Raw genomic sequence first — 49,776 nt, forward strand, 5'->3', positions numbered from 1 at the left:
TGAACCCCTCGCCCCGATTCCCGAGGGGATTGTATGTTTGTCTCCCCATCCCTATCAGCAGGTGGGTGCCCCCTACGGTAATGCGTCCCCCTTCTGGCTGCGCGTGGGCGTCATTACTGCCCTAGAGGCAGCTCAAGCATCCCTCATGAGCTACGGTTGGCGATTAGCAATTTTTGATGCCTATCGACCGGTAGCCGTGCAGCAGTTCATGGTGGAGCACACCTTTCGGGAACTCTGCACCCAGCGCGATCTTAATCCCCAACAGATAGATGGGTCCCTTGCCACCACCCTATGGGAGCAAGTGTATTTGTTTTGGGCCATTCCCAGTCAAGACCCGCAACAGCCTCCTCCCCACAGTACCGGCGCAGCGGTGGATCTCACCCTCGTCGATGAGACAGGCACTCTCCTAGACATGGGCGGGGCAATTGATGAACTATCGGAACGCTCTTATCCTGACTTTTACGATCGCCACCCCCATTTAGCTCATGCCAAGAACATTGCCGAACGTCGTCAGCGACTCAACCAAGCGATGACCAACGCCGGGTTTCAACGCCATCCGAACGAGTGGTGGCATTTTTCCCTTGGCGATCAGCTATGGGCATGGCAAACACAGCAGCAAACCGGGCAATCGGATATCGTTGCCCGCTATGGCCGCATTGATTTTGCCTAGAGATAAAAAAACTGCCCCCCCCGAGGAGGGCAGTAAAAACCACCTAGGGCAATGGAGTCAACCACCAGAGTGGTTCAACTCCAAACTTGTATGGCCGGCTACTCCTTCAGGAAGCCACTGTAGGCTTCCATGCCATGCTCGCCAATGTCTAAACCTTTTAGCTCCTCTTCTTCCGACACGCGAATGCCAAGGGTTTGCTTCAGTGCCAGCCAGAAGATGCTCGTCATCAACACCGTGAAACCACCAACCGTTAAGATGCCAATGACTTGGGCAATGAGCTGGGTAACCCCATGACCCGTGAGCAATCCCAGTTCTTTATGGAATAAACCAACCGCTAGGGTTCCCCACGTCCCACAGACAAGGTGAACCGACGTGGCACCAACAGGATCATCAATTTTAATCCGATCAAAGAAGAGGACGGAGTAAACGACAATGACACCACCAATGGCACCGATGACCACGGCACTCCAGTAGGAAACGGTAGCACAGGGTGCCGTAATGGAGACCAAGCCAGCAAGAATGCCGTTAATAATCATGGATAAATCGGGCTTGCCAATGACCACCCACGCGGTAATCGTTGCCGCAACACCGCCCGCTGCCGCCGCAAGGTTGGTGGTTACAGCAATGTAGGGTACCGCCTCATTGGCAGCGAGTTCAGACCCTGGGTTAAAGCCAAACCAGCCAATCCACAGAATTAAACACCCCAGCATCGCAAAGCCCATGTTATGCCCTGGGAGTGCATTGGGGGTGCCATCGGCGGCGTACTTGCCAATGCGCGGTCCTAGGAACGCTGCCCCCATCAGAGCCGCCCAACCGCCTACGGCGTGAACCACCGTGGAGCCTGCAAAGTCAGAAAAGGCAACCTCTTCACCCAGGAAGGGCATATCAGATAGCAGGCCGCCACCCCAGACCCAGTGACCACTGATGGGATAGGAAATGCCTGTGAGCAGCAAGCTAAAGATTAAAAAGTCAATGAATTTGACGCGCTCGGCAACTGCCCCAGAAACAATGGTGGCAGCCGTACCGGCAAAGGCTGCTTGGAACAGAAACGCTACCGGGATCGCTAAGCCTTCTGGAAAGGGAGCGAGGCCGTAGGTTTCTGGATTTTCACTGCTAAGGAAAAAGCCCCCCAAGCCAATAAAGGCATTTCCTTCGGTGCCAAACATAAAGGAAAAGCCAATGGCCCAGTAGGCCAAGGTGGCCAAGGCAAAGACAATCAAGTTTTTCGAGAGGATGTTCACTGCGTTTTTCTGACGACAGAAGCCGGTTTCCAGCATCCCGAAGCCAGCATTCATGAAAATCACCAAGACGGCGGCAATAAACACCCAAATGGTATTGAGTACCCCTTGAACGTATTCAGGAGTAAGGGGTTGATCCTGTGCCTGTGCTGCGACACCCCAAACGGCAACAATAATGAGGGCAAGGGGGATGCAAGCGACAAGCGCTGGCGATCGCCAGCGGATGTTGGGTTGCCAATCTAGTAACGGTCGCTTTTGCCGTCTAGCACGTTTCAGTTTTAACTTGGACATCGCTTTCGTTCTCAACGGATGGACAAAAGACAAGGCTTGCAAACGATTTGAGCGGAGGAGACTTCGCAGCAGGCAACCACAGTTGTGGCGCAACAGCACGACAGAAAATCATGACTGTTGTGTGGCTTAAGTCAAATTAAGCGTTGACCCGCAGTTAACCTTTGATTGCACCAGTTCTGCCCGCTGAAAATCTGTATCGCGTTATACATTTACTTGGGCTGCMAAAACCGCCTATCCTAGGGAAGGCAACCTTGTCACTCGTTAAGGTGGCGTTTTCTCTTGTGGGAGTGGGGCAGTCGGCCAATGGATAGGATATGGGAGCTAGATTTTTATTCCCGACCTGTAGTGGATGAAAACAACAAAAAAATTTGGGAATTGCTCATTTGCGATCGCCAGTTACAGTTTCAGTTCAGCAAAACCTGTTCAGGAGCCGAAGCCAATGCCCGCTGGTTACAGGCTGCCCTTGGGGAAGCATTAGGGGAATGGCGGCAGCAGTTTGGCCTAGCCGCCGACACTCAGCCCGATCGCGTACGGTTTTTTCGCCGTGCCATGAGCGCTATCATTACGCGTGGGGGCACAGCTGCTGGGTTAGGGATGCTGGCCAGTCGGCGCACCTTTGCCCTCTACCACTGGTTGCGAGAGCGCCACGCCCACGTTTATCCCAGCTTAGCCAACTATCAGGCAGAGCTTGCCGAGGCTCTGCAATTGTTGCCCCCTGCCCCCGAACCGTTACCCCCCGCCCTCATGGGCGATCGCTGGCAGGTCACCGCCTTGCCTTGGCAGGAGCTAGCAACAGCCCATGAATGGCAACTGCCCTTTGGGGATATTCCGCCCTTACCCTTTTTACAGTTAGCGCCAGACACGATTATTCCGGGGGTCATCATTTACTCACAGCGCGCCCTACCTCTGGCGGGTTGGCTCTCAGGGCTAGAACCGGCCTACCTTTCCCTTGAATCTGAGCCACAACCGCTGCTGATTCTCGACAGTGGTGCCAGCGATCGCTGGGTGTTAGCTCGCTTGCGAACCGAGGCACTGCGAGGGGAAATCACAGCCTTTATGGAGGCATGCAAGGCCAGCAGGGGGCTACACTTCATTGCCGTGCAGGAGAGACCCCAGCAAGAGCAGTTACAAGGGTTTTGGTTACTTCAACAGTTGAGTGTGGTTTGAGGGGCAATTCCCTTAGTCCCTCAGCACAACCTTAGGTTGAAGGCGATCGCCGATGCTGATGCCAAGCCCCAAACAGGCTTGAGTAGCGGCACAGGTGACCCCCATCAGGGTATTCTCAGGTTGGTGCCAGTCCCCTAGTACCCCTCGCCCATGGTACCAATCTGTCACTTGCCCAGCCTCCAGCGCCACCCACGGCAAATGTGCTAAAACCCTTTGGGGCGACAGCAGCGGTAAATCGGTTACGGTGATCTGGTCTAAGGCTACGCTCTGCTCAATGGGCAAGCCGCCACTTTCAACCCGCCGCAAGGCGCAGAGGGTGCCCCCCACCCCCAGARCACCCCCCAGATCCCGGGCAAGGGCGCGAATATAGGTGCCACTGCCACAGGTAATGCGCAAGGTCACTTCTGGTTGATCCCCCGGCTGCCACATCAACAGATCAATGGCGTTAATCTCAACCGTTCGCAGGGGCGCATTGACCACCTCACCCGCGCGGGCACGGGCATAGAGCCGCTGTCCTGAAACTTGGATGGCGCTATAGGCGGGGGGGCGTTGCTCAATAGTGCCAATAAACTGAGGAAGGATGGCTTCAATGGCTGCCACGGTTAACTGCTGCGCCGTCGTAGAAGTCAGCACGGTGCCGGTAATGTCATCGGTGGTTGTGGTCAGGCCAAAGCGAATGGTGCCAACATAAACCTTTGTCTGTGGCAGATACGGCAGCAGCCGCGTAGCCGCTCCGATGGCGATCGGCAGCACCCCGGTTGCCATCGGATCTAAGGTACCCCCATGACCAATACGTTTGTAGTGCAGTTGCCGCCGCAGTTGGGCAATGCAGTCGTGGGAGGTGTAGTTTGCCGGTTTATCCAGATTCAAAAAGCCCAGCATTAGGGAGTAGAAGCTGTTTGCGGATTTAGGGGTAAGCCACTCACAAACCGCTGCAGTGCGGCAATAGCGCGGTTGTAGTCAATAGTTGAGCTAAGGAGGTTGCTTTGCGCCTGAATCAAGGACGTTTCGGCATTACTTACCTCCGCTTGGGTGCCAATCCCCGCCTGAAACCGCAGCCGCGCTAACCGTAAGCCTTCCGTTGCTTGGCGCACCGCCACTTCATTGGTGCGGATGTTCTCTTGGCTAGACTTCAAGGTGTAGTAGGCTTGCTCTACTTGAAAGCGAATCAGGTTCTTAAACGCTGCGTACTGGGCTTCAGCGATCGCCGCTGAACTTTCTTGCTGCGCCGCACTGGCACGGGAGACGCCGCCATCAAACAGCGTCCAATTCATTTGGCCACCGACGGTATAGCCCCAGCGGGGAGCAAGGGAATCACTCAGGTCATCGGTGGTATTAAAGCTGCCCCCGGCCACCAGTTGGGGGCCTAGGTTCCCCAAGGCCACGCGCCGCTGTTGCAAGGCAGTATTGCGCTGGGCAAGCTGTTGCTCCAGTTCAACCCGATTGCGGAAGGCAAGGGTAATACTCTCTTCGAGGGAAAGTTTCCATTCCCCCACCACTTGAATGGGGTCTGCGGCCTGCACAGTCACCTTATCATTCAGGCTCAGGGTTTGCGCCAGTTGCCGCTGTGCTGTTTGTAGCTGGCTTTGGGCTTGCACCAACTGCTGTTGGTTGTTGGCCAATTGCACTTCGGCAGTTAACACATCAAAGAGTGTACCTAGACCGGCTCGTTCGCGCGCCACCGCATCCCGCAAACTAATTTGCGAGTTTTGGACAGCGGCTTGGCCAATGCGCACCAGTGCTTCTGCCTGCTGAATATTGTAGTAGTCGTTGGCCACATCTTGGCGCAGTTGCTCAAATTGGCGTTGCAGATCCAGTTCGGCATTGCGCACCTGTTCCCGCGCTGCTTGAATGCTGCCGGAGCGCTGCCCCGCTGTAAAGATGTTGTAGCCTAACTGAACCGTATTGGTCCAGGTGTTACTGGTGGTGTTTAAGGGCACAGGTGGTATCCCCAGACCACCGCCCTTGATAAATGCCTGCTGTGCTTGGGCATTTTGCAGACGAATGGCCGCCGAATCGGTACGGCTAATATTTGTTTGGAACGACAGGGTAGGATACAAGGCTGATTCAGCTTGGCGCAATACTGCCCGGCTCTGTTGCAGTTGAGCCTCAATAATTTGTAACTGCCGATTATTGCGGCGTGCCAATTCAATCGCCTCGGTGAGGGTAATGGGGCGATCGACATCAATAGTGACCTGCTCAGGCCGGCTGGGTAAGTAGAGGGGATCAGGATTGGGATTGAGGGGGATGAGATCTGCAGCGGTTGTCCTTGGTTGGGCGATCGCCCCCGGAATGGCCATCAGTAACAGCCCGCTCAAGTGACCCAGAAGCCAAAGACTCTTTTGCCACATCACTTGGTTGTCCATACGCACTCCTCCCACCGATAACACTCCTGCTACGGCTTAGCTGCGCCTAATTTGACATCCTCCCTGTCCTCTAGAGGACGGGGATTCCCAAGTCTCACGACGTAGGTTCCTGCTTCATTGCAACTGCCGCCACCCTTATTACGTTAGCGCTCCGCGCCGCCAAGGCGAACCCTCCACAGGCGGATAGCGTGTGTCCCACGGCCAAACTGCCGCCGTTGCGCTTCTTGTTGAACTGTGGGTATCCCGCTCGTCCCGCAAAGCAGTTGGTGAAGGCGGTTTGCAGATGCCTGAATCTTTGTTGCAAGGGAGCGCTGCTAACTTCATTCAAAAACTGGAAGTCATCCTGTTTTTTCCACTCCGTCAGCATGGCAGAGGGTTGGACGTATTCAACTCGCTCTTGCGGTTCATCCCATGCGTCAGTTCGCGCTGTCACCGCTCGGTTGTACACCAGTCGGACACAGTCAAACATTTTCCTCAGCAAGCTTTCTTGCTCAGGGGTTGGATAGAAACGATAGCTGTAAGCCTTTTCCATGCGTTAAATTATAACTTGTAAGTTTGCATTTGGCAGTCTGGGACTGCTGCTCCTATCCCTCCCCGCCCTACAGACAAACCGGGGTATCTCGGAGGTTTAAGATAAAAGGCTGGGGCAAGTGATGGGGCAATTTAGAATAGGGGCAGATTAAACGCGCTCACCCTAGAAATGCTCCTGCCGCTGCGTTAACGCCATGACCCAGACCCATAACCGCCAAAGCGCCACCATTTTGCTGGTAGATGATGACCCCAACTTAGTCTTGCTAGTGAAAGACTACTTGGAAATGCAGGGCTACGCAGTACTCACCGCCGCCCACGGTCGTGAAGCCCTAGACCAATTGCAACAGCATACGCCTGATCTGATTATTTGTGATGTGATGATGCCGCAGATGGATGGTTATAGCTTTGTCAGTACAATGCGACAGCATCAGCATTTACACTGGTTACCGGTATTGTTTCTTTCCGCTAAGGGGCAAACCCACGATCGCATCAAGGGGCTACAAACAGGAGGCGATGTGTATCTTGTCAAACCCTTTGAACCCGATGAACTGCTCGCCCAAGTGCAAGCCTTACTGAAGCAAACCGCACGGTTGCGAGAGCAGCAGCGCACCTCCCCCACAGCGCCGACACCGCCCCCGGGGGTTGAGCTAACCCCCACGGAAACCCGCATCTTGCAGTACGTGGCGCGGGGGTTGGCTAACCGCGAAATTGCCGCGGAACTGCATGTCAGTCAGCGCACCGTAGAAAGCCACGTGAGTAATATGCTAGGGAAAACAGGACTTCACAACCGTACAGAGCTGGCTCGCTGGGCCATGGATCATCACTATGCCTAGTTTGACACTCCCTTCGCGTTCAGCAGGAGAGCTACCCATGACTCTGCTACCATCCATGCGTCCTAGCTTGCTACCCATGGGGGAGAAAGCGATCTCCCCTCCTTTCAACGGTAAAATGACGGGACACTGCAACTTTGGAGGCTGTTAGCCATTGATTATTGTGATCGACAACTATGATAGCTTCACCTACAACTTGGTTCAATACTTGGGGGAGCTAGCTACGGAGTTTGCCGTTGCTGCTGATCTCCGTGTTTTTCGCAATGACAAGATCACCCTTGCCGATATTGAGACCCTAGCCCCAGACGGCATCGTCATTTCTCCGGGACCCGGGCGGCCAGCAGATGCTGGTATTTCCGAAGCAGTGATTCGCGCCTACGCGCCTAAGTGTCCTATTTTAGGGGTGTGCTTAGGGCATCAAGCGATTGGCGAGGTGTTTGGTGGCACTATTACATTGGCACCAACTCTGATGCACGGTAAAACTTCCGACATCTATCATGCTGGGGTAGGAGTCTTTGAAGGTTTGGCTCAACCATTTACTGCCACTCGTTACCACAGTTTGGTCATTGACCGGGAGACTTGTCCCGATGTCTTAGAAATTACGGCATGGACGGCAGATAACCTGATTATGGGGGTTCGCCATCGGCAGTATCCCACCCTTGAAGGGGTACAGTTCCATCCTGAAAGTATCTTGACCCGCTGCGGCAAAGACTTGCTTAGGAACTTTTTGGCAACAGTTGCCCGTCAGCGGCCTTAACTAGCCTCGCGGCATAAGCCAATTTTTCTCTATACTTAGCTGGGAATGCACTGTGGGGAGACCTATGGAACGGCGACAGTTTTTGCGTTGGGCGCAGGTAGGGGCGATCGCCAGTTTAGGAGGACATTGGGCGGCTCACGCGCAAGGAGCAGGACTGTCACTACAATGGCTGGGGCACACTTGCTTTCTGTTTAGCGGCAGTGGCCAGCGGATTCTTGTGAATCCCTTTCGTCCCATGGGATGTACCAAAGGGTTACGCCCCCCCCGCGTTGCCGCAGATATTGTTATGATTAGCAGCCGCCTACTGGATGAGGGGTACATTGAAGGGCTGCCGGGTCGCCCGAAGCTGCTGTTTCAACCGGGTAACTACAAAGTCAATGGCCTGACAATTCAGGGAATTCGGACAAATCACGATCGCGTGGGTGGCTTTCGCTTTGGGGTGAATGTTGTGTGGCGGTGGCAGCAGGGGGGGGTCAACATTCTCCACATGGGGGGRATTGCCATGCCCCTCAGCATTGAGCAAAAAATTCTCATGGGCCGACCCGATGTGATGATTGTGCCTGTGGGGGGCACTGACAAAGCCTATACTGCGGCAGAGGCCAAAGCTGCCATTGAGTTATTGCAACCCCGTTTAGTTATTCCGTCCCACTTTCGCACCGCCGCCTCTGATCCGAACAATTGCGATCTAACGGGCTTAGATGACTTTTTAGCGGTCATGGAAGGTACCCCTGTGCGGCGAAGTGGCAGTAGCTCACTTGTGGTCTCAGCGGCGAATTTACCACAAACAACAACGATTCAAATCCTCAGCTTGTAATACGTGTAGTAAGACCGTTGGAATCTCGGTGACGTTAGGCTAGGGAGTATGTCAAACTATAGGAATGTCCTCCGTCGCAAATTGTGCCATGAGTAATGCCTACAAGCCACAGCAAGCCTCTGACAAAAATTTAGAAGCCGTGCGCAAATTTGCGGAAACCTATGCCCAACGAACAGGAACCTACTTTTGCGCTGATCTGGGAACCACTGCGGTTGTTTTAGAAGGTTTAGCCAAACACAAAGACGATTATGGCTCGCCTCTGTGCCCCTGCCGACACTACGAAGATAAGGAAGCGGAAGTGGCGGCAGCCTACTGGAACTGCCCCTGTGTACCCATGCGAGAACGGCGCGAATGCCACTGTTTACTGTTTTTGACACCAGATAATCCGTTTGTGGGCACCCAGCAAACAATTACCTTTGAACAAATTCGCGAGGAAACAAACCGTTTTACGGTGTCCTAGGGCTGAGGGGGCGGGTAAATGCGGGAGCGCACGTCGTGACAGTACTGCTGCAGCGCAGCGATCGCCTGCGTACCAAGGTCAGCGTACACCGGCGCAAAGGGCGGCGCTTGAGGGGTCAACCCCAGCACATCGGCAGTGACCAACACTTGCCCATCGCAGTGAGGCCCTGCACCAATGCCAATGGTGGGAATCTCTAGTTTGGCAGTAATGCGTTGGGCGAGCTCACTGGGAATATGCTCAAGAATTAAGGCAAAGGCACCCGCCTGAGCTAGGGCGATCGCGTCGGCAAGAATTGCCTCTGCTGCCTGCTCAGTTTTTCCCTGCTGCCGCAGCCCGCCCAACTGATGCACCCGCTGGGGCAGTAATCCAACATGACCCAAAACTGGAATCCCCGCTTCCACAAGCCGTTGAGTGGCTGCACAGACCACTGGTGAGGCACCCTCCATCTTCACCGCTTGCACCTCCGCTTCCTTTACCAGTTGTCCCGCCGATCGCAGCGCCTGTTCCGGGCTTTCGTGATAACTCAAAAAAGGCAGATCGCACACCACAAAGCTAGCAGTTMCCCCCCGCCGCACCGCCCGCGCATGGTGAATCATCTGCTCTAGGGTGACCGGTAACGTGGTGCTGTAACCCAAGGCCACCATCCCTAGGGAATCCCCTACCAAAATTACATCAACCCCTGCTGCATCGAGCAGCCGCGCCCAAAGATAATCCCATGCTGTCAGCATCGTAATGGGATCACCGTGCTGTTTTTTTTGCTGGAGTTGGGGTAGGGTAACGGGGCGACGCGCCATGGGCAAGGGAAATAAGACCGTACCCCCTATAGTGCAAGGGATTGGCAGCAGCGTCAATTAGGGGGCGCGCTTAGAGGCGATCGCGCAGTTGGTTAACCATGGCTTGCGCCGAAGCCTCATCCTCAAACATGCCTAACTGAATCTTCGTTTCAGCACCATCACCCACTAAGAACGCATCCGGCAAAATCTCCTGAACTTTGGCTAAGTCCGCCGGCTCGGTATAGGGGGCAAGCACATAGTAACGGCCATTACTCGCGTGCTCAATAAATACCTTGGAGGGGGTAGATTCCACCACTGGCGATGGGGACGATAGGGCTGGACTAGGTTCAGGGGAGGACGCTGGCTCCAGTTGCGCAAGGGTACTGCGGTTAACATCAGGAAACTCGCGGGCGGCCATGTTTGGGCCAGAGGGGGGAGCAGACGGGCTGGTGTCCGCTGGTACCTCGTTCACCACCACGGTAGGAGTCTCCTGCCGTGCCAACCACAAAAGGGTGCCGCCACCGAGTCCCGCAAGCACCCCAATAACGATCAGCCAACGTTGAAAATGGTGCGACCTGTTGCGATCCTGCTGCTGAAACCACGGACGGTTATTCTGACGAGCGTGCTTGAGGAGTTCGCGGGTAGAGGCAAAGGGGCGTTTGGTCTGCTGCTGCGGTGGGGGAGCAACGGCTTCAGGGGCACTGCTGGTGTAGGACTGGGGMAATAGTCCCGCCAGTTCTGCTGGGTCAAAGTCGATAAACTCGTCCGTATCGCTCTGGGCGGCCGTGGCGTCAGACTGCAGGCTCAGAGAAGATGGCAGCTCAACAGGGGCAGGGGCTGCTGCAGGAGCGATGGGGGTGGTGACGACAGGAGCAGGGGTGTCTAGAGGCTCAGACACGGTAAGCCCCGGACTGCTTGGCTGAGGAGTTTCGAGAGGACGGTGAGACTRAACAAGCCGATGGCAGCGAAATTGAGTGAGTTCTGCTTCTAAACTAAGATTTAGGGAGGCCAAGGCAGCTTGCAAACGGTTGCGATCAAGGGTCGGGGTAGTCATAGCGGTGGATCCTGCAAATTGGCTCTCGGGTGCTAGCAACATTCCCTTGCCTTAACGGCAAAGTACAGCAATTTATGCACCAAACTGTGCAGGTTGATAGGAGTGATCTCTCTGCCCCAACTCAGTATTTGCATTCCGGCCTATAACCGCCCCGATGGGCTGCGCACTGCTGTTACCTCCATCCTGAGTGCCCTGACTCCAGCTCAGACCGCGGCGATTGAACTCGTGATTACGGATGATTCAACCCTTGCCACGCCACAGGTCGAGTGTCTTCTCCATGGTTGGCAGGGGGCATGGCAATATCACAAAAATCCGCAACGTTTGGGGATGGTTGCCAATTGGAATCAGAGTTTGGCCTATGCGCGGGGCGAGTTTGTGCTGTTACTGCACGATGATGATTATCTGCTACCGCAGGGGATACCCCATCTTCTGCATACGCTGAACTGCTACGGTTCGCGGTATGATGTGTTCCTGTTTGGGGTGCATCTTGTGGATGGGCAGGGGCACTGTTTGCGCAAACAAATTCCGCCTCGGGCACGGTGGCTCCCACCCGCCACTGCGGTACGGCAACTTTTATCGCACTCCTCCTTTGTCCGCTTTCCTGCCTTGGTGTGGCGGCGATCGCTCCTAGCGCGGGTGGGGGAATTTAGCCACACCTACGGTGAAGCTACAGATATTTATCAATGGCTCCGCTTCTTTGCTACTGCGGGAGTCTATACGGTTCCTCTGGCCACTGCAGCCTATACAATTCACGATCAAGCCCTGAGCATGGGGATGTTTCAGCCCCAGACCCTCGGTCACCTCAGTGCTATCTTTCAGGAAGCCCGCCAGCTTAACCTTCTGCCCCCTAGGGTACTGCATCACGCCCAGCGGGATTTCCTACACCAGTTTATTTTGGCTGGCACATGGCGGTTTTTACGGCGACGACAGTGGCAGCAGGCCGCCGCTGTGTACCGCCTGTTGGAAGCACCCGAAGTTACTGGGCGATCGCCCCGCTGGGCCGTGACCCGCTTCCTGTTTGGGGTGGCATTGCGTCTGCTGCGGGTAGATCAGGCATAAGCTAGATAGGGCAATTGGGCTGCCACTTGGTGAATCTGGGTGAGGTTAGCAAGCAGTTGGCCGCAGGCATCCCATTGGCCAGAGAGCAGCATTTGGCGGGTACTGTCGGGCATACTCACCTCTAGGGTCAAGTCCGCACCACTGAGCGTCAGAGTCTCAAGGTTCAACACCAATTCTGTACTCGGTGCCGTCTCTAGCAGCGTTTGTAGCCGTTGAATTGCCTCGGGTGCGGCGGTGACGCAGGGCACTCCCATCGCTAAGCAGTTACCGGCAAAAATTTCGGCAAAGCTTTCGCCAATCAAGGCTTGAATTCCCCAGCGGGCGATCGCTTGGGGGGCGTGTTCGCGACTTGAGCCACAGCCAAAATTGGCATTCACCACCAGCAGACGTGCCCCTTGATACTGGGGGGCATCGAAGGGGTGCTGTCCATTGGCAGCGTGGCGATCGTCAGCAAAGACGTGGGCACCTAACCCATCAAAGGTGACACAGCGGAGAAAGCGTGCCGGAATGATGCGATCGGTATCAATGTCGTTGCCGCGCAGGGGCAAGCCACGGCCTGTAATACGCTGGATGTTACTCATAGGGGTTAGTTCACCAGTTGCAGGGCTACTAAAAGCCCCCAGCTTTAACTGGGGGTAGGTTACTAAATAGTAAACTAGCTAGCGCTGAGTTTTGGATGTCAATACACGCAGTTGCTAAGGGACGTTCAAGGTCAGGCATGAGTGAGGCATGGTTTGCAGGGGTCATTGGCCAGCCGACAGCCGTAGAGTTGCTGAGCTATGGGTTGCAGCGCCAGCGGTTGGCTCCGGCCTATCTATTCGTGGGGGCTGAAGGGGTGGGCCGCGCCCTCACAGCCCGCCACTTTCTACAGATCCTTTTGGGGCAGCAGCCGTCGGCGATCGCCTCCCTGACCAACCATCCTGATGTGCTCTGGGTTGAGCCCACCTACAGCCACCAAGGGACGCTTTACACCCGCGCCCAATTGATGGCGGCGGGTAAAGATATTCCCCGGGGCACCGCCCAGATTCGTCTTKAGCAAATACGTCATCTCAGTCGGGTGCTGAGTCAACCCCCCATGCAAGCCCCGCGATCGCTAGTGGTCATTGAACAGGCGCAAACCCTCAACGAAGCGGCTGCCAATGCCTTGCTGAAAACCCTCGAAGAGCCGGGTCGGGCAACCCTGATTCTGATTACCCCGAGTGAAGCCTCTGTGCTCAATACCATCGTCTCGCGCTGCCAAAAAATTCCCTTTMCCCCCTTGCGCCGCACTGACTTAGAAACCGTTCTGCAGCGGGTGGCTCCCGCCAGTTTTTGGCAAGAGGTGACCCCAGAACTATGGCACCTTGGCGCTGGTTCCCCGGGAGCCGTGCTACACGCATGGCAGACGTGGCAGCAGATCCCCGAAGCCTTCCGCACCCTAGGGCACCAACTGACCTGTCCCATGCCGCTGCGTCAATGTCTTGAGCTGGCTCGTGACCTGAGCCAAATGCTTGAGGTGGAACGCCAAGTGTGGCTGCTGAGTCTGATGCAGCAGCAGTGTTGGCGCGTTTACTCGCAACAGGGTAACTGGGCGGCGGCGATGAGCGCTCTGCGGCATCTCGAGCAGGCACAGCAGTATTTGCAGCAGTACGTCCAACCGCGCTTAGTGTGGGAAGTCCTGCTGATGCAGCTCAGGGCACTGTGATAGGCTGGGGTCAAAAATGTGCAGTGTCGGGGGGAATATTTTAATGATTGGGCAACGGCTGACGGGGGCGATCGCAGTGGGGGTTCTCCTTGGCGGGTGTCAGTCGGCAATGAACCGCTTAGATGCGCCTGCGGTGGCACGGCCAGAGAGGGAGGGGGTGGCGGTTGATGTGGCAGTTGCGCAGTTGGGGCAATTAGAGAGCGACACCACTCTAACTGGAACTACCCATCCCTACCGTGAGGTTATGGTGCGCTCCCAAGTTGAAGGCCAAGTGGTTCGCCTTGGCGTTGACGTGGGCGATCGCGTCAGGGCGGGGCAAGTGTTGGCAGAGGTGGATCCGATTGTCCTCAAAACCGCTGTTTTTGAAGCCGAAGCAGAGTTGGCTGCCCGTCGCAATGAGGTCATTCAAGCCCAAGCGGCTGTCAACAGTGCTCGCACGGCCGTCGAAGAAGCGCGACTCATCCTGCAACAGGCAGAAAGTGATGCCCAACGCCTTGAAACCCTCCGCCAAGATGGGGCGGTCTCTGCCCAAGCGGCAGAACAAGCACGCACAACCGCCCAAACCGCACGGCAGGTGTTGCGCTCTCGCCAAGCGGAAGTGGTCACCGCACAGCAAGGGGTAGCCGTCGCACAAGGGCGAGTCCAAGCTCAGGCGGCCTTTGTTCAACAAGCTCGGGCGCGCCTCAGCTATGCCCTGATGAAATCGCCCCTCAATGGCGTTGTCTTAGAACGGCTCACAGAAGTCGGTAACCTGCTGCAACCGGGGGGAGAGGTACTGCGTTTAGGGGATCTCAAGCAGTTGAAAGTGGTTGTCGAGGTTTCAGAGCAGGAACTGGGGCGGCTTGCCCTAGGCCAAAAGGCTACCTTGACCTTTGATGCGGTTCCCAATCGCACCTACAACGGTCGTATTAGCCGTATTTCCCCAGCGGCTGATGCACGGCTGACCCCTGTGGAAATTCTGATCGATAATGGCGATGAACGCCTTGGCAGTGGCTTGTTGGCTCGGGTGACCCTTGGCTCGGTCAATCCCCCACGGCTATTGATTCCCCAGTCAGCCTTAGCAGGGGCAGAGGAGGGGCGACTGTCCGCACGACAAGGCACCGTTTTTGTGGTTATGGGCGATCGCGCCGTTGAGCGGGATGTCCGGCTGGGACAGCGGCGACAGGGAACCGTAGAAATTCTAGAGGGGCTAGAGGTTGGCGATCGCTACGTGGTGCGATCAAGTCGCCCGCTTCAAGACGGGGATAAAATTCGACCCAGTATTCTGTCCCAACGCTAGGAAAAGGACATCGCAGGATCGCTAAGGTGCGATGCCGATCCCAGCGGGGCATTAAGCCAACAGTGATGGCTCTTGTTCAGGCAGAATTGTGCAATTAGACTGGGCATAGCTCATGCACAGCAGAACATACCTTGCCTCTATCTGCTCATCGTCAAGGAACGATTGAGCAGTGCCCCAGTGACGCTGCCCAAACGGACATTGACCCCATCGCTAGACTAAGATAGCGAAAGCATTGTTTCAGCACAGGCATGGGACTCATTGTACAAAAGTACGGCGGCACCTCCGTCGGTAGTGTAGAGCGTATCCAAGCCGTAGCACAGCGGGTGCAGGCAACGGTGGCAGCGGGGCATCAGGTGGTGGTGGTGGTCTCCGCGATGGGCAAAACCACCGACAGTCTTGTGGAACTGGCGCGAGCTATTACCCCCCACCCCAGTCAGCGGGAAATGGATATGCTGCTGTCAACGGGCGAGCAGGTCTCGATTGCCCTATTGACCATGGCGCTCCATGCCCTTGGGGAAGCGGCGATTTCGTTGACGGGGGCACAGGTGGGGATTGTCACTGAACCCGCCCATACCCGTGCCCGCATTCTGCACATCGAAACCCAACGCCTTGAGCGGCACCTCAAGGATGGCCAAGTAGTTGTGGTGGCAGGTTTTCAGGGGATTACTGCCGATGCAGATTTTGAGGTCACGACCCTTGGTCGCGGTGGCTCTGACACGTCGGCTGTGGCCTTGGCGGCTGCCCTGCGGGCGGATTGTTGCGAGATTTATACCGATGTGCCGGGCATTTTAACCACCGATCCACGGCTGGTACCCACTGCCCAACTGATGGCCGAAATTACCTGCGATGAGATGCTGGAGTTGGCGAGCCTAGGGGCAAAGGTGTTGCATCCACGGGCGGTGGAAATTGCCCGCAATTACGGCGTTGATCTGGTTGTGCGCTCCAGTTGGAGTGACGATCCGGGAACACGGGTCGTTGCACCCCGGCGATCGCCCCGTCCAGTTGAAAACCTAGAACTAGGCAAGCCGGTGGATGGGGTGGCCTTGGATACGGATCAAGCCAAAGTGGCGCTGCTACGGGTGGCGGATCGCCCCGGGGTGGCCGCCCAGCTCTTTGGTGAGTTGGCCCGCCAAAACCTTGATGTGGACTTGATTATTCAATCGATCCACGAAGGGCAAACCAACGATATTGCCTTTACCGTACAAAAGGCAGCACTCAACCAAGCAGAGGCCGTGGCCACGGCCTTTTATCCACGGTTGAACCCCCACCAAGTGGTGCAGGAAACGGATGTCCTTGTGGATCGCGATATTGCCAAAGTCAGTATTACCGGCGCAGGGATGATTGGTCGCCCTGGGGTGGCCGCGCAAATGTTTTCGGCTTTAGCCGCTGCTGGCATTAACCTCCAGATGATTTCCACATCGGAAGTGAATGTGAGTTGCACGGTGGCAGCAGCAGATGCGGGGCGTGCCATTGCGGTGCTGACTCAAACCTTTGGCGTGGAGGCTGACTCTGCCTGCCCCCAACAGACGACGGCAGCACCGCCGGTACGGGGGGTTGCCCTTGACGCAAAGCAGGCGCGGCTGGCGATTCGCGATGTGCCCGATCGCCCTGGGATGGCAGCAGCTATCTTTCAGAGCCTTGCGGATGCGGGGATTAGTGTGGACATGATCATTCAATCCCAGCGATCGCGATCCCTCGCAGGGGTGATGAGTCGGGATATTGCCTTTACGGTGGCAGCAGCAGATGCCGATCGCGCCGAAGCCTTACTCCAAGACCTGCAACCCAAGCTAGGCTACACCGAGGTGTTAGTGGATCGGGCGATCGCCAAGGTCAGCATTGTCGGCGTGGGGATGATTCACCGTCCGGGCATTGCCGCCCAAATGTTTGCGGCGCTTGCCCAAGAAAACATCAACATTCAGATGATTGCCACCTCAGAAATTCGAGTCAGTTGTGTCGTGGCGGCCACCGATGGCGTTCGCGCCCTGCAAGCGGTTCACAGTGCCTTTGGCCTCGATGGCGACACACCGATCCCCATTCCCAATGTCGGCAAGTAGTCCACCCCGCTGGTGCATTGCCCTCATCCTAGCCTTGGGGGTGCTGGCGGTTTCTACGGCAGCGGTGCTAGTGCGCTGGGGCACCCAAGGGCTGAGCACTGACTCCTTTGGCACCACCGTGGGCTTTAGTATGTTGCTGGCGGCGGGACGGCTGTCCTTGGCCGCTATTTTTCTGTCCCCACAACTGTTTTACTGGCCGTGGCCCGACCTGAGCGATCGCAACCTGCGCTACGCATTGCTGGCGGGGGGTGCGTTGGCGGCTCATTTTAGCCTTTGGTTTACCTCCCTCAGTTACACGTCAGTGGCGGCCTCCACTACCCTAGTCACCACAACCCCCATCTGGTCAGCACTCATCAGTTACGTTTGGTTGCAGCAAACCCTAAAACCCCGGACGATGCTAGGCATGGGGATAGCCTTGATGGGCAGTGCCCTGATTGGCTGGGGCGAACCCACCAGTGCTGCCGCAAGCCACCCCCTGCTGGGGAATGCGTTAGCATTAGCGGCAGCTTGGGCGGTCAGCCTATACTTCCTGTGGAGCCAGCGTGCCCAAGCGACTGGGCTGCACATCCACCGTTACGCATTGATTGCCTATTCCACTGCGGCGATTCTCTTACTGCCCATGCCACTGCTGCTAGGGGTCCCCTACACGGGTTGGCCCGGCACACTGTATCTGGCTATCGTCCTGCTGGCACTCATTCCGCAGCTAGTTGGCCACACCAGCTTGAATTGGGGGGTGCGGTGGCTGTCTCCCACGTGGGTTACGCTTCTTGTGCTGGCAGAACCCGTCGCCGCCAGCTTATTTGCGTTGCTCTTATTTGGGGAGGTACCGGCGCTATCGGTGGTTGTCGGTGGCGCAATTGTCCTGATGGGGCTAACCATCTCCCTATGGCCTTATCAGAGGATAGGGTCTGGGAGCAATTCCTAGGGGGGCTTGGGCGATCGCCGCCGTTGCTTGAGGGTATCGAGGGCATCGCCCAAGGCAGTAATCAGACTTTGGCGGGTGCGGGCATGATGTTGACGCTCCTGCTCCAGCGCCAAATGTAACCGCTGATTTTCTAGCAAGGCCTCAATTAATTGCTGCTGTAGATCCGTGATCGAGGTTTGCGCCCGTACCCTAGCCTCAATGCGAGCCACCTCATCCGCCCAATCAGACGATTCTGGCAGATCAACCGCTGGTGATGGCTCTGGCGCTGCCGCAGTTGGCATAGCGTTTTGCAGCTCATTGGCTCGCGCCTGCGCCTTTTGCAGTTGCTCTTGGAGGCGTTGAAGCTGATCCTGAAAATCTGCCACAGTGAATATAAGGCACAGCATGATCTAGGGCTATTGTGATACGAGTATCCTCAGAAAACAAGTCTCAATCATGTTCCATTAGTGGTGAGCACCTATGGGAGTGGTGGCAGTGGGCCTGCCAGTGCATTCCTGAGACTGAAAAAGCCGCTGGTCGAGCTGAATTGAAAACCTTTTTGCTTGCGTTCAGTGAGTTAACCCCCCTCGACCTGACCCTGCACAGTTACCGCAGCCAGCCTTCTCTACCCTTAAGACTGCCCCTTGCCGAACTCAGTTATCGCTGGCAACAACGCTGGCAACAACGGGTGCCGCTGCAGTACCTTCTGGGATGTGCCTACTGGCGAGATCTGGAATTGACAGTGACCCCTAGTGTCTTGATTCCGCGACCAGAAACCGAGGAACTGCTGGAGTGGGTTGACCGCTGGGTTCCTGTTCATCAACAGCAGGGGCACTGGCTGGATTTAGGTACCGGTAGCGGGGCGATCGCCTTGGGACTGGCGCGCCTATGGCCACAAGTCCAGCTTCATGCAGTTGATCGCAGTGCTGCTGCCCTAGCCGTAGCAAAAATTAATATTCAGCGCTACCGGTTGGGCGATCGCATTCACTGCCACCAAGGGAGTTGGTTTGAGCCAATCGCTCCTCTCAAAGGTCAGGTACAGGGTATCATCAGTAACCCCCCCTATATTCCCACGGCCATGATTGCCCGCCTGCAACCGGAAGTGCAGTACCACGAGCCCCACCTTGCCCTTGATGGCGGCAGTGACGGGCTGGCAGCGGTGCGCCTCCTTGTGCAAGCTGCCCCCGCGTATTTGCTGCCCCAGGGGTGGCTCTTTATAGAACTCATGGCGGGGCAGGGGAAGTCGGCACGGGCGATCGCCACGGCCACCGGTGCCTATCAACAGGTGCACATCTGCCCTGATATCAATCGGGTGGATCGATTTTTGGTGGCACAGTGCCACTAGAGCGTTGGGGCGATCGCGGCTGATCCCATCGCCATAGGGCAATCATCACGGCAACAACCCCTAGCTGCAAAGCCAAACTCCAGCCCACATCTGCCGGAGCAGTCCCTGCCAGCCACTTCAAGCTAAGGATGAAGCCGCCCATTAGCCCTGAAGCTGCAAAAACGCCATAAAAAACGCGCCGTAGCCCGCGATAGGGTGCCTGAGCTTCTGAGCGCAGCCGCTGCCGAAAATCAGCCTGTTGAGGGTCTTTGGAATGAGTCATAATCACAAATTTGATCGAGAACAGGCTCTAAAGAGCACAACCGTCGCAAGTGTGTCACCTCTTGGGGGGTCAAATGCCGCCAGCAGCCGGGTGCAAGATCGTTCAGTTCAAGGCAACCAAGAGCAACCCGCACCAAACGCAGCGTCGGGAAGCCAACAGCAGCAGTCATGCGCCGCACCTGTCGATTACGCCCTTCCCGTAAGGTGATGCTGAGCCACGCCGTAGGAATATAGCGGCGAAACCGAATCGGTGGCGTCCGTGGCGGTAAAGCGGGAGCCTCAGGTAGAACCGTAACAGTGGCCGGCAGGGTGCGATCGCCCCGAATCAGCACCCCTTGGCGAAGGTGTTCCAGAGCCTCAGGCGTAGGGTGCCCTTCCACCTGTACCCAGTAAGTCCGGGGATGGCGGTAGCGGGGGTCAGTCAGGCGGTGTTGTAAGCGCCCATCGTTCGTGAGCAACACCAAGCCTTCGCTATCATAGTCGAGGCGACCCACCGCATAAATATCGGGAATGGGGACGTAGTCCTTGAGGGTTTGCCGACCCCGTTCATCCTGAAATTGGCACAAGACCCGATAGGGCTTATTCAAGATGACGTAGCGATAGACCAAGGGACCCTCCAGTGGCAACCCTAGCATACCATGGGCTTGCCAAGTGATTCTAGCTAGGCTATAGTAAGAAATCGTCGATATTCCTCAGTAGCTCAGTGGTAGAGCGGTCGGCTGTTAACCGATTGGTCGCTGGTTCGAATCCGGCCTGAGGAGTTTCCTAATAGCTTGAGCCGCGATAACGGCGGCGACGCTGACCATCTTCATCCCCTTTGGGTAAGGTGCTGGTGTCTGCAACAGTACCAGTTCCGCGGTACTGCTGCATACTTTGGGACGGTTCAGGTGCAGCGGGTTCGACCGTGGGTGACGGCGCTGGCGGGGGGGGRGATTGCAGGGGGGCTGAGAGGCGACTCAAACTCTCCATCAAGGCATCCTGCTGAATGGGCAGCGCATCCAGCAACTCTAGAATACGGGTGAGGTGGGACACCGCCGTAGCAATCAGGGTGGACTCTTGAATACCTGGGAGTAGATCGGTCGCGCCGAGGCGTAATGCCCAACGGCGTTCGGCACTGCTAATTTGGCGTTCTTGACCCACGGTAATCACAATCGGCAGCGATGGAAAGCGAGACTGGGCAACCTGACAAAACCGGTAGGGATTGGTTACGGTCATCCCTAGATCCAACAAGAGCAAGTTGGGCAGGGTCAAACCAGCGGTTTCCATTTGCTCTAATACGCCCAGAATGTCACCATCGAGGCTTTCCCAGATGACCGTGATGTTTTGACTACTGAGAATACTATGCCAAATTTCCCCCTGACGTTGAACCGCTTGCGTCATTAGTACGGTGGGTTTCATGATCTCAAAATCCTTCAAAATTTTGCCGCCAAGGATGCAGAAACCAACTGCAACATTCGTCGTTTATTTAACTCTACTTAACAACGATGACAGTTTTAGAGACTGCGAGATGTTCACCGAGAACACTCTTGTCACTTCTCCTAGGGCACAGGCACAGCGTCCAGTAACTCGGCAACAACTCCTAAATTGGAGCGACCAGCAGTGGTAATTAGACGATGTCCCAGAACGTGAGGGGCGAGGCGTTTCACATCATCAGGAACAACATAATCCCGATCACAGAGAAAGGCCAAGGCTTGAGCCGTGCGCTGGAGCATAACGGTGCCGCGGGGGCTAACACCTAGGGTAATGCGATCGCTGTGGCGAGTGCTGCGGACAAGGCTAAGAATGTACTTTTGCACAACCGGCTCAACCCGTACCTGCAGAACCTGCTGGCGCAACTGTTCAATCTCACTGAGACTTAAGCAGGGACTCAGCTGGTTTATATCTAAGCCTCCCCGCAGGCGCTGGAGCATTTGTAGCTCTTCCTCTTCAGTGGGGTACCCCAAGCTCAGACAGAGGGCAAAGCGATCGAGCTGTGCCTCAGGCAGCGGAAACGTACCTTGGTACTCCACCGGGTTTTGGGTGGCAATCACAAAAAAGGGCTGGGGCAACGGGTAGGTGACCCCGTCAATGGTGACTTGGTACTCTTCCATCACCTCGAGTAAGGCCGACTGCGTGCGCGGTGTAGCCCGGTTGATTTCGTCCGCCAGCAGAATGTTGCAAAAGACTGGCCCCGGACGGAATTCAAATTCAGCGGTTTTCGGGTTCCAGATATTTGTGCCCGATAAATCCGTTGGCAGGAGATCAGGGGTGGCTTGAATGCGCTGAAAGGAACCGCCAAGGGAGCGTGCCAAGGCTTTAGCCAAGAGCGTTTTACCGACACCGGGCACATCTTCGAGCAGCACGTGCCCCGCCGCCAGTAAGCCCACCAGTACTAATTCAAGAGCAGTTTCCTTGCCCACTATCACTTGACCCAGATTGGTCACCAATTGCTGTAGGGGATCACGCATAGGATTTAACTCGCCGTAGATGGGTGGCGGCCTCGCAGCAGTCCCGCACAATTTGGGATTGCAGATCCGCTAAGGCTGAAAACTGCATTTCGGGGCGAATAAAGGCTTCAAGGTGTAGGGTTAGCTCGTGGCCGTAGAGGTTACCGCACCAATCCAAGAGATGAACTTCTGTGGTCACGGCTCGGCCATCTACGGTAGGACGCACACCGATATTCACCACCCCTAACTGGGGGCTAGGGAAGATGGCTGCTGTGACCCAGCAGGCATAAACACCATGGCGGGGCAAGAGTTTATCGGTCGGCACGGCTAAATTAGCGGTCGGAAACCCCAGTTGACGACCCAGTTGGTGGCCGTAGATCACAGTTCCCGTCAGTGCATAGGGTCGCCCCAATAGCTCGCGGGCAAGATCAACATCCCCGGTGGCTAGGGCGGCACGGATGGCAGAACTACTGACGCGATCGCCACCATGACAGTAAGGGGGCACAATATGGACAGGAATGCCAAAGGCGGCACAGAGGGTTCGCAAATCCTCAGCAGTACCAGAGCGCCCACGCCCAAACCCAAAATTAAAGCCAACACTGAGCACCTTGGCCTGGAGTTGCTGCACCAAAATCTGCTCAATAAATTCTAAGGGCGAAAGCTGCGCCAACTGCTGCGTAAAGGGTAAAACAATCACCTGTTCAATGCCATACTGGCTGAGCAGGGTGCGTTTCTCAGCGGCGGGGGTCAACAGTAGCCGCTCCTCCCCTGTAAAAAACGCTTGAGGATGGGGGGAAAAAGTAATGATCGAGCGGTAACACTCTGGGGGTGCCGCCTCGATAAGGGTATGGATGACGTGCTGATGCCCCCGATGGACACCATCAAAATTGCCGAGGGCGATCGCGGTAGGGGTTTGCAAGGGTAAGCAGCACACTAGTTGACACAGGAAACATTTTGACACATTTGCCAAAATTGTGGCAGTCTTAACAGACTAGCTATGTTTTCCTTAATTTTGACCATAGAAAATCCTCTCTTGAATCCTCGGAAATGGCTGTGCTAAACTCAGCAGCAATTTATCTAAAGCTTGCCTAATCTGAAACCTCAAGATTCAGAACGGAGAACCCAGTGAAAAGGGGCGCATTCTCGCCAGAGATAGGATGCCACTGAATCCTAGCCCGTCAGCTAACTTCGTCGGCACTCAGTTGGAGACTGGCTGTTGTTTATCACTGCTCAGTGTTCCATGGTTCGGTTTCGCTGCGTTGACCGAAATCCTTAACCCTTGAATTCGCTAGGATTGAACATGTTTATCCAACACTGGCAGCCCCTTGTTGCAGGTTTCATTTTTTTGGGCGTGATCGCCCTGATCATGACCGAATTGATCAATATCACCATTGCGGCTTTTTTAGGGGCAATCCTGCTGGTTTTTCTGAATATTATGACCCTCTCAGAGGCCATTAGCTACATTGGCCGCAGCCATGGCACCCTTGCCCTTTTTTTTGGCGTGATGGTCTTGGTGCGAGCGTTTGAGCCTACCAAGATTTTTGATTATATTGCCACGCAAATGGTGATTTTAGCCCGAGGACAAGGTAAGCGATTACTCTTGGGCATTGTTGCCCTCACCACCCCCATCTGTGCGGTGCTGCCCAATGCCACCACCGTCATGCTGCTAGCGCCGCTGTTACCCCCAATGGCGGCGGAGGTTGGGGTGGATTTTGTGCCGCTAATTATTTTAATGGTTATTGTTTCCAACAGTGCTGGCTTGCTCACCTTAGTGGGGGATCCAGCGACCTACATTGTTGGGGATGCCATTAACCTTAGCTTTACGGATTATCTGCTGCGGATGAGCATGGCGGGGGTGTTGGCGATCGCTGTCATTGTTTTGTGCTTACCGGTATTGTTTCGGCGAATTTGGCGCAAGGAACTCAAGAGCCTTGATCAGTTGCCCCATCCCCAGATTAATCATCCCCGCACCTTGGCGGTTGGCTCAGTGATTATCCTCTTTGTCTTGGTGTTTTTTGTCATTGGCGATGGCACGTTGGTGAAGGTGTCACCGCCAGCCGTGGCCTTGATGGGGGCGGCACTTGCCCTGCTCCTTGCCCATCAAAGCAAAATTGATACGGTAACCCAAATTTTGCGCGATGTGGATTGGGGGACCCTCATCTTTTTCATGAGTGTATTTGTGTTGATTGGGGGGCTAGAGAAAACGGGGATCATTGACCAACTTTCGCAAGTCTTAGCGTTTGTGATTGGTAAAAATATTTTTTTAGGGTCACTGTTGCTGTTGTTTATGATGGGCATTGTGTCCAGTGTGATTCCTAATATTCCGTTAGTGGTGGCGATGGTACCCTTACTGAAAAAATACGTGGTTCAGGTTGGCCTCGCCGGTAGTGAAATTCTCCACCTTGGCTATGGTGGCAATATTCCCAGTACAGTTTTACCGCTGTTTTATGCCATGATGCTGGGCGCTACCCTAGGGGGAAATGCCACACTGGTAGGTGCCTCCGCCAATATTGTTGGGGCAGGTGTTGCCGAACTCCATGGACGACGCATTAGCTTTAAGACGTTTTTGCGCTATGGGGTTCCCATTACGGCGCTGCAACTGGGGGTCTCAGCCCTATTTCTCACGGTTCGATTTTTAATTTGGCCTCGCAGCTAGCGGCTCTATCGTCCGAGTTATGCTTAATCAATAGCTAAATGCCAGCAAATTAAGCAACGTAACTGAACATTATCAAAGTTCCTGAACCCATAACCTGACCGCTTGATCAGCTTCAATTTATTGTTAATACTTTCAACAACACCACTATTTGTGTGATTATCAAAATAGGCGGTGACTTCACCAAACCACCGACAAATTGTTCTTACGCTCTCTTGAAAAGAATCCTGAGCTTGAGCTAACCAATCGAGCAATTGAAAGGTTCCATCTTTCCAATCTTTTGCTTGCTCAAAGATGGCTCTAAACGATTCCTTCTCCTGATGCATTCGAGCCAGACTTGGCACTACTTTTCGAATTTCTTACAGTTTTGCTTTTTGCTTCTGAGTTAGATTTTCCTCCGGCTTCAGTAACGCATATTTACTTTGTTTGAGCGCGGCTGCAATCTGGGCTTTCTGGACTTCATTTACCGTCTGCTCATTCGCTTTACAAATACTTTGTCGAGCCTTATCCAATTCCTGATTCACAATTTTTATAACATGAAATCGGTCAGCAACCACTGTAGCATTAGGTAGGAGTTTATGAACCAAACTTTTATAGTTTCCAGACAGGTCAATGCTCACCTCAATAATTTGATTGAGTACTGCTGCTCCCCATGCCTCAAGCACTTGCCTCACATCTTCCTGCTTGCGAGAAGGGGCAAAGGCAAGGGGAATTCGCCGCTCTAAATCGACCAAAACAACTATGTAATCTCCTTGTCCTTTACCTAAGGAAATCTCATCTATACCTAATCGTTTTACTGAACTCACATCGACGTGGAGTTTTTTTTTACTGACATACTGTACCATTGACCATACTTCTTCATCAGTGAGACCATTTGAAATTGCAACATTATGAATGTCGCTATGCAAAACCTGTTACACGATTGACTGAGTAAATCGATCCGTTTGCTTGCGACGATTGCCGATGAAATCGAGCGTTTCACTGAATGGCTTACCACAAGTTCGACACTTAAACTGGCGACGATTGATCTTAAGAAATACGGTTCGTCCACTGATGCTTAAATCTCGCACTAGATACCAATGATTCTGGTGTAAATGACAACTTTTTTGTTGGCAACGTGGGCAAATCGCCTCGGTTGTCTTTGCTTCCACTATAAGAATCAATTCTCCCGCAACATCGGTATAATCTTCAACCTCAATTCCAGGTAGGTTGAGTAGATCAGTTAGAAGTAGCTGCATATCTTAGATTTCGTATAGCATGTTACATTAGCATACCAAGTCCGATAGACCCTGGCAGGTTTTGGTGTGGTCATTGAAACTTACCATGTCTCTTCCCTTCGCACCCCCTCTTCATGCAACAACCCCTTAAAAAGAAGATATTTTCTAATAATTTCTTAAGAAAGCGTTCTCTTCCCGATGTACTGAGTCATCCTAACCCTAGAGCGATCAATTTAACAGCCACCAACGCAGTACAAAGTTGTCTGCGCCTCCCTAGAGAAGCCTGCAGAGTTTACAATAGGGCTATAGGGCAATGGCGATCGCCCCAGTTAAAATTAGCCACCACCTAGTCACCACGTTACGTGTGCATCACGGATCAATTTTTCGCGACCATCGGCGCATTTGGGAGGTAGTGCTAGACCCTAGCTGCGAGGAAGCAATAAGCACTCAGAGCGGTAGGAGCGTTCTGCAAAGAACCGTCTAGTCACCTTCTTTGGCACGCTATAACTGCGGGCAGCGAGGCACGCAATAGGCAGCCAGAGAGAGTCAGTTGGTACTACGTTGTCAAGGAGAAAGTTGATTTGTCAAGACGAAAACTGACAGGAAACAATAACTCGATCGAGCATCGCAATCAAAGATTTCGAATTAATTGGAATCACTTTTTGGGAGAGTAAACAATGACTCAATCTATCTCCAGATCAACAACCACAGCAGCAGATCGCGAGACGGCGTTTGTTCTGGAACTCAACTCTCTGAGCTTAAAGGATCTGCCATTGGTGGGAGGTAAAAACTCCTCCCTAGGGGAAATGCTGCAACAGCTTAGCCCGAAGGGGATTAATGTTCCAGATGGCTTTGCGACCACTGCCTACGCTTACCGTTACTTTATCCAAGCCGGGGATCTCGATAAGCAACTCCGCCGCCTCTTGACTGGATTGGATGTTGAAGATGTCGGTGAGCTACATCGCGTTGGGCAAGCCATCCGTTCACTGATCCTCCACACCCCCTTCCCGCAAGCATTGACGGATGCGATTGCGGCTGCCTATCAAAATATGTGCGATCGCTATGGTGCGAATACCGATGTTGCGGTGCGCTCTAGTGCCACCGCCGAAGACCTTCCCGATGCGAGTTTTGCCGGTCAGCAGGAAACCTACCTCAACGTCCATGGCCTCAAAGGGGTCTTAGATGCCTGCCATCGCTGCTTTGCGTCCCTGTTTACCGACCGTGCCATCTCCTACCGTCAGATCAAAGGTTTTGATCACTTTAGTGTGGCGCTGTCGGTCGGCGTACAAAAAATGGTGCGCTCAGACTTAGCCTGTTCGGGGGTGATGTTCTCCATTGATACTGAAACGGGTTTTAAGGATGCTGCCTTGATTACGGCTGCCTATGGCCTAGGGGAAAACGTGGTTCAAGGGGCGGTGAATCCTGATGAATACCTTGTCTTTAAGCCAACTCTGAAAGCAGGGTACAAACCTATCCTCAAAAAAGCCCTCGGCACCAAAGAAATCCGCATGGTTTACGATCTCGGCGGTACCAAACTCACTCGTAATGAGCCAGTGCCAGAAACCTTGCGCAAGCAGTTTGCCCTTAACGATGAGGAAATTCTGACTCTGGGGAAATGGGCCTGTGCCATTGAAGACCATTATTCTGCACAGCGCGGCACCTATACCCCCATGGACATCGAGTGGGCCAAGGATGGTATCACGGGTGAACTATTTATTGTCCAAGCCCGCCCAGAAACCGTGCAGTCCCAAAAAGCAGGGAATGTTCTGCGCAGCTACCATCTGCAAGCGAAAGGAGCCGTGCTGGCCAAAGGTCGTGCTGTGGGTGAAATGATTGGCCAAGGCCGGGCGCGGGTGATCCGCAACGTGGCCAATATTGATCAGTTTCAAGCGGGTGAAGTGCTGGTGACCCACCGTACAGACCCCGACTGGGAACCGATCATGAAAAAAGCCAGCGCCATTGTCACCGATCAAGGCGGTCGTACCTGTCATGCAGCTATTATTGCTCGGGAAATGGGAATTCCAGCCATTGTGGGCTGCGGCAATGCCACCGATGCCATCCCCAATGGGGCAGAGGTCACGGTGTCCTGTGCCGAAGGGGAAGAAGGTCACATCTACAGTGGTTTATTACCCTTCCACGTAGAGGAAGTGGCACTGGAGAACCTGCCTCGCACCCGCACCCAAATCCTGATGAATGTGGGCAACCCCGAAGAAGCCTTTAGTTTGGCCGCCATCCCCAACGATGGCGTGGGCTTAGCACGGATGGAGTTTATTATTGCGAACCACATCCAAGCACACCCGTTGGCGCTGTTGCACTACGACGAGTTACAGGATGAGGTGGCAAAACTGAAAATTGCCGAACTGACCCAGCAATACAGCAATAAAGCTGAGTTCTTTGTTGATAAGCTGGCGCAAGGCATTGGGGCGATCGCCGCCGCCTTTTATCCCAAACCTGTAGTGGTGCGGATGTCGGACTTCAAGAGTAACGAGTATGCCAACCTCTTGGGCGGCCGCCAATTTGAACCCCACGAAGAAAACCCTATGATTGGCTGGCGGGGTGCCTCACGCTACTACGATCCCAAGTATGCCGAAGGGTTTGCCCTAGAGTGCCAAGCGATGAAGCGGGTACGGGATGAAATGGGGTTGACCAATGTGATCCTCATGATTCCCTTCTGCCGGACACCCGCGGAAGGACAGCGGGTCTTGGCGGAAATGGCAAAACATGGCCTCAAGCAAGGGGAAAATGGCTTGCAGGTCTATGTCATGTGTGAACTCCCCAGTAACGTTGTGCTGGCGGATGCCTTTGCGGAGGTGTTTGATGGCTTTTCCATTGGCTCCAATGACCTGACGCAGTTAACGCTGGGGTTAGACCGTGACTCTGCCTTGGTGGCGCACCTCTTTGATGAACGCAACGAAGCCGTGAAGCGGATGGTGGCACAAGCCATTCAAACCGCGAAGGCCAAGGGGCGCAAAATTGGCATCTGTGGCCAAGCCCCTAGCGATTATCCTGAGTTTGCCGAGTTCCTTGTCACCCAAGGGATTGACTCCATTAGCCTCAACCCCGACTCGGTGTTGAAAACGCTGTTGCAGATTGCTGAGGTGGAGGCTCGCGGGTAGCGTCTTAATTAACTCCTAAGTCAAGAGCAGGGAACCGATGCCGCGATCGCCCTGCTCTTTCATTTTAGTTAATTTGTTTCAATTAAACTTGTCCCAATGGTTCTACTGCCAAAGATCGCTGTTCCAATCCGTACCATCGTGGCTCCTGCCTGAAGCGCCAAGGGATAATCTTGGGTCATCCCCATGGAATACTCTTGCCATTGCAGTCGCTGCCACCCCTTGCGGCCGAGGGCTTCGCCCCATGCCCGCAGTTCCCTAAAAACCTGCAGTTGCTCTGTGGGGGGCAGTCCCAAGGGCAAAATTGTCATTAACCCATGGCAGTGTAAGTGGGGCAGGCGATCCAAGTGGGGCAGTGCGGCCTCTAGCTGCGATCGCTCCCAGCCATACTTGTGGGGATCGGGGCGCAGCTTGACTTGGAGCAAACAGCGGGGAGCAGTCTGCCCGGTTTCTGCAAGGATGGCATTGATCCGCTCTGCCAGTTTCAGGCGATCTACGGTGTGAATCCAGTCAAAGAGTGTTAGGGCTTGGCGGACTTTATTGGTTTGCAGGTGTCCAATCAGGTGCCAAGTGATGTCGGGCAGATCCGCCAGTTCTGAGCGTTTAGCCGCAGCGTCTTGGACGCGACTTTCGCCAAAATCCCGAATCCCAGCCCCATAGGCCGCCCGCATGGCAGCCACCGGCGCGTACTTACTGACAGCAATGAGGCGAGTCGTGGGGGGAAGGCTCGCTTTGAGGTGCTCGACGCGATCGCGAATGTCGAGAGGGGATAGCACAGTACTCTCTATCAGCGACTAAAAAAAGGTTTTTTCCGGCTCATTGGTAGCCCCTTGGCGCAGCCATTCTTGGCGATAGGTGAGTTCTAACTCATTGCCGGTGCGACGAAAGATTTGCGCTTGCTGTAACAAAAATGCCTGAAACAGCCGCTGAAAAGCAAGGGCAATAATGGCTACCACTAAGCCAGAGGCGGTACTAATGAGGGCTTCGCTAATGCCCAATCCGACCCCCATGGTGGCTGGGGTGCCAATATCCCCTAAGCGAATGGAACTCAGGGCGCTAATTAACCCCAAAACGGTTCCCAGCAGCCCCAACAGCGGTGCCATGGTGATGGTTGCCTCTAGCACTTTTTCGCCACGCCGCATGGCACTGAGTTCTTCATCCGCTGCTGCTTCGAGGGCAAGGCGAAAAATCTCGGGGTTCGTGTCGATAAGTTGCAAGGGGGTGTAAAGAAAGCGTCCAATCGGTTGATCGCAGGCATTCGCCGCCAGTTCCGTGGCCTCTTGCCAATCATGGCGGGCGGCATCGAGAATTTGCTCAGCTAGTTTTGTTTCCCCCCGCAGCACAATGCTCCAAAACCATAACCGCTCAAAAATAGTGCCCAAGGTCAAGATCGAGAGAATCAGCAGTGGCCACATGGCCAAGCCACCACGGTTAAAAATTTCGGCGATATTCACGATCAGTTTCCTGCGAAGTGCATCCGAGGTTTACATTAGCAAAATATCGTTTGTCTAGGGGAGTCATGGCGTTGGACTGTATCTGTTGAGCGACTGTTCCCGATGTCCGGCGTGCTCTAATAAAACATGGGCAAGTGGGGATAGATGGCCTCCCAAACGGGTCGTAGCGGACTCCACGGACCCGCCCCCATAATCATGCACGCAAGAGTCATGACCCCACTTATCCACGCCCAGAGCTGGGTGTAGATGCGGGACTGAGCGTGCTGCTGGTGCAGTGCCTCAAGGGCGTTTTCTAGGGTGGCAATCACTGTGTCGCGATGCTGCAGATGGGTATAGCAGGTCTGAAGTTGCGTTTCCTGTTCGGCATGGGCAATCTGTAGGGTGGCCAAGGTGGCAGACTGCTGTTGGTAGGATGCCTCTAGCTGGATATTGCGCTCGTAAGCTGCCTCCATCTCGGCACGATGGCGATCGCATCTGTCGCGGAGGGCTTCATTTTCTGCCTGAGCGTTTGCTAACTCTGCTTGCAGGTCTTGCACCTGTTGACGATAGCTGGCAAGCTCTGCCTCAAGGGCTTGCTGGTGGGTTTGCAAGTCAGTGTAGCCAGTGCTCAAGCGTTCAATTTCTGCCCGTAGTTGCTGGATTTCTACCGCTTGGCGATCGCGCTGGGCGGTGGTGCGGGCTACTAAGTCCTTTAGCCCTTCAATGCGTTGGTTTTGGCTATTGACCGTTTGGCGGAGGCGATCGCACTGCTCCTTGAGAATGTGCAATGACCCTTTATACTGCTGTTGTACCCAAGACCGTAAAAAGGATAGCCCTGTAATCGTAAAACCAATGAGAGCATAGGTGCCCAAAATCGTGTGACTGAATGCCGACATCTGTAGCATGATGATCCCCTAAATTCAACGAAAAACGCCGCACTCAAGCATATTAGCAGTGGTTCTGGCCTGTCTATGGCATCTCCATAGCGGTTTGTTGCCCTATGCACCGCCCACCAAGGACAAGGCTGATGATTCCAAACAATTACCAGTGTAACCAAGTCGCTCACTAGCGATCGGTGCTCCATGTGCACAGGGCAGGAAAGGATTGGCCATGAAGATGACTGGGGTAGTTCCCGGGTTCGATAAACTAAAATTCGTTGGTGTGCTCTGGGTACGTGATTGATATACCTCAGACATCTGGCGGAAAAGAGCACGTTGAGCAATTAGTTCTCAGCCAAAGTCTTGGCCACAAATGACTTCATTGAAGTCAGCAGCGTTCCCTTGCAACATCGACTGCTGGTTTCCCGGTTCTAAACGCTGTGGAAATTGTGGTCACATCGTTGAGCGGTTGCCGCTGGATATACGGGAGTGGGACTGTCCCACGTGTGCGGCGCACCATGACAGAGATATGAATGTATGAATGCAGCGATAAACAGTTTGGCCGTGGGACACACGGTGTCAACCTGTGGAGCGATCGCCTTAGCGGCGCGGAGCGCTAACGTAAGACCAAACCCCTTCAGGGTGGCAGCAGTGGCAATGACGCATGGGATGGGGCACACCTAGAACCGATAGGCAGGGAACCAAAGCGCAGTGAGACTCTACGTCTCGATCACTCCATTTTTTAGGACTACCGAAAAAATTACTCACTGAGGGTTACATATTTTGCTTAGATCTGCCAGTATTAGCCCATAGGCGCTGAGGAGCACCTGCTATGATGAGCCTGAGGGTTTATACCTATTGATAAGTATCTATAAGTTAATTGTGGTGGGAGTGAGGAGTTGTCTGTGGGTCAGCCAGTGATGGAGTTTAATCACCGTCCATTCCACTTCATTGGCATTGGTGGTATTGGGATGTCAGCTCTTGCTTACATTCTGGCGAAACAGGGGTTTACGGTCACTGGATCGGATCTGCGCAGTAATCGCCTCACTGAGCAGTTGTCTGAACTTGGGGTACAAGTGTTTATTGGCCAAGCAGCTAGTAATTTGGAGGCCTATCCCTATCCTGATCTACCACAAATTATTTGCTCCACTGCCATTCGCGACGACAATCCTGAGTATCAAGCGGCTCAGCGACTGAATTGCCCAATATTTCACCGCTCCGATGTTTTAGCGGCCTTAATGCACCGCTGTCACAGCATTGCCGTGGCGGGTACCCATGGTAAAACCACCACCAGCAGCATGATTGCTTATCTTCTGTTGCGGGCTGGGTTAGACCCGACAATCATTGTTGGCGGTGAAGTGGCGGCTTGGCAGGGCAATGCCCGCGTGGGTCAAGGCCGCTATTTGGTGGCAGAGGCTGATGAGTCCGACGGCTCCCTGCGGAAGTTTCATCCCCACATTGGCGTAATTACGAATATTGAGCTAGACCACCCCGATCATTACACTTCCCTTGAAGAGGTCTTGAATACCTTTCAACAGTTTGCTAACCAAGCGGATATTGTCATTGGCTGTGCTGATTGCCCCAATGTGCGCGATCGCCTGTGTCATCCGCGCCTGCTGACCTATAGCCTCCAGCGCCAAGAGGGTGTTGATTATTGTGTTGATCATGTTTATTACAGCTCCCATGGAACGACCGCCCGGGTGTGGGAGCGAGGAACCTCCCTTGGCATTTTGCAACTCAATGTTTTAGGGGCGCACAATCTCCAAAATGCTTTGGCAGTTATTGCGGTGGGTCGCTACCTTGGCATTGACTTTGCCACGATCGCCGCAGCACTGCTCGAGTTTATGGGGGCGCGGCGACGGTTTGAGGAACGGGGGCAAGTCAACGGCATTCGTTTTATTGATGACTATGCCCACCACCCCAGTGAGATTATGGCCACCCTAGCGGCAGCGCGACTACAGGTGGGCAGTCATTCGCCATGGCGGCGACTGGTGGCCGTGTTTCAGCCCCATCGCTACAGCCGTACCCAAGCCTTTCTCGATGCCTTTGGTCAAGCGTTTAGTGCTGCCGATCAGGTGATTCTCACTGATATTTATAGCGCGGGTGAGCCTGATCCCGGCACCATCAGCGGTATGGATGTGGCCGAGTGTACCCGCCAGTATCATGCAGCCGTTAGCTACTGCGCCACGATGGAAGCGGTGCAAGCCTATTTGGGCACGCTTCTGCAACCAGGGGATCTTGTGGTGTTTTTGGGGGCAGGTAACTTGAATCAACTGATTCCGGACATTATGGCTGATCAAGAACGTTTATCTCCCCTGCCTGAGGCGATCGCCCTATGACTGTTCAGTATCTTCCCGATACCGGCTGTCCATTGCAAGCCCATGTCCCCCTTGCCAATTTGACAACCCTCAACGTGGGGGGGTGCGCTCAGTGGTTTGTTGAGCCACGAACCGTGTCTGAGCTACAGATAGCCTACCAGTGGGCACAGCACAAAGACCTGCCGATTACGGTACTGGGGGCAGGCTCCAATTTGCTGATTAGTGATCAAGGGGTGGCGGGGCTGGTTATTTCGACCAAATATCTCCGCTATCTTAAAGCTGATCCTGAAAGTGGTCAAATTACGGTGGGGGCAGGCTACCCGCTGCCCAAAATGGCGCACTATGCTGCTAAGTTAGGCTGGCGCGGACTGGAGTGGATTGTGGGTATTCCGGGGAGTGTGGGCGGAGCTGTGGTCATGAATGCGGGTGCCCATGGCGGCTGCACTGCGGAGCGGTTAGTCTCTGCGTTAGTACTTGAAGCGGATGGTGGCCTTTCGGTTCTGTCGCCCCGTGAGCTGGAGTATCACTATCGCACCTCTGCGTTACAGGGCACTCAGCGGCTGGTGCTGCAGGCAACATGGCAACTGGAACCTGGCCATGATCCCAATCACGTGAAGGCGACGACGCAAAAATACCTGAACGATCGCCTGCGCACCCAACCCTATCACTTACCCAACTGTGGTAGTGTCTTTCGGAATCCGGGAGAACGAACCGCGGGTTGGCTGATTGAGCAAACGGGTCTGAAGGGGTATCAACTGGGTCGTGCCCAAGTGTCTGAGAAGCACGCCAACTTTATCCTTAACTGTGGTGGTGCAACGGCTCTAGAGGTCTATCAATTAATTCGCTATGTTCAAACTGCCGTGGCCGATCGCTGGGCGGTTTGGCTCAGCCCGGAAGTTCAGCTTGTTGGTGAATTTTCTTAATTAGTTCTAATTAGTTTATGTCGATTGCCCTTTGCATGATTGTGCGGGACGAGGCAGCACGGTTAGGGGGTTGCCTTGCCAGTGTTGCTGAGGCAGTGGATGAAATAGTAATTGTCGATACAGGCTCTCAAGATGAGACCGTGGCGATCGCCCAAGCATGGGGAGCGCAGGTCTATCATTATCCGTGGCAAGAGGACTTTGCCGCCGCTCGTAATGCTGCCCTCAAGTATGTCCACAGCGATTGGGTGCTGGTTCTAGATGCCGATGAAACCCTGACACCAGCGATGGTTCAGGCCTTGCCCACAATTTGCCAACAGCCCCAGTGGTTAGCTGTTACCCTGCTGCGGCAGGAATTGGGTGTGGTGCCTCCCTATTCCTACGTGTCAAGGCTGTTTCGTTGTCATCCTCAGATCTATTTTCAGCGACCTTACCACGAAACCATCGACGATAGCGTCTTGGCACTCCAGCAGCGAGAGCCTCACTGGCAGGTTGGCCAAGTGAACGCAGTGGCCATCGTTCATTCGGGCTACCTAGGGGCACAGCGGCAACAAAAGCACGAGCGTGCCAAGCGCATCATGGCCAACTATCTCCGCCAGCACCCTGAGGATACCTACCTCTGGAGTAAACTAGCAGGGGTGTATTTAGCCGAAGGCGATTTTGCTAGCGCCCAGACCTGTATTACCCAAGGCCTCAACGCTAGCGATCGCCCCGCCAGCGTCACCTACGAACTCTACTACCACCAGGGCAACCTCTATAGTGCCCAACAACAGTGGGCTGAGGCGATTGCAGCCTATGAGGCCGCCCTGAACACCCCAACCCCTCCCCTGAGCCACGTAGCCACCTACCTGCGGTTAGCTGATGCCCAAAAGCACTTGAAACGGTGGGGGGATGCCTTAACCACCTACGATCGCCTGCAAGCCCTTGATCCCACCCTTGCGTTGGCCTATCAAAACCAAGGTGCCTTACTCCTGCGTTTAGGGCACGTTCACGCCGCCCTCGAAAAACTACAAACGGCGATTGATCTTTGGCAGCAGCAACATCCCCCAGAAGCTGACCGCCTACGTCAAGAGCTACAGGCGATGGGACTCCTCAACGGTTGAGTCACGTGTTCTAATACAACGTGCCCAGTCAACGACCAGTTGGTTTGCTCTAGTGCAGTAATGCTCGTAGGCAAGGGTAAACAATCGCTGTAGGCTAGTAGCATATAAAGAATCAGACAGTGCCGATCAGATGCCCATCAGTCAAGGGGTTGCCATGACCAGTGGTTCAGCATTCTGCAAAATACGGTAATCTGTTGAGGCTTAAATCATGAAGTGACTATGTCCAACCAGCCGTTGAAACGTCGCACCAAAATTGTTGCCACCATTGGCCCCGCTGTGAGTCAGCCCGATAAGCTCCGTGCCCTCATCCAAGCGGGAGCCACTACGCTTCGCCTCAACTTTTCCCACGGCACCCACGATGATCATCAGCGCAGTATTCGCCTGATTCGACAAATTTCCTACGAACTAGGGCAACCCGTCGGTATCCTGCAAGACCTGCAAGGCCCCAAAATTCGCCTAGGCCGGTTTGAGAATGGTTCAATTTCCCTCAAGCGGGGCGATCGCTTCACCTTGACAAGTCGCATTCTCATGGGCAACCAGCAGATTAGCTCCATTACCTACCCTCCCCTTGCCCAAGAGGTTCCCGCCGGAGCAACCATTCTGCTGGATGATGGCCGAGTGGAAATGGTGGTGGAGGAAGTGGACAAAACCGCTGGGGAACTGCACTGCCGAGTGGTTGTGGGGGGGCCGCTGTCCAATTCTAAGGGAGTGAATTTTCCGGGGGTTTATCTCTCAATTAAGGCACTCACAGAAAAAGATCGCGATGACCTCATGTTTGGTCTGAATCAGGGGGTGGACTGGGTTGCCCTCAGTTTTGTCCGCAACCCCCAAGATGTGCTGGAAATTAAGGAGTTGATTGCTAATCAGGGTAAGCAGGTGCCCGTCATTGCCAAAATTGAAAAGCACGAAGCCATTGAGCAAATGGATGCCATTCTTTCGTTGTGCGATGGCGTGATGGTGGCGCGAGGCGATTTGGGGGTCGAACTGCCGGCGGAGGAGGTGCCCATCCTGCAAAAACGCCTGATTGCCGCTGCCAACCGCCTAGGAATTCCGGTGATTACGGCCACCCAAATGCTCGATAGCATGGTGAAAAGCCCCCGCCCTACCCGTGCTGAAATTTCTGATGTTGCCAATGCTATCCTTGACGGCACTGACGCGGTGATGCTCTCTAACGAAACCGCCATGGGGGAGTACCCTGTAGAAGCGGTGAAAATGATGGCCACTATTGCCGCCCGTATTGATAACCAGCCCCAACTGCGCCAACCCAGCACTGATCCGTTAGGGGGGCGATCGATTCCCAATGCCATTAGTCAAGCGGTGGGGCAGGTGGCCGCTCAACTCCACGCCAAGGCCATTATTACCCAAACCAAAAGTGGGGCAACGGCCCGCAATGTCTCGAAATTTCGACCCCAGATCCCCATTTTGGCCGCCACTCCCCATATTGAGGTGGCGCGACGACTACAGTTGGTATGGGGGGTAGAACCCCTGCTGACCTTGGATCATCCCTCGATGCGGCAGTCCTTTCAAGCCGCCATTAATGCCGCTCAAGAACGGGGATTACTGGCGGAAGGAGACTTAGTGGTGATGACCGCTGGCACGCTGCAAGGGGTCTCCGGTTCTACAGACATGATTAAGGTGGAATTGGTGACCTCAGTGATGGGCCGTGGCTGTGGCATTGGCCATGGGTCGGTGAGTGGGCCAGCGCGGGTGGTGCACGATGGTAGCCCTGTGCGTACCTTTAATAGTGGCGAAATTCTGGTGGCACCCCGCACGAGTGCCGATTTAGTGGAGGCCATCCGCAAGGCGGCGGGGATTATTACCGAGGACGACAGCCTCACCAGCCATGCCGCCGTCCTTGGGTTGCGCTTGGGCATTCCCGTGATTGTGGGGGTGAAAAATGCCACCCAGTTGATTCGCGAGGGCACAATTTTGACCATGGATGTCGAGCGCGGTCTCGTCTATTCAGGGGCAGTTGGCATAACCCAGCGATCGCCAGAGTAGGGGAAAGAAATGCTATTTTTTCAGGCGAATACCTACCTGACGGAGCTGGTAACCCGCACGCTGCAAGCCACATGGCAGCAGTTTCCATGGCTAGGGCAGCAAGACATTGCCCTCACCCTACTGGTGTATCCACCGCCCATTCCGGTAAATACAGGGGGGGCYTTAACCGCCGCAGAGTTTTGGCAATACACTGTCCCCGGCGCCAATTATCGCGGGGATGTGCCCTTTTACCCGGCCAGCATTGTCAAACTCTTTTACTTAGTGGCCTGCTATGAATGGCTACACAATGGAATGCTCAAGCCCGACCCAGAGCTAGAGCGAGCCATGCGAGATATGATTGTGGACTCTAGCAATGATGCAACGGGGCTGGTGGTGGATATGTTGAGCGGCACCACCAGTGGCCCGTGCTTGCCGCCAGAACCCTTTCGGACGTGGCAGTATCAGCGCAATATTGTCAATCGTTACTTTCAGTCCTTAGGGTGGCCAGAATTGGCGGCCATTAACGTCAATCAAAAAACCTGGTGTGATGGCCCCTATGGGCGCGAACAGGACTTTGTCGGCAGCGATCGCCAGAATCGGAATCGCCTCACCACCGATGCAACGGCGAAGCTACTCCACAGTATTGTTGGGGGGGTGGCAGTGTCTGGGGCAGCCAGCCAAGCCATGCTGGCATTGATGCAGCGCTCCTTAGACCCAGAGGCACTCGCTGCAGATCCTGAAAACCAAGTGCAGGGCTTTTTGGGAGAAGGGTTACCTCAGGGAGCCACGCTGTGGTCAAAGGCCGGGTTAACCAGTTGGGTGCGCCATGATGCTGCCTACATTGAACTGCCGGGGCAGTGCCCTTACACCTTAGTCGTGTTTATCGACCACCGGAGTGCCAGCACAAATACTGAGGTGTTACCCTTCATCTCCCGTCATATTGCTGCGGGTATTCCTTCCTTAGAGGGCACCGGAGTACTGTAGGCCACTGACCACACCGGCGGCCAACAGGTGACCAAAGCTAGTGGTGGCCAATAGTTCTGGCAGCCCAAAGCCTTCAAACAGTGCGGGCAACGACACAGGTAAGCCGGGGCCTTTCCCCCGTGATTGAATGGCATAGCGACCAATGGCGATCGCGAACAAGTTACACAGAATGACCACTAAGCCAACCGCAGGTGACCAAGTTGTATCGGGAAGAGTGGCTAACACCATTGGAACCGTTCCTCCTAAGATGAGTACAATTGCCCATGAATTATACGGAACCAGCGAACCCGCCTCGGTAATTGTTCACAAAACGGTGCATCCTGTTACAAATGTTCAATGATCTTGACGCTATCGCGGTCAAAATTTGCGGTCTCACCCGGGCAGAACAAGCGGTGGCGATCGCCCAGATGGGAGTCAGCGCCCTTGGGTTTATTTGCGTTCCCAGTTCCCCCCGCTATATTCCACCGCCCGCCATTGCGGCGATCACTCAGCAGTTGCCGGAGACGGTGTTAACGGTTGCCGTTGTGGCCAATCCAACCCTTGAAGCGCTAGACAGCCTCATCCACCGCAGCAACATCAAGGCCGTCCAACTCCATGGCCACGAGTCCCCTGCCTTTTGCCAGCAGGTGCAGCAACACTATCCCCACGTGCAGATCATTAAAGCCTTGCGGGTCAAATCCAAAGACACCCTAGAGAGCATTCCCCACTACATCCCCTATGTAACTCGGCTACTCCTAGATGCTTACCATCCCCAGCAATTGGGAGGCACAGGCACCCCCTTTGACTGGCGGTTACTGCAACACCTGAGTATTGCCTGCCCATGGTGGCTGGCCGGTGGCATCACCCCAGAAAATTGCCGCCAAGCCATTGCCCAAACCCACCCCCACGGCATCGATCTTTCTAGTGGGGTGGAGGTCAGCCCCGGAATCAAGGACTTAGGGCGCGTGGCGGCTCTCTTAAAAGCCCTAGGGGTAGATGCAAACCCTACCCCGCACTCTTAGGATGCCGGCCTGAAGCGATAGCTCTTGGAGGGCAACCCCTGCTCCCAAATCAATTGTGACCGGAGGATGGACTGTGGCCTCCCCCTGCCACTGTAGGCGGTGCAGGCACAGGGTTCGCTCATCCTCTAGCCGGATGCCGGTGGTACAAATCCAAGACGCCTGCTGCTGCTGGGCAGTTTGCATCGTAAAGGCCAGATCAAGCTGCTCCGTTCCCAGGGTAACCGCAGCACTAACCATCTGCCACTCCCTGAGATTAACCCCTGCTTTTCCCAGTCCCTCGTTTTGTAGGTGCCTTAGTAGAGAGCGCAACCCCGATTGCAACAGGGGTGAGTCAACAGACCCTTGCAGATCCGCTTGGGTGACCATCAGTTCGCCCTCAACCGGCACTGGTGCTAAAAGTTTGAGGGGCTTGCCCCGCACCACTTGCCCTAAGTTGATGCGAATGTGCTCTGCCTGTACCGCCACTTGCCGCAGTAGAATACCACGATAGCTGGCCACCGTTGCACCTAAGCGCACGAAGGGCAACTGCCCTCGCAGCAGTTGGCGATCGCCCACCCTTAGATCCATCTCTAGCCCCTCAGCCCCATCAAGTTGCGACAGCAGCCACCAGCGCAAGGCCGGCACCAGCACCCGAGGAATCAGTCCCCGATCGCCAAGCTCTGGTGCCTCAACAGTTTCAACAGCGGGGCGATCGCTCACAACACGTGGGGACATAGGCGACATCAGGCTTAAACCCTCACACCACAGTGGGCAGTAAAAATCCCTTAACAATCTAAGGCAACATCGTCATCGTTACAAAGTGGGCTAGGCCAGATCAAAAAGTTACCCGTAGGCCACTTTTTTTGTGGCAACAAAAGAGCCTCAACCCTTGTCAATTGAGGGCTTAGGCGATCGCTCAGTTATGAATAAAACCAGTTAATGAACCATACCAATCCCTTGGAAAGACCCGATGCCCATTGGTTATGATGACCCTAGCAAGGGATTCGCGCCAATGTCATTGCGTCAGATTTCACTGCGACAGGTTTCGCCCCCACACCCCTCGGAACTCAATGGGCTGGGACTTATAGGGTGGATTGCGGCACCTCACTCTTCACGCAGCGCATTGACGCAAACTTGACTATTCACGTCCAAGTGTGGGTGATATTGTGTTTGGGAACTTATTTGCAAAAACAAAGCAAGGCTTGGGGATTGAACTCACCCCAGAGCGGGTCAATATTGTCCAAGTCCAGCGGCAGAAGCAGGGTCTCAAGGCGAGTGCCATTGTCTCAGTTCCCCTCAGTGAAGGTGCCATCGTTGAAGGTCGAATCATTGACACCGTAGCGGTTGCCGATGCCATTCGCCAAGGGATTGAAGACAAGCGCATTAAACAAAAAGAGGTCATCAGTGCTATCCCCATGAATGAGGCCGTCATTCGCCTGATTCGCTTGCCTGCGGAGCTACCCGACTATGAGCTACGGGAGGTGGTGCTGATGCAGGAAGCTCCCCTTTACCTCCCCTTTCCGCGGGAAGAAGCGGATGTCGATTACCAAAAGCTCGGCAGTTCCCTTGATGAAGACGGCATTGAGCGCGTAGAAATTTTGCTGGTGGGCACCCCCCGGGATGTCACTGATGCCTACATCAACACCTTTTCCCAAGCAGGACTGCAACTCACCGCCCTTGAAGTCACCAGTTTTGCCCTCATGCGTACCCTCAGGGACTCACTGCAACAGTTTGTGGGTGAAGCCGCCGCAATTATCGATATTGGCGATGAAGGCACCGAAATTAGCATTGTCAAAGATGGCATCCCCCAGTTCAATCGCAAAGTCCCCATTGGCAAGGATCAGATGCAGGAGGCCATCAGTCGTGCCATGAATTTGCCCCCTTCTATGGGGGTTGACCTCATTGAAAACTTGACAGTGCCCCTTGAACCCATGGATGTCACAGGTGCTCTCAACCCCAGTGGTGCAGCCATCCTGCGAGTACTGACGGATTTAGCAGATGAAATTCGCCGCTCCATCGACTTTTACCTCAACCAAGGCGAAAGCCTCGAAGTGTCGCAACTGCTGCTGGCCGGACCAGGCGCGAGCATTGGCCAAATCGATGAGTTCTTTAGCCAACGGCTCAATTATTCAGCCACCGTTGTGGATCCCATTTCCCTGTTAGGGTTGCAAACCCCAGAAGAGATACCCTTAGAAAAACGTCCTGCCCTTGGCACAGTCATTGGCTTGAGCCTACGCGGAGCCTAACTTCAGGAGCATCCCCATGTACTCAGTCGAGATTAACCTCCTAAAAGAACGCCCCGAAATTGGTGGCATGGCCGCCGCAACGCCTGCCGCTGGGGGTGCCAGCAATGTGCCTATCATTATTGGTGGTGTGGCCGCCATCTTCTTTGTGGGGCTAGCACTTCTTGGCTCTATAGGCGCCGAAATGTGGTTGAACCAGCTCAAGGCCAAGCAGCAAAGTATCCAAGACCGCTTAGCGGCCATTTCCCCGGATCTCCAGCGCATGGATGAACTCAAGAAAGAGACCGATCGCATTCAGGCAGAAACCAAAGCCTTGGCAACGGTGTTCAACCAAGTCAAACCGTGGTCAGCAGTGATGCGTAATATGGCCACTCAAATCCCAGCCGGACTGCAAATTACTCGTATTACCCAAGGTGGGGAGAAGGGCAATGAGCTGACCATTGAAGGGGCGGCAGTCTCCTTTGAGGATGTCAGTGAGTTCCTCCTGCTGTTGCAAAACCGTTCCCCCTTCTTTGACGGAAGTGCTACCCAACTTGTAAAAGCAGATCGCATGGGAAAAGCAAATGAAGAGACGGCGGTAGAGGTCTCCTTCAGCATTAAAACGGCGATCGCCTCGGTTCCGGCCTCCGATCTGCTCGAAGAGCTGGCCGCCAATGGCGTGGAAGGCTTAGTGGCACGCATTCAGTTTCTCAAGGAAAAAGGAGTCGTAGAGCAATGACCCTAACTGGTGATTTTGGTGGGCCGCCGATTCAAGACTCTGCGCCAAATTATCCCACATTGTTTGGGGTCACCCTTACCCCGGTTGTCAGTGGTATTTTAATTGCCCTTGTGGGCTTAGGGGGAGCCGTTTACCTAGCAACACTATTAATTGCTCCAAAAGCGGAGGAAGCGACTAAATTGCAGCTAGAAATTACCCAGCAGGAAAACGACCTCTCCCAGCGAGAAGTCATCCTCAAGCAGCTAAACGATGTCATCGCTTCCCTAGAACGCGCTAAAGCAGAAAATACCGATGTCCGCTCTCTGTTTGCCACCCAAGATGCCCTGAACACCCTGCTGTTAGACATCAATCGTCTCATCCTCAACAGCGGCGCTCAGCTAAACAGCTTTGAACCGGACAGTGCAGCTTCAGGAATTGTCCAAGATGGCTCCCTTGGCCCCGAATTAAATGCCAAACTAAAACGACAGGTGACCAACGTTACCATTCAAGGTGACTTCGCGAATGTTGTTGCAGTTATGCAAAAAATTGATCAACAACAAAACTTTCTTGTAATCAATAACTTAACAATGGAGCGAGTCACCGATAAGCCTGGGGAAGTCATTTGCACCTTCAAGCTCATGGCCTATGTTCCCCTGACTCCCGAGGAAATTGCTGCGTTGGCACCGCCACCTGAACAGGGGGGTGAACAGCAGCAGCAGTAAGAGCAACAACAGCAGCCACAGCAGTAGCGAATGGTATCACAGGAGGTAACGTACTTTTTTAGGAGTGAGTTCAACAGCGTCGGCAAAAACAAGCAGCAATAATTCTTCCAAAACTTTGGTGGCATTTGTGAGGAGTCAAGCATCGTGAGTCAGCTATTACATCGTCTTGGTTTGGGGGTGGCCACAACGGCCATCATTGCCGCAAGTCAAACGCCAACCTTGGCAACCAGTACTGAAATTACTGGGATTCGTCTTGTGACGGCACCTAACGGCATTCAACTCCTGTTCAACATTCAAGGCAATGTGCGGCCAGCGGTCTTTACCATTAATCGCGGCAACACATCCTTAGCAGATATTCCCAACAGTCAACTGCGGCTCCCTCAGGGAGGGGCATTTCGTCAAGATAATCCTGCGCCGGGCATTTCTTCGGTGGAAGTGGTGCAACTCGATGCCCAAACCATTCGGGTGTTAGTCAATGGCATTAGTGCTGCCCCCATTGCCGAAGTGATCCGGGAGGGACGCGATGGCCTGCAAATGAATTTTATTACTGCCCAAGGCCCTGCTGGCCCGCAAGTTCCCCCGACAGGACAGCCGATGGCAATGCCTCCCAGTGCTGGGGCAGTGCCACCCTTTTTACCCCGAGCAGTGGCTCCCCCCGTTGGCGATATGCTCGTTAGCCCTATCAACGCTGATCCTGACGTTGTGTCGTTGGCAACCAATGAGCGCATTCCCCGCCTACTGCTGCGGGAAGCCCCCGTTCGCGAAGTATTGTCGCTCCTTGCTCGGGCTGCAGGGATGAACGTCGTCTTTCCGGAGGGCAATGGGGATGCTGGCGGAACCACCATTTCCCTCGACATTGAAAATGAGTCTGTACAGGATGTGTTTAACTATGTCCTGCGGGTGGCGAACCTGAAGGCAAATCGCCAAGGGCGAACCATCTTTGTTGGTCAGTTTTTACCCCCTGATGCCCAGAACCGCATTGTCCGAACCATACGCCTGAATCAAATGCGGGTCTTTGGTCTGGCGGGCAACACTCGGCAACAGATTTCTATCGCCCAGACCGGTGGCTCGGTAGCTGGGGTTGGTACTGGTGGCAGTGGCGGAAGTGCTGGTGCAACGGCAGAAACCTCGGTTGTGCGGCAGTCCACCATGGGCGAGATTGATATTCAACTCGGTGCCGTGCAACTGTTGGAGATGTATGGCGCTAACCTGCGGGATGTAGCGATCGCCCCGAACGCACCCGCCTGTGACGAAACCGTTAACTTTAACGTTGCCGGTGCGAACCTTGAGAAAGTGTGTCGCGGTACTCTCCTGCGCGGCCTAGAAGTCATGGGCGACCCGCGCACCAATACAATTACCCTCGTGGGCACTCCGCGAAAAGTAGAAATTGCGACCCAGCTCATTCAGCAGCTCGATGTGCGCAAACGCCAAGTCATGGTGAACGTGAAGTTCATTGATGTGAACCTTCTGCGCGGGCGCACCGCCAACGCTGACTTAGTCACTAACTTTGGCTCCTCCCTCTTTGGGGCAATTTTTGATGCCACCGGTCTAACCGTGCAGCGGGGCACCTTACCTAGTGGGGTTCCCGGCGGACAAGTGATCCAACCCCCCGTCGCCTTCCCACCGGAGCGATTTTTACTGGGGCCAGAGCGAACCGTTACGCTCGATGGCGCTGGCAACATCGTCAATGATCAGACTGCCCCGCCGCAACAATTTGTATTGCCGGGAGTGGGTGTGCCGGGGTTTTCAGTACCTGGTTTAGGGGTGGGGCAAGCCCTGAGTAACTTTTTTGCCCAGCTTCAGTTATCTATCCAAACCGGTAATGCCACGATTCTGACGAATCCTACCCTTGTCATCCAAGAAGGAAGTGCCGCGCAGGTGAACCTGACCCAAGAAATCTTCTCGGGGATTCAGTCCCAAGCGAGTACCACTGGAACCGGTAGTGGTGCAGCGGTTGCAGCAACCACCATTACCCCTATTATTCGTCCGGCCGGGGTTATCTTTAACGTCACGGTGGATCAGATTGATGACAATGGTTTTGTAACCCTGCAACTGTCCCCCGAGGTGAGTGCTCCCAGCGGTACCTACTCCGTTGTCTTTCCGGGCGTTGCCAACCCCTCTACCGGCACTCTCTTGTCGCAGCGGCGCATGGAGTCGGGACGGATTCGCCTGCGGGATGGGCAAACCTTGCTTTTGGCTGGGATTATCCAAGATCAAGACCGGTCACTGGTAACTAAAATTCCGATCTTGGGCGATATTCCCCTCCTGGGGCGGCTCTTCCGGCGCGAAAGCAATCAGCGCCAGCGAAACGAGCTAGTGGTGATGGTCACGCCGAAAATTGTGGATGACTCCCAAAATGCCGGTTATGGCTATCAGTACTCCCCTAGCCCTAACAGTATGCCCCCCAATATTCAAAACCGCATAATGCAGCCATAGTAGATGGCTAGCCTTGCTTTTGTGGTGCCTCACCTTTGAACGAAGGTGGGGCTTTTTAGTCTTTTTAGTGGAGTGTTCAGTGTGCTACAGGCATTCGGAAATATTTGGTTAAAATAGAGTTAAGGCGAGGTTAAGCCATAAGAGCACCAGGATAAGACATCATGAATAGATACGATTTTTTACATTGCCAACGTCCCTATCACGGCGACTTTACGCCTGCCAATTTTGTGTTTAATGCCAATTTACAGGAATTTGCCACCAAAGTTAGCTATATTGCCTGCCTAGAAACCAGTGGCAAGATCTCGCCCCAAGACGCCTTCGACCAGATAAGCGTGCTCTGGAAGCAACTCAAGGCCAGCAAAAAGGGGTTGTCTCTAGAAGATCTCCCTGACTAAGGCACTGTCGGTGATAGATCAGCGTTGCAGCGTTTTGAGGGTGGCCAGAATTAACTCACTGGGCACCTGTTCAACAATCTCAGCATGGCCAATGGCGGTAGGCAGGATGAAGCGTACTTTTTGTGAGTGTACCTTTTTGTCGTGCTGCAGCAGGGCAACTAATCCATGCACATCAAACTGGCTCGGGATAGTAGTAGGTAGGTTTGCTTTGTGGATTAATTGCCGCTGGGCGGCTGCCTCGGTCTCAGACCAGTAGCCAAGGGCGATCGCCAACTCCCCGGCTGCCACCATCCCCACAGCCACCGCTTCCCCATGATTAAACACCCGGTATTGCCCCATGCTTTCAAGGGCATGGCCAATGGTATGGCCATAGTTCAAAATAGCCCGCAGTCCTGCTTCCCGTTCATCTTTGCTAACGACATCAACCTTGGCCTGACAGGAGTGCTGGAGAATAGACGCTAGTTGATCCACCGAAAGAGCACTGATGCGATCTAAGCGGGGGAGGGATTGCAATAGCTCAAATAGTTGGGGATCCCAAATGACACCATACTTAATCACCTCAGCCATACCGGCACGAAACTCCCGTGGTGGCAGCGTGGCCAGCACCTCTGGATCGACCACGACTAAGCGCGGCTGATGAAACGCCCCAATCAGATTTTTCCCTTGGGGGTGGTTAACCCCAGTTTTACCCCCGATGGCGGCATCGACCATGGCTAACAGGCTGGTGGGGATTTGAACCACCGCAATTCCCCGTAGCCACGTTGCCGCAGCAAAACCAGTCATATCGCCAATGACGCCGCCACCCAAGGCAAAAAGCGTAGATCCCCGCTCTAGACGCTGAGCTAAGGCTGCATCATAGATTTTCTGAAGGGTTTTTAAGGTTTTATACCGCTCGCCTGCGGGCAACACGCAGGGAGTTACCTGCCAGCCGTGCTCCTCTAGTACCGCTTGAATCGCACAACCGTAGTGCCGCCAAATTTGCGGGTTCGAGACAATCAGCGCTGGTGCATTTGGCCTGAGTGGGGTGTGTTCCGCCAAAAGCTGGGGTAAGGCTAGGCGGCTGCCGGCACGAATCGCAATGCAGTAGGACTGATGAGGGAGAGGAACGGGAATTAGGGTCGTCATTGCACAATTGCCGCGGTGGGTGCATTGGCTCAACGGGCAAATCAAGAGTTGAGTGAGGTCGGCTCCCCACCTCCCCAGTTGTTAAGGCTAGGGGGAATGTCCTGAAGCTGCCAGCAGCGCTCTAACCAATTTACCAAGGTAGCACGATCAGCCGTCAGTTGCCGTACCACTGACCAAATATACAGGGCGGTGGTGGGTGAGTGCACCTCTACTTCAAGGGGTTGATGGGGCGCATAGCGGCAGGAAATGCCCAACAGGGTCAGTCGCTGGTAGATGCTCCAGCGTAGTTGCCAGTTAACTGCAATAACTATGGGGTTTATAGACATTCAATAAGTACTCCATTGTTGAAAACAGCCCTAGGCTCACTTAGTATGGGGGTAAGTCCTGCCGTTTAGGAGCCTATCCCCATGACTACGACGACACTGCCTCGCCAAGGGTTTGGCGACATGGTTGACACTGTTGTCCTGCTGGATCGCAGCACGACGACTCCCGTTTGCGAAGGCATGAATCGACTCTTGGCCAGTTTTCAAGCCTTGTACTTGCAGTATCAAAAACATCATTTTGTGGTGGAGGGTGCGGAGTTTTACCAACTACACGAGTTTTTCCAACATTGCTACGAGCAGGTGCAGGGGCACGTTCACGATTTAGGGGAACGCCTGAATGGCTTAGGAGGTGTTCCCGTGGCAGGCTTTGAGCAGTTGGCTGCCCTGTGTTGCTTCAGCCCTGAGTCGGAAGGGGCATTTAGCTGCCGACACATGCTGAGCCACGATCTGGCGGCGGAACAGGCGGTAATACAAATTTTGCGGCAACAGGCAACGCAGGCGGAGTCCTTGGGCGATCGCGCCACTGCTTACCTCTACGATCAAATCCTGCTCAAAACCGAAGAGCGTGCCTACCATATTGCCCACTTCCTTGCCAACGACAGTCTAAAGGGATAATCGGATAAAGCAAGGAGTGGCCTCCCCTAGCTTTGTATGCTGCCATTTTTTCCTTAGTTTGTTGACCCTTACCCATAACCGCTTCAAGAAACGCACGAACCTTTGCCCCCCTAGTGGGGGGATTTTTTTTGAATTATTTTTTCATTTTTGAGCTTAGCCTAATTGAAAGATATTTGCAATATAGTGCCAAAATGATCTTTAATTTTCCCCGGATATAGCGCTAAGCACCTGAGAGCCGCTGCTGCAGAATGGGACAAATCGTGTGCTCAGATGGCCGGGGAATGGTTGACCAACCGTGCAGAAGCCCTTGCAGTTCCTGCTTGAGGTCTTGCATCTGTTGAATTTGCCGCTCCACCGCTGTTATCTGCTGCACGAGCTTTTCCTTGACGCGATCGCAGGGCAATTCACCGCGATCGTAAATGTCTAGCAGTTCTTTGATGTCTGCAAGGGTTAAGCCGAGGTGTTGGGCACGCTTAATAAAGCTCAGGCGCACAAAGACATCCTCACTGAAGAGCCGATAGCCCCCCTCTGTTCTGCCGCTGACTTTGAGTAAGCCTAACTCTGCGTAGTAGCGGATGGTTTTAATGGGGAGGCCACTGTGTTGGGCAACTGTACCGATGCGTTGTGCGGTCTCCTGCATAAGCCCCTCCTATAGTGACCGGATATTTAACCCCAGAGGTTGTCGAGCGGCCAGTCCGCCACGATCGCCACCAAATCTGCAGGGGAGTGAGTGCCATAGGGCAAAACCCCCAGTACCGGTACTTGAGTCAACTGGGTAAGGAAGTGTGGTGGTGTCCACTGTTGGATCTCGCTATCAGTGCACGGGGTGACACAGTTCAAGATCAGGCCGCGCAGTTCCAGCTTGTACTGGCGGGCAAGGGCAACATTGGCCACAATCTGGGCGATCGCTCCCAAGCGAACCGTTGCCACTAATACAATGGGTAAGCGCCATGCTGCCGCCAAATCCGCCACCGTCCACTCCCACGTAATGGGTGACCCCAAACCACCAATCCCTTCAACGAGTAGGCGATCGCAGCGTTGCTGAAGTTTCTCATAGGTCTGCCACACTGGGACTAAGTCGATTTGCCGCTCTTCCAGCAGTGCAGCCATGGGCGGCGCAAGGGGGGCAGCAAAACTCACGGGGCACACTTCTTCAGGGGTTTGGTTCAGGGGCAAGGTCTCGCAGTAGTGCTGGCGATCGCCCGGCTCAACGGCGGTTCCGCTTTGCATCGGCTTAAAAATTCCCCACTGCTGCTGAGGGGCATACCGCTGCCCGTAGCTCCACAGCGCCGTCGTAATAACGGTTTTACCTACACCAGTGTCAACACCGGTAATGAGTAGTGACTTACAATGATGCTCGATAACCCCCTCCTATCGACAGCAACAAGACAAAGTTTTGTGAATAAATGTAACGCTCTGCAACACAATAGCTGTCTATCTCTAGAATAGAGCGGTATAAGATTTCTTGACTTCTCCCCTCCTTGAAAGAGAGGGGATTCCCAAAGGATGCTACGCAACGGGCTGAAGCCGCGTTGCTTCGCTTTTCCCTTGAGCTGTCACCCACAACTTAATGCGGGTGGGGGCAGTCAAAGACCCCCTACTCACCTCAAGCATTTCTGCTATTGGGACTACGTTTATGTTTCGGTTCGTGGTTTCGCGTTTTTCAACACTAGCCAAT

The 49,776-nt window shown here is 54.3% G+C and carries 50 protein-coding genes, 1 tRNA gene, 1 pseudogene and 1 riboswitch (1 of these 53 cut by a window edge); of the genes and pseudogenes, 28 read left to right on the plus strand and 24 right to left on the minus strand.

Annotation, left to right across the window (positions count from 1 at the left end; all coding sequences use genetic code 11):
• Window positions 1-670: the 3' portion of a M15 family metallopeptidase gene (locus tag L5470_RS05525; RefSeq protein WP_499498687.1), read on the plus strand. It extends 44 nt beyond the left edge of the window; only the last 670 of its 714 coding nucleotides appear in the window; its start codon lies beyond the left edge, outside the window; the stop codon is at window positions 668-670.
• 98 nt (window positions 671-768) lie between these two features.
• Here the strand turns inward: L5470_RS05525 and L5470_RS05530 are convergent, their stop codons facing one another.
• Complete coding sequence (locus L5470_RS05530; RefSeq protein WP_099798609.1) at window positions 769-2,199, minus strand: ammonium transporter; 1,431 nt, start codon at window positions 2,197-2,199, stop codon at window positions 769-771.
• Window positions 2,200-2,502: 303 nt separating this feature from the next.
• Between L5470_RS05530 and L5470_RS05535 the strand changes: the two genes are divergently transcribed.
• Complete coding sequence (locus L5470_RS05535; protein WP_499498689.1) at window positions 2,503-3,366, plus strand: Tab2/Atab2 family RNA-binding protein; 864 nt, start codon at window positions 2,503-2,505, stop codon at window positions 3,364-3,366.
• Window positions 3,367-3,378: 12 nt separating this feature from the next.
• Here the strand turns inward: L5470_RS05535 and truB are convergent, their stop codons facing one another.
• From truB to L5470_RS05550, 3 genes are all read right to left on the minus strand, one after another.
• On the minus strand, window positions 3,379-4,248 hold the full coding sequence (gene truB / locus L5470_RS05540; RefSeq protein ID WP_499498691.1) for a tRNA pseudouridine(55) synthase TruB: 870 nt from the start codon (window positions 4,246-4,248) through the stop codon (window positions 3,379-3,381).
• A complete protein-coding gene (locus tag L5470_RS05545) occupies window positions 4,248-5,732 on the minus strand; it encodes a TolC family protein (protein WP_499498693.1) in 1,485 nt (494 codons plus the stop codon). The genes truB and L5470_RS05545 overlap by 1 nt, the downstream gene beginning before the upstream one ends.
• 94 nt (window positions 5,733-5,826) lie before the next feature.
• A complete protein-coding gene (locus L5470_RS05550) occupies window positions 5,827-6,264 on the minus strand; it encodes a helix-turn-helix domain-containing protein (protein WP_227517599.1) in 438 nt (145 codons plus the stop codon).
• Window positions 6,265-6,457: 193 nt separating this feature from the next.
• On the opposite strand from L5470_RS05550, the gene L5470_RS05555 reads away from it, so the two are divergent.
• The 4 genes from L5470_RS05555 to L5470_RS05570 all read left to right on the plus strand — a co-directional run bounded on the left by L5470_RS05555 (window position 6,458) and on the right by L5470_RS05570 (window position 9,124).
• On the plus strand, window positions 6,458-7,096 hold the full coding sequence (locus L5470_RS05555; protein ID WP_099798605.1) for a response regulator transcription factor: 639 nt from the start codon (window positions 6,458-6,460) through the stop codon (window positions 7,094-7,096).
• A 151-nt stretch (window positions 7,097-7,247) separates the two neighbouring features.
• A complete protein-coding gene (locus tag L5470_RS05560) occupies window positions 7,248-7,850 on the plus strand; it encodes an anthranilate synthase component II (protein WP_099798604.1) in 603 nt (200 codons plus the stop codon).
• Between the two features lie 64 nt (window positions 7,851-7,914).
• Window positions 7,915-8,664, plus strand: a complete 750-nt coding sequence (locus tag L5470_RS05565) for an MBL fold metallo-hydrolase (protein ID WP_499498696.1) — start codon at window positions 7,915-7,917, stop codon at window positions 8,662-8,664.
• 88 nt (window positions 8,665-8,752) lie between these two features.
• On the plus strand, window positions 8,753-9,124 hold the full coding sequence (locus L5470_RS05570) for a ferredoxin-thioredoxin reductase catalytic domain-containing protein (protein WP_099798602.1): 372 nt from the start codon (window positions 8,753-8,755) through the stop codon (window positions 9,122-9,124).
• Here the strand turns inward: L5470_RS05570 and panB are convergent.
• Both panB and L5470_RS05580 read right to left on the minus strand, forming a co-directional pair.
• On the minus strand, window positions 9,121-9,918 hold the full coding sequence (panB, locus tag L5470_RS05575; RefSeq protein WP_499498699.1) for a 3-methyl-2-oxobutanoate hydroxymethyltransferase: 798 nt from the start codon (window positions 9,916-9,918) through the stop codon (window positions 9,121-9,123). The two genes, L5470_RS05570 and panB, sit on opposite strands and share 4 nt — an antisense overlap.
• A 70-nt stretch (window positions 9,919-9,988) precedes the next feature.
• On the minus strand, window positions 9,989-10,951 hold the full coding sequence (locus L5470_RS05580) for a hypothetical protein (RefSeq protein ID WP_499498701.1): 963 nt from the start codon (window positions 10,949-10,951) through the stop codon (window positions 9,989-9,991).
• A 102-nt stretch (window positions 10,952-11,053) separates the two neighbouring features.
• Here L5470_RS05580 and L5470_RS05585 point away from each other — a divergent pair, with 102 nt between their 5' ends.
• The gene (locus L5470_RS05585; RefSeq protein WP_099798600.1) at window positions 11,054-12,010 is read left to right on the plus strand and encodes a glycosyltransferase family 2 protein; all 957 of its coding nucleotides are present in this window, start codon (window positions 11,054-11,056) and stop codon (window positions 12,008-12,010) included.
• Here the strand turns inward: L5470_RS05585 and leuD are convergent.
• Complete coding sequence (gene leuD / locus L5470_RS05590) at window positions 12,001-12,591, minus strand: 3-isopropylmalate dehydratase small subunit (RefSeq protein WP_499498703.1); 591 nt, start codon at window positions 12,589-12,591, stop codon at window positions 12,001-12,003. The two genes, L5470_RS05585 and leuD, sit on opposite strands and share 10 nt — an antisense overlap.
• A 137-nt stretch (window positions 12,592-12,728) precedes the next feature.
• On the opposite strand from leuD, the gene L5470_RS05595 reads away from it, so the two are divergent.
• The 4 genes from L5470_RS05595 to L5470_RS05610 all read left to right on the plus strand — a co-directional run bounded on the left by L5470_RS05595 (window position 12,729) and on the right by L5470_RS05610 (window position 17,952).
• On the plus strand, window positions 12,729-13,694 hold the full coding sequence (locus L5470_RS05595) for a DNA polymerase III delta subunit-related protein (protein ID WP_499498705.1): 966 nt from the start codon (window positions 12,729-12,731) through the stop codon (window positions 13,692-13,694).
• Between the two features lie 43 nt (window positions 13,695-13,737).
• Entirely contained in the window at window positions 13,738-14,973 is a 1,236-nt protein-coding gene (locus tag L5470_RS05600; RefSeq protein ID WP_499498707.1) for an efflux RND transporter periplasmic adaptor subunit, read from the plus strand.
• A 248-nt stretch (window positions 14,974-15,221) separates the two neighbouring features.
• The gene (locus L5470_RS05605; protein ID WP_499498709.1) at window positions 15,222-17,027 is read left to right on the plus strand and encodes an aspartate kinase; all 1,806 of its coding nucleotides are present in this window, start codon (window positions 15,222-15,224) and stop codon (window positions 17,025-17,027) included.
• A complete protein-coding gene (locus L5470_RS05610) occupies window positions 17,014-17,952 on the plus strand; it encodes a DMT family transporter (protein WP_499498711.1) in 939 nt (312 codons plus the stop codon). The genes L5470_RS05605 and L5470_RS05610 overlap by 14 nt, the downstream gene beginning before the upstream one ends.
• Here L5470_RS05610 and L5470_RS05615 read toward each other — a convergent pair.
• A complete protein-coding gene (locus tag L5470_RS05615) occupies window positions 17,949-18,317 on the minus strand; it encodes a hypothetical protein (RefSeq protein WP_499498713.1) in 369 nt (122 codons plus the stop codon). The two genes, L5470_RS05610 and L5470_RS05615, sit on opposite strands and share 4 nt — an antisense overlap.
• A gap of 173 nt (window positions 18,318-18,490) precedes the next feature.
• Between L5470_RS05615 and prmC the strand changes: the two genes are divergently transcribed.
• Complete coding sequence (prmC, locus tag L5470_RS05620) at window positions 18,491-19,276, plus strand: peptide chain release factor N(5)-glutamine methyltransferase (RefSeq protein WP_227517595.1); 786 nt, start codon at window positions 18,491-18,493, stop codon at window positions 19,274-19,276.
• Here prmC and L5470_RS05625 read toward each other — a convergent pair.
• Complete coding sequence (locus tag L5470_RS05625) at window positions 19,236-19,538, minus strand: DUF3493 domain-containing protein (protein ID WP_499498715.1); 303 nt, start codon at window positions 19,536-19,538, stop codon at window positions 19,236-19,238. The two genes, prmC and L5470_RS05625, sit on opposite strands and share 41 nt — an antisense overlap.
• Window positions 19,507-20,172, minus strand: a complete 666-nt coding sequence (locus tag L5470_RS05630) for a pseudouridine synthase (RefSeq protein WP_499498717.1) — start codon at window positions 20,170-20,172, stop codon at window positions 19,507-19,509. Before L5470_RS05630 ends, L5470_RS05625 begins: the two co-directional genes overlap by 32 nt.
• Before the next feature lie 54 nt (window positions 20,173-20,226).
• Between L5470_RS05630 and L5470_RS05635 the strand changes: the two genes are divergently transcribed.
• Window positions 20,227-20,298: transfer RNA gene (locus L5470_RS05635), tRNA-Asn, on the plus strand.
• A gap of 4 nt (window positions 20,299-20,302) precedes the next feature.
• Here L5470_RS05635 and L5470_RS05640 read toward each other — a convergent pair.
• The 3 genes from L5470_RS05640 to L5470_RS05650 all read right to left on the minus strand — a co-directional run bounded on the left by L5470_RS05640 (window position 20,303) and on the right by L5470_RS05650 (window position 22,882).
• Window positions 20,303-20,935: a response regulator gene (locus tag L5470_RS05640; RefSeq protein ID WP_499498719.1), complete on the minus strand. Its 633-nt coding sequence runs from the start codon at window positions 20,933-20,935 to the stop codon at window positions 20,303-20,305.
• A gap of 140 nt (window positions 20,936-21,075) precedes the next feature.
• Window positions 21,076-21,984, minus strand: coding sequence for an AAA family ATPase (locus L5470_RS05645; protein WP_499498721.1), 909 nt, complete (start codon window positions 21,982-21,984; stop codon window positions 21,076-21,078).
• Complete coding sequence (locus L5470_RS05650) at window positions 21,977-22,882, minus strand: bifunctional riboflavin kinase/FAD synthetase (RefSeq protein ID WP_499498723.1); 906 nt, start codon at window positions 22,880-22,882, stop codon at window positions 21,977-21,979. The genes L5470_RS05645 and L5470_RS05650 overlap by 8 nt, the downstream gene beginning before the upstream one ends.
• A gap of 156 nt (window positions 22,883-23,038) precedes the next feature.
• A riboswitch (cyclic di-AMP (ydaO/yuaA leader) is annotated at window positions 23,039-23,175 on the plus strand.
• Window positions 23,176-23,263: 88 nt separating this feature from the next.
• Here L5470_RS05650 and L5470_RS05655 point away from each other — a divergent pair.
• On the plus strand, window positions 23,264-24,619 hold the full coding sequence (locus L5470_RS05655; protein ID WP_499498725.1) for an ArsB/NhaD family transporter: 1,356 nt from the start codon (window positions 23,264-23,266) through the stop codon (window positions 24,617-24,619).
• A gap of 23 nt (window positions 24,620-24,642) precedes the next feature.
• On the opposite strand, the pseudogene L5470_RS05660 reads toward L5470_RS05655, so the two are convergent.
• Both L5470_RS05660 and L5470_RS05665 read right to left on the minus strand, forming a co-directional pair.
• A pseudogene (locus L5470_RS05660) lies at window positions 24,643-25,461 on the minus strand (ISL3 family transposase).
• A 69-nt stretch (window positions 25,462-25,530) separates the two neighbouring features.
• Window positions 25,531-25,854: a transposase family protein gene (locus L5470_RS05665; protein ID WP_499498727.1), complete on the minus strand. Its 324-nt coding sequence runs from the start codon at window positions 25,852-25,854 to the stop codon at window positions 25,531-25,533.
• Window positions 25,855-26,510: 656 nt separating this feature from the next.
• Between L5470_RS05665 and ppsA the strand changes: the two genes are divergently transcribed.
• Window positions 26,511-28,949 (plus strand): phosphoenolpyruvate synthase, encoded by a 2,439-nt coding sequence (gene ppsA, locus L5470_RS05670; protein ID WP_499498729.1) that lies wholly within the window; start codon window positions 26,511-26,513, stop codon window positions 28,947-28,949.
• Window positions 28,950-29,017: 68 nt separating this feature from the next.
• Here the strand turns inward: ppsA and L5470_RS05675 are convergent, their stop codons facing one another.
• The 3 genes from L5470_RS05675 to L5470_RS05685 all read right to left on the minus strand — a co-directional run bounded on the left by L5470_RS05675 (window position 29,018) and on the right by L5470_RS05685 (window position 31,275).
• Window positions 29,018-29,722, minus strand: coding sequence for a YggS family pyridoxal phosphate-dependent enzyme (locus tag L5470_RS05675; RefSeq protein WP_499498730.1), 705 nt, complete (start codon window positions 29,720-29,722; stop codon window positions 29,018-29,020).
• Between the two features lie 18 nt (window positions 29,723-29,740).
• Window positions 29,741-30,400, minus strand: a complete 660-nt coding sequence (locus L5470_RS05680; RefSeq protein ID WP_099798348.1) for a MotA/TolQ/ExbB proton channel family protein — start codon at window positions 30,398-30,400, stop codon at window positions 29,741-29,743.
• A 116-nt stretch (window positions 30,401-30,516) separates the two neighbouring features.
• Window positions 30,517-31,275: a hypothetical protein gene (locus tag L5470_RS05685; protein WP_198406147.1), complete on the minus strand. Its 759-nt coding sequence runs from the start codon at window positions 31,273-31,275 to the stop codon at window positions 30,517-30,519.
• Between the two features lie 355 nt (window positions 31,276-31,630).
• On the opposite strand from L5470_RS05685, the gene L5470_RS05690 reads away from it, so the two are divergent.
• From L5470_RS05690 to L5470_RS05715, 6 genes are all read left to right on the plus strand, one after another.
• Window positions 31,631-31,798, plus strand: a complete 168-nt coding sequence (locus tag L5470_RS05690; protein ID WP_499498731.1) for a zinc ribbon domain-containing protein — start codon at window positions 31,631-31,633, stop codon at window positions 31,796-31,798.
• A 379-nt stretch (window positions 31,799-32,177) separates the two neighbouring features.
• Complete coding sequence (gene murC, locus L5470_RS05695; protein WP_198406218.1) at window positions 32,178-33,596, plus strand: UDP-N-acetylmuramate--L-alanine ligase; 1,419 nt, start codon at window positions 32,178-32,180, stop codon at window positions 33,594-33,596.
• Window positions 33,593-34,498, plus strand: a complete 906-nt coding sequence (gene murB / locus L5470_RS05700) for a UDP-N-acetylmuramate dehydrogenase (protein WP_499498733.1) — start codon at window positions 33,593-33,595, stop codon at window positions 34,496-34,498. The genes murC and murB overlap by 4 nt, the downstream gene beginning before the upstream one ends.
• A gap of 17 nt (window positions 34,499-34,515) precedes the next feature.
• A complete protein-coding gene (locus tag L5470_RS05705; RefSeq protein ID WP_499498735.1) occupies window positions 34,516-35,598 on the plus strand; it encodes a tetratricopeptide repeat-containing glycosyltransferase family 2 protein in 1,083 nt (360 codons plus the stop codon).
• Window positions 35,599-35,817: 219 nt separating this feature from the next.
• Window positions 35,818-37,599, plus strand: a complete 1,782-nt coding sequence (pyk, locus tag L5470_RS05710; RefSeq protein ID WP_499498737.1) for a pyruvate kinase — start codon at window positions 35,818-35,820, stop codon at window positions 37,597-37,599.
• Window positions 37,600-37,608: 9 nt separating this feature from the next.
• Window positions 37,609-38,562 carry a serine hydrolase gene (locus tag L5470_RS05715; RefSeq protein WP_099798353.1) on the plus strand — a complete coding sequence of 318 codons (954 nt, stop codon included), beginning with the start codon at window positions 37,609-37,611 and terminating at the stop codon, window positions 38,560-38,562.
• On the opposite strand, the gene psaK is transcribed toward L5470_RS05715, so the two are convergent.
• Window positions 38,539-38,790 carry a photosystem I reaction center subunit PsaK gene (gene psaK / locus L5470_RS05720; RefSeq protein WP_099798354.1) on the minus strand — a complete coding sequence of 84 codons (252 nt, stop codon included), beginning with the start codon at window positions 38,788-38,790 and terminating at the stop codon, window positions 38,539-38,541. The two genes, L5470_RS05715 and psaK, sit on opposite strands and share 24 nt — an antisense overlap.
• 101 nt (window positions 38,791-38,891) lie before the next feature.
• On the opposite strand from psaK, the gene L5470_RS05725 reads away from it, so the two are divergent.
• Entirely contained in the window at window positions 38,892-39,563 is a 672-nt protein-coding gene (locus L5470_RS05725) for a phosphoribosylanthranilate isomerase (protein ID WP_099798355.1), read from the plus strand.
• On the opposite strand, the gene L5470_RS05730 is transcribed toward L5470_RS05725, so the two are convergent.
• The gene (locus L5470_RS05730; RefSeq protein WP_499498740.1) at window positions 39,528-40,277 is read right to left on the minus strand and encodes an LmeA family phospholipid-binding protein; all 750 of its coding nucleotides are present in this window, start codon (window positions 40,275-40,277) and stop codon (window positions 39,528-39,530) included. The two genes, L5470_RS05725 and L5470_RS05730, sit on opposite strands and share 36 nt — an antisense overlap.
• Before the next feature lie 431 nt (window positions 40,278-40,708).
• Between L5470_RS05730 and pilM the strand changes: the two genes are divergently transcribed.
• The 5 genes from pilM to L5470_RS05755 all read left to right on the plus strand — a co-directional run bounded on the left by pilM (window position 40,709) and on the right by L5470_RS05755 (window position 46,035).
• Window positions 40,709-41,788 (plus strand): type IV pilus biogenesis protein PilM, encoded by a 1,080-nt coding sequence (pilM, locus tag L5470_RS05735; protein ID WP_499498742.1) that lies wholly within the window; start codon window positions 40,709-40,711, stop codon window positions 41,786-41,788.
• Window positions 41,789-41,804: 16 nt separating this feature from the next.
• The gene (locus L5470_RS05740) at window positions 41,805-42,503 is read left to right on the plus strand and encodes a PilN domain-containing protein (protein ID WP_099798358.1); all 699 of its coding nucleotides are present in this window, start codon (window positions 41,805-41,807) and stop codon (window positions 42,501-42,503) included.
• Window positions 42,500-43,204 (plus strand): pilus assembly protein PilO, encoded by a 705-nt coding sequence (locus L5470_RS05745; protein WP_499498744.1) that lies wholly within the window; start codon window positions 42,500-42,502, stop codon window positions 43,202-43,204. Before L5470_RS05740 ends, L5470_RS05745 begins: the two co-directional genes overlap by 4 nt.
• Before the next feature lie 144 nt (window positions 43,205-43,348).
• Window positions 43,349-45,640: a secretin GspD/PilQ domain-containing protein gene (locus L5470_RS05750; protein WP_499498746.1), complete on the plus strand. Its 2,292-nt coding sequence runs from the start codon at window positions 43,349-43,351 to the stop codon at window positions 45,638-45,640.
• A 161-nt stretch (window positions 45,641-45,801) separates the two neighbouring features.
• Entirely contained in the window at window positions 45,802-46,035 is a 234-nt protein-coding gene (locus tag L5470_RS05755) for a DUF7219 family protein (protein WP_099798361.1), read from the plus strand.
• 18 nt (window positions 46,036-46,053) lie between these two features.
• Here L5470_RS05755 and aroB read toward each other — a convergent pair whose 3' ends face one another.
• Both aroB and L5470_RS05765 read right to left on the minus strand, forming a co-directional pair.
• A complete protein-coding gene (gene aroB / locus L5470_RS05760) occupies window positions 46,054-47,160 on the minus strand; it encodes a 3-dehydroquinate synthase (RefSeq protein ID WP_099798362.1) in 1,107 nt (368 codons plus the stop codon).
• Window positions 47,161-47,201: 41 nt separating this feature from the next.
• A complete protein-coding gene (locus L5470_RS05765; RefSeq protein WP_198406148.1) occupies window positions 47,202-47,486 on the minus strand; it encodes an Asr1405/Asl0597 family protein in 285 nt (94 codons plus the stop codon).
• A gap of 81 nt (window positions 47,487-47,567) precedes the next feature.
• On the opposite strand from L5470_RS05765, the gene dpsA reads away from it, so the two are divergent.
• On the plus strand, window positions 47,568-48,098 hold the full coding sequence (gene dpsA / locus L5470_RS05770; RefSeq protein WP_499498749.1) for a DNA starvation/stress protection protein DpsA: 531 nt from the start codon (window positions 47,568-47,570) through the stop codon (window positions 48,096-48,098).
• Window positions 48,099-48,318: 220 nt separating this feature from the next.
• Here dpsA and L5470_RS05775 read toward each other — a convergent pair whose 3' ends face one another.
• Both L5470_RS05775 and bioD read right to left on the minus strand, forming a co-directional pair.
• A complete protein-coding gene (locus L5470_RS05775; protein ID WP_099798364.1) occupies window positions 48,319-48,738 on the minus strand; it encodes a heavy metal-responsive transcriptional regulator in 420 nt (139 codons plus the stop codon).
• 26 nt (window positions 48,739-48,764) lie between these two features.
• Window positions 48,765-49,460: a dethiobiotin synthase gene (gene bioD, locus L5470_RS05780; RefSeq protein WP_499498752.1), complete on the minus strand. Its 696-nt coding sequence runs from the start codon at window positions 49,458-49,460 to the stop codon at window positions 48,765-48,767.
• Window positions 49,461-49,776: the final 316 nt, after the last annotated feature.

The sequence above is a fragment of the Synechococcus sp. PCC 6717 genome, assembly GCF_022698185.1.
Taxonomy (GTDB): Bacteria; Cyanobacteriota; Cyanobacteriia; order Thermosynechococcales; family Thermosynechococcaceae; genus Thermosynechococcus; species Thermosynechococcus lividus.

What these genes read in the sequence shown, in the direction of transcription:
- L5470_RS05530 (WP_099798609.1), bottom strand. Translation starts at nt 2,199, where the DNA reads ATGTCCAAGTTAAAACTGAAACGTGCTAGACGGCAAAAGCGACCGTTA.
- L5470_RS05535 (WP_499498689.1), top strand. Translation starts at nt 2,503, where the DNA reads ATGGATAGGATATGGGAGCTAGATTTTTATTCCCGACCTGTAGTGGAT.
- L5470_RS05545 (WP_499498693.1), bottom strand. Translation starts at nt 5,732, where the DNA reads ATGGACAACCAAGTGATGTGGCAAAAGAGTCTTTGGCTTCTGGGTCAC.
- L5470_RS05550 (WP_227517599.1), bottom strand. Translation starts at nt 6,264, where the DNA reads ATGGAAAAGGCTTACAGCTATCGTTTCTATCCAACCCCTGAGCAAGAA.
- L5470_RS05555 (WP_099798605.1), top strand. Translation starts at nt 6,458, where the DNA reads ATGACCCAGACCCATAACCGCCAAAGCGCCACCATTTTGCTGGTAGAT.
- L5470_RS05570 (WP_099798602.1), top strand. Translation starts at nt 8,753, where the DNA reads ATGAGTAATGCCTACAAGCCACAGCAAGCCTCTGACAAAAATTTAGAA.
- leuD (WP_499498703.1), bottom strand. Translation starts at nt 12,591, where the DNA reads ATGAGTAACATCCAGCGTATTACAGGCCGTGGCTTGCCCCTGCGCGGC.
- L5470_RS05600 (WP_499498707.1), top strand. Translation starts at nt 13,738, where the DNA reads ATGATTGGGCAACGGCTGACGGGGGCGATCGCAGTGGGGGTTCTCCTT.
- L5470_RS05605 (WP_499498709.1), top strand. Translation starts at nt 15,222, where the DNA reads ATGGGACTCATTGTACAAAAGTACGGCGGCACCTCCGTCGGTAGTGTA.
- L5470_RS05610 (WP_499498711.1), top strand. Translation starts at nt 17,014, where the DNA reads ATGTCGGCAAGTAGTCCACCCCGCTGGTGCATTGCCCTCATCCTAGCC.
- L5470_RS05625 (WP_499498715.1), bottom strand. Translation starts at nt 19,538, where the DNA reads ATGACTCATTCCAAAGACCCTCAACAGGCTGATTTTCGGCAGCGGCTG.
- L5470_RS05630 (WP_499498717.1), bottom strand. Translation starts at nt 20,172, where the DNA reads ATGCTAGGGTTGCCACTGGAGGGTCCCTTGGTCTATCGCTACGTCATC.
- L5470_RS05645 (WP_499498721.1), bottom strand. Translation starts at nt 21,984, where the DNA reads ATGCGTGATCCCCTACAGCAATTGGTGACCAATCTGGGTCAAGTGATA.
- L5470_RS05655 (WP_499498725.1), top strand. Translation starts at nt 23,264, where the DNA reads ATGTTTATCCAACACTGGCAGCCCCTTGTTGCAGGTTTCATTTTTTTG.
- L5470_RS05665 (WP_499498727.1), bottom strand. Translation starts at nt 25,854, where the DNA reads ATGCAGCTACTTCTAACTGATCTACTCAACCTACCTGGAATTGAGGTT.
- ppsA (WP_499498729.1), top strand. Translation starts at nt 26,511, where the DNA reads ATGACTCAATCTATCTCCAGATCAACAACCACAGCAGCAGATCGCGAG.
- L5470_RS05685 (WP_198406147.1), bottom strand. Translation starts at nt 31,275, where the DNA reads ATGTCGGCATTCAGTCACACGATTTTGGGCACCTATGCTCTCATTGGT.
- L5470_RS05690 (WP_499498731.1), top strand. Translation starts at nt 31,631, where the DNA reads ATGACTTCATTGAAGTCAGCAGCGTTCCCTTGCAACATCGACTGCTGG.
- murC (WP_198406218.1), top strand. Translation starts at nt 32,178, where the DNA reads ATGGAGTTTAATCACCGTCCATTCCACTTCATTGGCATTGGTGGTATT.
- murB (WP_499498733.1), top strand. Translation starts at nt 33,593, where the DNA reads ATGACTGTTCAGTATCTTCCCGATACCGGCTGTCCATTGCAAGCCCAT.
- L5470_RS05705 (WP_499498735.1), top strand. Translation starts at nt 34,516, where the DNA reads ATGTCGATTGCCCTTTGCATGATTGTGCGGGACGAGGCAGCACGGTTA.
- pyk (WP_499498737.1), top strand. Translation starts at nt 35,818, where the DNA reads ATGTCCAACCAGCCGTTGAAACGTCGCACCAAAATTGTTGCCACCATT.
- psaK (WP_099798354.1), bottom strand. Translation starts at nt 38,790, where the DNA reads ATGGTGTTAGCCACTCTTCCCGATACAACTTGGTCACCTGCGGTTGGC.
- L5470_RS05725 (WP_099798355.1), top strand. Translation starts at nt 38,892, where the DNA reads ATGTTCAATGATCTTGACGCTATCGCGGTCAAAATTTGCGGTCTCACC.
- L5470_RS05730 (WP_499498740.1), bottom strand. Translation starts at nt 40,277, where the DNA reads ATGTCCCCACGTGTTGTGAGCGATCGCCCCGCTGTTGAAACTGTTGAG.
- L5470_RS05740 (WP_099798358.1), top strand. Translation starts at nt 41,805, where the DNA reads ATGTACTCAGTCGAGATTAACCTCCTAAAAGAACGCCCCGAAATTGGT.
- L5470_RS05745 (WP_499498744.1), top strand. Translation starts at nt 42,500, where the DNA reads ATGACCCTAACTGGTGATTTTGGTGGGCCGCCGATTCAAGACTCTGCG.
- L5470_RS05755 (WP_099798361.1), top strand. Translation starts at nt 45,802, where the DNA reads ATGAATAGATACGATTTTTTACATTGCCAACGTCCCTATCACGGCGAC.
- aroB (WP_099798362.1), bottom strand. Translation starts at nt 47,160, where the DNA reads ATGACGACCCTAATTCCCGTTCCTCTCCCTCATCAGTCCTACTGCATT.
- L5470_RS05765 (WP_198406148.1), bottom strand. Translation starts at nt 47,486, where the DNA reads ATGTCTATAAACCCCATAGTTATTGCAGTTAACTGGCAACTACGCTGG.
- dpsA (WP_499498749.1), top strand. Translation starts at nt 47,568, where the DNA reads ATGACTACGACGACACTGCCTCGCCAAGGGTTTGGCGACATGGTTGAC.
- L5470_RS05775 (WP_099798364.1), bottom strand. Translation starts at nt 48,738, where the DNA reads ATGCAGGAGACCGCACAACGCATCGGTACAGTTGCCCAACACAGTGGC.